The following is a 43,191-nucleotide window of genomic DNA, read 5'->3' as shown; positions in this document are numbered from 1 at the left end:
CCAGGACGTTGATAGGCTGGGTGTGGAAGCGCAGTAATGCGTTAAGCTAACCAGTACTAATTGCTCGTGAGGCTTGACCCTATAACTTTGATGACGTTGATCATCAAGGTGGTTATGCCAAGTAAGGCGCAGTCAAAATACAAAGCTGATTTACAGACTCTATGAATTCGTTGTGTTGCTCCGTGAGCAGCACGACAACAAGTTATGCCTGATGACCATAGCAAGTTGGTACCACTCCTTCCCATCCCGAACAGGACAGTGAAACGACTTTGCGCCGATGATAGTGCGGGTTCCCGTGTGAAAGTAGGTCATCGTCAGGCTCTTACAGCCCAAGAAACCCCGTAGCCCAAAGCTACGGGGTTTTTTGCATTGGGGTGCAGGAAACGGGGGAAACAGGCAGAACAGCCAAAACGGACAGCCAAACGAACATCCAAAACGGACATCCCAAAAAAAGAGAGCGCTGACGCGCTCTCTTTTTATTCCTGCCGGGCTTCTTCGTCGCACCCGGATGCAACATCCGGCGCAGTTTCCTGTGGCCAATTCCGCTAGCATTGACGTTAACGTCAACGTCGCATTCCCATGGCCGCCGGCTGTGGATGCTGGCGGACTCTCCAGCCATGTCGACTACCTACACCATCAGCGATCTTGCCAAGGAGTTCGATCTCACGACCCGAGCCATCCGCTTCTATGAAGACATGGGCTTGCTTGAGCCCGAGCGCGCCGGGCCTGGCGGGCGCAATCGCGTTTACAGCGCGCGTGATCGCACACGTCTTCGCCTGACCTTGCGGGCCAAGCGGTTGGGACTGTCTCTGAACGAAGCCAAGGAGATCATCGATCTCTACGACAGCCCCCGCGACACGGGCGTGCAACTGCGCAAATTCCTGGAAGTGCTGGCTGTGCATCGCCGCCAGCTCGAGGACCGCCTGGCCGATCTGCAGGCCAACCTGGCCGAGGTGCGAGAGCAGGAATCCGAGGCCCGCACTCTGTTGAAACACCTGGATGGGAAAAATGCTTCATAATTGACGTTTACGTAAACGTAATTTGTGAGGCTTGCCTTGACCGTGCTCTGCCTGGAACCTGCCAACAGCGACTTTGCCCGCCGTGTGCGAGACAGTTTTGCACGCCAGGGCGCGATGCACACCCTGGGCGCCGAGCTGTCCCTGCTGGAGCCCGGTGCCGTCGATGTCTGCCTGGACTGGGCGCCCGGGCTGACGCAGCAGCATGGCTTTTTGCATGCCGGCATGGTTTCCACGGCGCTGGACTCCGCCTGCGGCTATGCAGGGCTGACCCTGATGCCGGCCGATGCTGCTGTGCTCACCATCGAATTCAAGATCAATCTGCTGGCCCCCGCCAAGGGCCAGCGCTTTCGCATGGAAGGCCGGGTGATCAAGCCGGGCCGCACGATCATCGTGACCGAGGGGCGCGCCTATGCCATCGACGAAGGCCGCGAAAAACTGATTGCCACCATGGGCTGCACGCTGATGTGCGTGCAGGGCCGCGATCTGGCCGACTGAGCCGGGCGGCGTTCTTTCACCAAATTTCCACAGGAGACACGAGATGAGCCTTTCCAACCTGCCGGGCCTGAACTTCCAACTGGGCGAGGACATCGACGCGCTGCGCGATGCCGTGCGCGAGTTCGCACAGGCCGAGATTGCACCGCGCGCCGGCGAGATCGACCGCGACGACCAGTTCCCCATGGACCTGTGGCGCAAGTTTGGCGATCTGGGCGTGCTGGGCATCACCGTGTCCGAGCAGTACGGCGGCGCCAACATGGGCTACCTGGCCCACATGGTGGCGATGGAGGAAATCTCGCGTGCCAGTGCCTCGGTGGGCCTGTCCTATGGCGCGCACAGCAATCTTTGCGTGAACCAGATCAACCGCAACGGCAACGAGGCGCAAAAGGCCAAGTACCTGCCCAAGCTGATCAGCGGCGAGCACGTGGGCGCGCTGGCCATGAGCGAGCCCGGCGCTGGCTCGGACGTGATCAGCATGAAGCTCAAGGCCGAGGACAAGGGCGGCTACTTCCTGCTCAACGGCACCAAGATGTGGATCACCAATGGTCCCGATGCCGACACCCTGGTGGTCTACGCCAAGACCGAGCCCGAGCTGAACGCCCGCGGTGTGACTGCCTTTCTGATCGAGAAGGGCATGAAGGGCTTTTCCATTGCCCAGAAGCTGGACAAGCTGGGCATGCGTGGCAGCCACACGGGCGAGCTGGTGTTCGAGAACGTCGAGGTGCCGGCCGAGAACGTGCTGGGCGGCCTGAACAACGGCGCCAAGGTGCTGATGAGCGGCCTGGACTACGAGCGTGCCGTGCTGACCGGCGGGCCACTGGGCATCATGCAGTCGGTGATGGACAACGTCGTGCCCTACATCCACGACCGCAAGCAGTTCGGCCAGAGCATTGGCGAGTTCCAGCTCATCCAGGGCAAGGTGGCCGACATGTACACCGTGCTGCAAGCGGGTCGCTCATTTGCCTATACGGTCGCCAAAAACCTCGATCTGCTGGGAACGGAGCATGTTCGCCAGGTCCGCAAGGACTGCGCCAGCGTCATCCTGTGGTGCGCCGAGAAGGCGACATGGATGGCCGGCGAAGGCGTTCAAATCTATGGAGGTAATGGGTATATCAACGAATACCCACTGGGTCGCCTCTGGCGGGATGCGAAACTCTACGAGATCGGCGCCGGCACCAGCGAGATCCGTCGCATGCTGATCGGCCGCGAGCTGTTCGCAGAGACCTGCTGATCCCGCACCCGCCTGCCGCGCCGTTCTTGAGTTTGACCCAACAAAAGGATTGCTTATGAGCACAACCTCCATCGAAGAACTGTTTGTCCATAACCGCGAATGGGCCCAGCAGATGGAGCGTGACCGGCCCGGTTTCTTCACCGGGCTGTTGTCGCAGCAAAAACCCCGCTACATGTGGATCGGCTGTTCCGACAGCCGCGTCCCTGCGAACCAGATCACGGGCCTGGAGCCCGGCGAGGTGTTCGTGCACCGCAACGTGGCCAACGTGGTCGTGCCCAGCGACCTGAACTGCCTGTCCACCATCCAGTACGCGGTGGACCAGCTCAAGGTCGAGCACCTGATGGTCGTGGGCCACTATGGCTGCGGCGGCGTGCTGGCGGCACTGGAAGATGTGCGCGTGGGCCTGGCCGACAACTGGATCCGCCATGTGAAGGATGTGCGCGACAAGCACCAGGCGCTGCTGGCCAGCCTGTCCCCGCAATGGCGCCACGATGCGCTGTGCGAACTCAATGCCATCGAGCAGGTGATCAATGTGGCGCAGAGCACGGTGATGCAGGATGCCTGGGCGCGGGGCCAGAAGGTCACGCTGCACGGCTGGTGCTATGGCCTCAAGGACGGCCTGATCACCAATCTGCAGATGACCGTGCCCGGTGTCGGCGGCATCGCCAACATCCATGCCGAGGCTGTCGAGCTGGTCGCCAGCCGCCAGCGCGACTGAGCGGCCATGGCAGGCGGGACCCCGGGAGACTTCATGCCGATGCCTGCCCAGGACACCCTGCTTGCCCATGACATCGCGCGGGCGATGATGGATGGCTTCAACCGCCATTACCGCCTGTTCCGCGCCGAATCCGCCCGCGCCAAGCACCGCTTCGAAACCGCCGACTGGCTGGGCCAGCAGCGTGCCCAGCGCGAGCGCATCGAGTTCTACGACCTGCGTGTGCGCGAATGCGTGCGCCGGCTGGAAAAGGAATTTGCGGCGGGCGCCCAGCCCATGCCGGTCTGGCAGCAGATCAAGCGCCACTACATCGGGCTCATGGTCAACCACCTGCAGCCTGAGCTGGCCGAGACCTTCTTCAACTCGGTCACCACCAAGATCCTGCACCGCACGCATTTCCACAACGACTTCATCTTCGTGCGGCCCGCCGTCAGCACGGAATACATAGAGAACCAGGAGCCGGCTGCGCGCCCGGCCTACCTGGCCTTCTACCCCACGCGCGAGACGCTGCCGCAGACGCTGCGCGAAGTCGTGGAGCAATTCGCGCTGCAGCGCCCCTTCGAGGACCTGGAGCGCGACATCGCCCGCCTGGCCGAGCGCCTGGAGCCGCAGCTGCAGGCCATGCGCCTGTACGCCAACTTCCAGATCCAGGTGCTGTCCAGCCTGTTTTTCCGCAACAAGGGCGCCTACATCGTCGGCAAGATCATCAACGGCTTTGCCGAGCTGTCCTGGGCCGTGCCCATCCTGCACGGCGACAACGGCCGGCTGGTGCTGCATGCGGCCCTGTTCGGCGAGAAGGACTTCCACGGCCTGTTCAGCTTTGCGCGCGCCTACTTCATGGTCGATACCGACGTGCCCAGCGCCTACGTGCAGTTCCTGCGCAGCCTCATGCCGCGCAAGCCGCGCGCCGAGCTGTACAACGCCCTGGGCCTGGCCAAGCAGGGCAAGACGCTGTTCTACCGCGACTTCCTGCACCACCTGCGGCATTCGCGCGACCAGTTCCGCATCGCGCCCGGCATCAAGGGCATGGTCATGCTGGTGTTCGACCTGCCCAGCTTTCCCTATGTGTTCAAGCTCATCAAGGACCGCTTCGCCGCGCCCAAGGAGATCACGCGCGAACAGGTCAAGGCCAAGTACCGCCTGGTCAAGCAGCACGACCGCGTGGGGCGCATGGCCGACACGCTGGAGTACAGCCTGGTCGCCTTCCCGCGCGAGCGCTTTTCGGATGCGCTGATCGCAGAGATCCTGGAGCATGCGCCCAGCCAGGTCGAGATCAGCGACCGCGACGGCGATGGCCGGCAGGAGGTCATCATCTCCCACCTCTACATAGAGCGGCGCATGGTGCCGCTGAACATGCTGCTGCAGGAGTGCTTCGATGACGGGCTGGACCTGCCGGCACCGCGGCAGCGCCTGGAGAGCGCCGTGATCGAGTACGGCAATGCCATCAAGGACCTGGTCGCGGCCAACATCTTCCCGGGCGACATGCTGTGGAAGAACTTCGGCATCACGCGCGGCGGCAAGGTGGTGTTCTACGACTACGACGAGATCGAATATCTGACCGACTGCCACTTCCGCCAGGTGCCCGCGCCGCGCAACGAGGAGGACGAGCTCAGCGGCGAGGTCTGGTACCCCGTGGGCCCGCGCGATGTGTTCCCGGAAACCTTCGCGCCCTTTCTGCTGGGCAACCCGGCCGTGCGCGAAGTCTTCATGCGCCACCATGCCGACCTGCTCGACCCCGCCTTCTGGCAGGCGCACCAGCAGCGCATCCGCGAAGGCCATGTCCACGATGTCTTCCCCTACGAGCGCAGCCGCTGGCTGGCCTGACCCGTTTTCCCTTTCTTTCACCATCACGACAACCCAGGAGACAAGCATGCAAGACCCCATCGTCATCGTCGGCGCAGCCCGCACCCCCATGGGCGCCTTCCAGGGCGACTTCGCCGACCTCGCGGCCCATGATCTGGGCGGCGCCGCCATCAAGGCGGCCGTGCAGCGCGCGGGCGTGGCGCCCGAGAAAGTGGACGAAGTGCTGTTCGGCAACTGCCTGATGGCGGGCCAGGGGCAGGCGCCCGCCCGCCAGGCCGGCTTCAAGGGCGGCCTGCCGCGCAGCACGGGCGCCGTGACCCTGTCCAAGATGTGTGGTGCCGGCATGGAGGCCACCATCCTGGCGCACGACCAACTGGTCGCAGGCAGCCGCGATGTGGTGGTCTCCGGCGGCATGGAGAGCATGACCAATGCACCCTACCTGCTCAAGAAGGGCCGTGGCGGCTACCGCATGGGCCACGACAAGGTCTATGACCACATGATGCTCGACGGCCTGGAGGACGCCTACGAGCCCGGCCGCTCCATGGGCACTTTTGGCGAGGACTGCGCCGCCAAATACCACTTCACGCGCGAGCAGCAGGACGCCTACGCCATCGAAAGCGTCAAGCGCGCCCAGGCCGCCACTGAAAGCGGCGCCTTCGCCGCCGAGATCACGCCCGTCACCGTCTCCACGCGCAAGGGCGACGTCACGGTCAGCATCGACGAAGGCCCGGCCAAGGCCAAGCTGGACAAGATTTCCAGCCTCAAGCCCGCCTTCAAGAAGGACGGCACGATCACGGCGGCATCGAGCTCCAGCATCAACGACGGCGCCGCCGCCCTGGTGCTGATGCGCGAATCCACGGCCAAGGAGCTGGGCTGCAAGCCGCTGGCGCGCATCGTTGCCCATGCCACGCATGCCCAGGAGCCCGAATGGTTCACCACAGCCCCCGTGGGCGCCACGCAGAAGGCCCTCAAGAAGGCCGGCTGGACGGCGGCGGACGTGGACCTGTGGGAAGTCAACGAAGCCTTTGCCGTCGTGCCCATGGCCCTGATGGCCGAGCTGGGCGTGCCGCGCGACAAGGTCAACGTCAACGGCGGCGCCTGTGCGCTGGGCCACCCCATTGGCGCCAGCGGTGCGCGCATCCTGGTCACGCTGCTGCACGCCCTGCAGGCGCGCGGCGGCAAGCGCGGCCTGGCCACGCTGTGCATAGGCGGCGGCGAGGGAACAGCCATGGCGATAGAAATGGTCACCCCCTGAGGCGCTGCGCGCCCTCCCCTGAAAGGGGGACGACACCCTCGGTGCGGGGCGGCCCTTCCTCGGTGTCTCTGATTTGCATTGCGCCAGTTTTATGGGCAGCGCCACAGACGTCCAGAGAGCTAGACTTGGATCGGCCGATCCGCTATTACTTTGACCTCTCGACCATGATTACCAGCGAAGAACAGTTGCGCAGCCTGTATGCCATGCCGGCCGAAAGGGCCTTGCTCAAGCAGCAGGTGGACCTGGACCGGCACTGCCTGCGCTTCATCGCGCTGTCGCCGCTGTGCATCGTGGCCACGGGGGGCGGGGCGGGCGCGATGATGGATGCCTCGCCGCGCGGCGGCAAGCCGGGCTTCATCAAGGCGCCCGATAACCAGACGCTGCTGATTCCCGATTCGGGCGGCAACAACCGCCTGGACAGCTTCAGCAACCTGATCGCCGATCCGCGCATCGGCCTGCTGTTCATGGTGCCGGGTTTCGACGAGACCCTGCGCGTCAACGGCGTGGCCAAGCTGCGCGACGAGGCCCATTACACGGCGCTGTTCGCCAGCGAAGGCTTCCGGCCCAAGATCGTTCTGGAGATCCAGGTGCAGGAGGCCTATCTGCACTGTGCCAAGGCCCTGATGCGCGCCCGGCTCTGGAAGCCAGAGTCCCAGGTGTCGCGCAACGTCATGCCCTCGGTGAACCAGATGGTCCATCAGCAGATCGGCCTGCCTGCGCCCACCGAGACGCAGGAGGCCATGGTCGAGCGCTACGAAAAGCAGATCGCGGACGAGCAGGGCCGCTGACCGCATTCCATTTGAAAGGTCGAAAGACATGGCAGTCACTCTGGTGTTGGGAGCCTCGCGCGGGCTTGGTTTTGCCTTGGTGGAGGCCTATGCGGCCCAGGGCCGCAGCGTGGTCGCCACGGTGCGCAGCGAGGCCGACCGCGAGCGCGTCGAGGCCACGGGCGCCAAGGTGCTGCTGGTGGATGTGGCCGACCCGGCCAGCGTCAGCGGCCTGGCCTGGCAGCTCGACGGCGAGAAGATCGAGTTGGCGCTGTATGTGGCCGGAGTGTGGGATGCCCACAGCTCGGCCACGCCGCCCACGCGCGAGCAGTTCGACCGCGTCATGCACACCAATGTGCTGGGCGCCATGCAGGTGCTGCCCCAGGTGGCGCCGCTGGTCGAGGCGGCGGGCGGCGTGTTCGGCCTGTTCTCCAGCCAGATGTCGCTGCTGGCCGACGCCGAATCCGACGCCTGGCTCTACCGCGTCAGCAAGGCTGCGCTCAACATGGTCGTGGCCAGCGCCCAGCCGCAATGGCCGGGCGCCACCGTGGTCGCGCTGGACCCGGGCTGGGTGCAGACCGACATGGGTGGCGCGGCTGCCACCTTCACCGTGGAGCAAAGCGTGCAGGGCCTGGTGCGCACGCTGGCCGGCGTCACGCCGGCCGACCGGGGCCGCATGCTGCGGCATGACGGGCAGCGCATCGCCTGGTAGATCCGACGGCAGATCCGGCCAGCGCAACGAACAACGAAACAAGAATCAGGAGACAAGACATGCTGCTCAACGCAGACCAGGAAATGATCCGTGACGCGGTGCGCGACTTCGTGCGCACCGAAATCACGCCCCATGCCGCACGCTGGGACAAGGAACACCACTTTCCCAAGAACGTGCACCAGGGCCTGGCGGCGCTGGGCGCCTACGGCATCTGCGTGCCCGAGGAGTACGGCGGCGCCGGCCTTGACTACCTGAGCCTGGCCCTGGTGCTGGAGGAAATCGCAGCCGGCGACGGCGGCACCAGCACGGTGATCAGCGTCACCAACTGCCCCGTCAACGCCATCCTCATGCGCTACGGCAGCGAGGCGCAAAAGCAGCAATGGCTGGCGCCGCTGGCGCGCGGCGAGATGCTGGGCGCCTTCTGCCTGACCGAGCCGCATGTGGGCTCGGACGCCTCGGCGCTGCGCACCACGGCCACGCGCGACGGCAGCGACTACGTGATCAACGGCGTCAAGCAGTTCATCACCAGCGGCAAGAACGGCGACGTGGCCATCGTCATCGCCGTCACCGACAAGGCGGCGGGCAAGCGCGGCATGAGCGCCTTCATCGTTCCGACCTCCGCACCCGGCTACCAGGTGCTGCGGCTGGAGGACAAGCTGGGCCAGCACAGTTCGGACACGGCCCAGATCCAGTTCGAGGGCTGCCGCATCCCCGCCGCCAACCTCATCGGCGCCGAGGGCGAGGGCTACAGGATTGCGCTGTCGGCGCTGGAAGGAGGGCGCATCGGCATTGCCGCGCAAAGCGTGGGCATGGCGCGTGCGGCCTTCGATTGCGCGCTGCAGTACTCCAAGGAGCGCGAGAGCTTCGGCCAGCCCATCTTCAACCACCAGGCCGTGGGCTTTCGTCTGGCCGACTGCGCCACGCAGATCGAGGCCGCGCGCCAGCTGATCTGGCATGCGGCCAGCCTGCGCGATGCCGGCCTGCCCTGCCTCAAGGAAGCGGCCATGGCCAAGCTGTTCGCCAGCGAAATGGCCGAGCGCGTGTGCAGCGCCGCCATCCAGACCCTGGGCGGCTATGGCGTGGTCAGCGACTTCCCCGTGGAACGCATCTACCGCGACGTGCGCGTCTGCCAGATCTACGAGGGAACGAGCGACGTGCAGAAAATTCTCATCCAGCGCGCCCTGGCCTGAGGTCAATCCCCCACGCTGCGGGTCGGGCCGGATGGCCCTGACACCCGCAGGGCTTAGCATGGAGCATCGCCGGCACGGTGCCCGAGAGAGGCGGGCAGCCGTTTCCGGCAGGTTTGTGACCACCTTCGCAGGAGATCCCGACATGCCCATCGCTTCCGTCAACGGCCAGAACCTGTACTACGAGGACACGGGCGGGAGAGGCCCGGTCCTGGTGTTTTCGCACGGGCTGCTCATGGACCACACCATGTTCGCTCCCCAGGTCCAGGCACTGCAGGGGCGCTTTCGCTGCATCAGCTGGGACGAGCGCGGCCATGGCCAGACGGCAGACCCCGCGCAGTGCGCACCCTTCGACTACTACGACTCGGCCGACGACCTGGCCGCCCTGCTCGAGCACCTGGGCGTGGAGCGCGCGGTGCTGGTGGGCATGTCGCAGGGCGGCTACCTGTCGCTGCGCTGCGCGCTCATCCACCCCGAGATCGTGCGCGCGCTGGTGCTGATCGACACCCAGGCCATGCTGGAAGACCCCGAGCAGATGCCCCACCACGAAGCCTTGCTGCGCGCCTGGATGGAGCATGGCCTCAGCGACGACATGGCGACCACGGTGGAGCGCACCATCCTGGGCCAGGGCTGGAGCGGCGCGGCCGCTTGGCGTGCCAAATGGAAGAAGGCCACGCCCATCAACCTGGGGCAGAGCTTTCTGGCGCTGGCCCAGCGCGATGACATCAGCCCGCGCCTGCCCGACATCCATGTGCCGGCCCTGGTCATCCATGGCACGGACGACACCGCCATCGCGCCCGACCGTGCACGCGCCATGGCCAAGGCCTTGCCCAGGGCGCAGTGGGTGGAGGTGCCGGGTGCCGGCCATGCGGCCAACCTCACGCATCCGCAGCCCGTGAACCTGGCCATCGAGCGCTTCCTGGAGCAGCTCGACTGACAGGGCCTGCCGGGCAGGGGGTCAGACCGGCGGATCGCCCTCGTTCTCGCTGTCGCGGCGGCGCAGGACGACGGTGATGCTGCCGTCGGTCTCCAGCGTGGCGCGCTCCACCTCTCTGAGGTGCAGGCAGCCGCCCGCACGCAGCGCGGCCTCGATATCGTCGCGCGTGATGCGTTCCTCGCGCATCAGGTCTTTGTTCAGGTGTCCGTCCCTGATCAGGGCCTTGGCCTTGCCGTCGATGAGCCGCTCCAGCGCGGGAAAGCGAAAGGTCAGCCAGGACAGCAGCAGATGGCACAGGATCAGCGTGGAGGCCGAGACCATGCCACCGATCAGCGAGTTGTCCCCGGCATTCATGGAGTTCTGCACCGCATTCGACAGGATGAGCAGCAGCACCAGGTCGAACGGCGCGTACTGCCCCGTCTGGCGCCGCCCCGTCAGCCGAAGGAACACCAGCAAAAACAGGTAGACGGCCACGCCGCGCACCACGAACTCCCACCACGGGACCGACATTGAAAACATGGGCTCTCCTTACAGGCCCGAGGGCCCGCGGTCAGTATCATGGCCCGCCTGTCCTCCATCAAGAACCCGGTCGCAGCAAGGCGGCCGTGACTGACATGCATTCCTGCTCCCGCGCCGTCCTCCCCCAAGTTCCGCAAGTTCTGCAAGTTCCGCAGGGCCAGCCGCTATGAGCGCTGCCGCCACTTTCCCGGCCTGTCCCTGCGGCCAGCACGATGCCAAGGGCCGTCCCCTGGCCTTCGATGCCTGCTGCGGCCGCTACCTGGACCATTTCGACGACTGCCCTGCGCCCGACGCCCAGGCCTTGATGCGCTCGCGCTACAGCGCCTTCGTGCGCGAGGACACCGCCTATCTGCTGGCCACCTGGCACGCCAGCCAGCGGCCCGCCACGCTGGACTTCGAGCCTTCGGCACGCTGGCTGGGGCTAGCGGTCAAGGACTTCCGAAGCACCGGCGAGGACAGCGCCGAGGTGGAATTCGTCGCGCGCTACCGCGTGGGCGGCCGCGCCGTGCGCCTGCATGAGCGCAGCCGTTTCGTGCGCGAAGCCGGGCGCTGGCTCTACGTGGATGGCGACCAGTTCTGAACACGGCGGCGGCCCTGCCGAGCCGCTGTGGAAACTGCAGCAGCGCCAGCGGCTGCTGCTGTCCATCGCATCGCGGGGCTCGTCCGAGGCGGCGGCCCTCATCATCCCCGGCATCGTGGTCTGGTTGCAGCGGCACGAAACGGGCGCCTTCCAGGTGCCGCTGCTGCTGTGGTGGCTGGGCATGGCGTTCATGGCCTGCGTCTTTGTCGGGTTGCGACGCCAGTTGCGTCGGGACCTGGGTGCTGCCGTGCCATCGGCCGAGCTGCCAGCGCGGCTGCAGCGCTGGGAGCGCGTGATGGGCCGCATGGCCCTGCTCAACGCCGGTTCCTGGGCGCTGGCGATACCGCTGACCCATGGCAGCGGCCATGAATTCCGGCTTTTCATCTACCTGGTGCTGTGCGGCGTCGTGGCCTCGGCCGCCACCTTTCTGGCGCCGGCGGCTGCCGTGTTCAAGCGCTTCTTCGGCGTGCTGTACGGCGCCATGCTGCTGGCCGTGGTCTGGTACTTCACGAACAGGGGCCTGTACCTGCTGCCGCTGCTCATGCTGTATGGCGCCACCATCGCGCGCCATGCCTGGGGGGCGCGCCAGCTCATGCTGCAGCAATGGGCGCAGGAGCGTGACCGCCAACTGCTGGCCGAGCGCTACCTGGCCGCCAAGGAGCAGGCCGAACAGGCGCTGGAGGCCAAGAGCCGCTTCCTGTCGGCCGCCAGCCATGACCTGCGCCAACCGCTGCATGCCCTGGGCCTGCTGGTGGAAACCGCCCGCCAGCGCAATGCCGACGGCGAACTGGCAGGCGTGCTTGACGATGCCCAGGCCTGTGCCCAGTCGCTGGGCACCATGTGCAACGACCTGCTGGACCTGTCGCGGCTGGAGAACGGCACCTGGGAGCTGCGCGCCCAGGTGATGGACCTGCGCATTCTGCTGGGCGATGCCACGCGCCTGTTCGCGGCCGAGGCGCGCCAGCGCGGGCTGGTGCTGCGCTGGCGCGTGGCGCGCGGCATGGATAGCCTGGTGCGTGCCGATGAGGCCCTGCTGCGCCAGATGGTGTTCAACCTGCTGCACAACGCCCTGCGCTACACCCAGCGCGGCGGGGTGCTGCTGGCCGCCCGCGTGCACGGCGGGGGCTGGCGCATCGAGGTCTGGGACACGGGCCTGGGCATTGCGGCCGAAGACCGGCCCCATGTCTTTGCACCGCACTTTCGCGCGCGCTCAGGCCAGGCGGCCCGGCGCGCGGCTCAGCCTGCGGCCGACCACCTGCCCGGCGTGAGCAGCCAGGGCCTGGGCCTGGCCGTCGTGGCCGCAGCCGCGCGGCGCATGGGCGTGGAGCACGGCCTGCTGTCCACGCCGGGGCGGGGGTCCTGCTTCTGGCTGCAATTGCCGTCCAGCCTGAATGTGCAGGCGGCCTTGCCGCAGTCCGAGGGATCGTCCGAGGGACCGCAGGCACAGGCGCAGGCCCGGCCGCCCCTGCTCCAGGGCCGGTGCTGGGTGGTCGATGACGATGCGCAGGTGGCGCGGGCCCTGGCCGGCCTGCTGCGCGATTGGGGGCTGCAGGTGGATGTGGCTGCCACGGGTCGCGAGGTGGCCGACTGGCTGGCGGCGGGACAGCATCCCGATTTCGTGCTGTGCGACCACCATCTGGCCCAGGGCGAGAACGGCTTTGCGCTGCTGCAGAACGTGCTGGCGCAAGCGCCGCAGGCGGCGGGCGCCCTGCTCAGTGGCGAGCCGTCACCGGCGCTGGAGCAGGAGGCGCAGGAACTGGGCTATCTGCTGCTGCGCAAGCCCGTGGACCCGCTGGCGCTGCTGGCCCTGCTTCAGCGCAGGCTGGCCGTGGCCGGCGCCTGAACCGTATCGGTCGGCGGCACGGAGGGCGGCAGCTCCAGCGCAATGCCCTGCATGCGCGTGATGGCGTCGATGCGGCTGTGCACGCCCAGGCGCTGCAGGGCGCCGGCCACATGCTCCTTGACCGTGTGGGGCGACAGGTGCAGCAACTGCGCAATGCTGGGATTGGGCAGGCCGCGCAGCACGAGGTCCAGCACCTGGGCCTGGCGCGGGGTGAGGCCCAGCTCGGCCGCCGTCATGCGGATGGCATGGGCGCCGCCCGGCGCCTGTGGCGCCAGCGGGGCAGCGGGGAACCAGGTCTCGCCGCGCAGCAGGGCCGCCACGGCCTGCTGCAGCACCTGCGGCGGCTGCGACTTGAGCACAAAGCCATGGGCCCCCGCCGCGCGTGCCTTCAGGGCAATTGCGCCATGCGTGTCGCCGCTGGTCATGAGCACGCGGCAGGCGGGCGCCAGCGTGCGGATTTCGCGCACCACGTCCGTGCCCGCGCTGGCACCCAGCCAGAAATCCACGATGGCCAGATGCGGCGATCCCCTGCCGGCCATGCACTGCAGGCCTTCGCCCGCATCGGCCACGGCATGGACTTCGGACAGGCCGAATTGTTTCAGGAACTCGGACACGCCCATGGCCGTCAGCGGGTGGTCGTCGATCACCAGGGCATAGCGCCCCGATTGGAGACAGGAGGAATCGGTCAGGAGGGGATGGCTGTGCATGGTCCGCGCAAAGGCATGTCGAAAGGGCTGGAGCGCCAGGGCGCGCCCGGATACACCTTGCGCACATCGTAACGATTACCCCCCGGCCGGGGGTGACCGGATGTCGGCCAACTCCCCAAAATCGCCGCCGATGCCCTGAGATTCCGCATGGAACGGGCACGTATTCAACGAGAAGGGGAGATAGTCATGAAGATGGTACAGCTCACGCGCCGCAGTGCGGCATTGATGCTTCTGGGAACCCTGGCCGCCTGTGGCGGCGGCGGTGGTGGTGGATTGGGAGAACCGGGCGGCGGAGATCCCGGCAATGGCGGAAATCCCGGCAACCCCGGCACGCCCGGCAACCCCGGCGGCGGCACGACGACCCCGGTGACCGGCCAGTACCGCATGGAGACGGCTGCCGAAAACTTCGACGCGGCCCTGTCCGCCATGAACACGCTGGGGGCGCAAGGCTATGCCTTCACCTACAGCCTGGCCTCGGGCGGCACGACCTTCCCCGTTCCCATCGGTGACTTCTACGTCACCGACACGGCCCACACCGGCACGCGCCTGGACTACCGCATGGTGGCCGACGTGGCGGGCGTCTCGGCCCTGGTGGCCCAGCTCAATGCGCAGGGTGCGCAGGGCTACCTGTACAAGTCGGGCATGGCGTTCCCCAGCAGCACGCAGGACCTGCGCAACCTCTATGTGCGCAGCAGCAGCGCCGCCGCCACCTACAGCTACGAGACGCGCCCCGCCGTGGGTGCGCTGGACACGTCCGGCTTCACGCAGCAACTGGCCGAGATGAGCGGCCGGGGTTTCCGCTACACGGGCCCGCTGATCTCGGGCGACGAGATGTTCAACCTCTACGTCAAGGACTCCAAGGCGCCGGCCTTCGAGTACGCGGTGTTCGCCCTGGCCGCGCCCTTCGGCATGGCCAACGGCACGGCGCTGAAGCAGCGCCTGGACGAGATGGGTGCCAAGGGCCACCTGCTGCGCGGCGCCCTGGTGCTGCGCGGCAATACCGAAGGCGTGCAGCTGTACGAAAAGAGCGGCGACCAGCAGGGAGCCATCGAGTACCGCCTCGAATCCGTGTCCAACAACGCCAGCCTTGCGCAGCGCCTGGAGCAGTTCAACCGCAACGCGGCCGAAGGCTTTTTCGCCTTCGGCGATGTGGTCACCGACGATGGCCAGTTCCATTCCATCTCGGTGCGCAACGTCAAGCGCATGGTCCATCCGCTGGCCGGTGCATCCTTCCCCTGAGCAGGGCACAGGCATGCGCGGCCGGCGCATAATCCGGCCATTTTCCGCAGCAAGGGCGCCCCAGGGCGCCCTTGCTCAGTTTGTTTCGAGAATCCATCCATGACTGCTTTCGAGGCCGTGCTCTTCGACTGTGACGGCGTGCTCGTCGACAGTGAATCCATCACCAACCGCGTGCTGTGCACCATGCTCAATGAATCGGGCTGGCCCATCAGCACCGAGGAATGCCTGCGCGAATTCATCGGCAAGACCGTGCGCAGCCAGGCCGCGCTGATCGAGGCGCGCACCGGCAAGCCGCTGACCGACGCATGGATGGCCGCTTTCTACGAGCGCCGCAACGCCGCGCTGCGCGCCGAGCTGGTGGCCATTGACGGCGCGCTGTCCGCCGTCAGCGAATCCCATGTGCTGTGCGCTGGCCGCATCGCCTGCGCCTCGGGCGCGGACCGCGCCAAGGTGGAGATGCAGCTGGCCCAGGTCGGCATGGCCCCGTATTTCGAGGGCCGCGTCTTCAGCGGCCATGAGCTGCCGCGCAGCAAGCCCTTTCCCGATGTGTACCTGGCCGCCGCCGCCGCCCTGGGCGTGGAGCCGGCGCGCTGCCTGGTCATCGAGGACACGGTGACCGGCGTCACCGCCGGCGTGGCCGCAGGCGCCACGGTCTGGGGCTACTTCCCGGCCGACCAGGGCCACGCATCGGCCGAGCAACTGCTCGAAGCCGGCGCCAGCTGCGTGTTCGGCGACATGGGCGAGCTGCCTGCCATGCTGCGCGCCATCGGGCAGGCCAGCGCCAGCGCTTGAGCCTGAGCCGGCCCTAGCGCAGCCGCGGCGAAGGCGTCTCGTCCACGGCCTGCGCACGCGCGGCCTGCTGCTCGGCCTGCAGCGCCCGCTGGAAGGCGGGCCGCTGCTGCAGGCGCTGCCAGTAGGCCTGGGTGGCAGGCCCCCATTGCGGCTCCATCTCCAGGTGCGCCGACAGCATCAGCGCATAGCCCACGGCCACGTCGGCAGCGGTGAAGCGGTCTGCCGTGAGCCAGTCGCGCTGTTCCACGGCATGCTCCACGGCGCGCAGCCGCGCGAGGAACCAGCGCTGGTAGTCCTGGGCCACCTGGGGCTGGCGCCGTTCGGCCGGCTCGAAGTGCGCATAGCGCAGCACCAGGGTCTGCGGGAAGGTCAGCGTGGCATCGCTCATGTGCAGCCAGTTGAGGTAGGCCGCAAAGCCCGCCTCCTGCGGCTGCACGGACAGGCCCGCCCCGGGGTGCAGGGCGGCCAGGTATTCGCAGATGGCGGCTGACTCGGTCAGCCTGGCCTCGCCGTGGCGCAGCAGCGGCACCGTGCCCAGCGGGTTGAGCTCCAGGTAGCTGCGCTGCAGCGCGCGCGGCGGAAACGGCAGCATGTGCAGCGTGTAGGGAAGCTGCAGTTCTTCGAGCATCCACAGCGCGCGGAAGGAGCGCGCGCTGACGCAGTGGTGGAGATGGTGCATGCGCAAAGCCTAGGCCAGATGCGCGGACGGCGGCTGTCGCGCAGGATGCAAATCGCGCCAGGATGCGCGCGGCCCTCACTCGGGCCGGGCTCGCGCGCTCTTGCGGAATTCGGAAGGCGACAGCCCCGTCCACAGCCGGAAGGCGCGGATGAAGCTCTTGTCGTTGAGAAAGCCGCAGGACTGGGCGATGCGCTTGATGGGCCGGCTGGTGCGCAGCAGCAGGGCCACGGCACGCTCGCGCCGCACCTCGTCCTTGAGCGCCTGCAGCGAGGCGCCTTCTTCCTTGAGCTGGCGATGCAGGCTGCGCTGGGACAGGTGCAGCTGGCGCGCCAGCGTGTCGGCCGTCTGCAGGCATTCGGCGTCGGCCGCCAGCAGCTGGCGCACGCGCTGCACCAGCTGGCGCTCGCGCCGGTAGGGGCGCACCTGCAGCGGCAGGGCGCGCTGCAGCATGCGCTGCAGCGCAGGCTCGTCGCGCGTCAGCGGCATATCCAGAAAACGCGCGTCGAACTGGAGGCAGGCCCGGGCTGCGCCAAACTCCACCTCGCCCGGCGGGAACAGCAGCGCATACACGCCCGCATGCGGCGGGGGATCGAAGGGAAAGCAGGCGCGCCGCAGCGGCAGCGGCTCATCGATGAACCAGCTGGCCAGGCCGTGGATATTGCGCAGCACCGACAGCAGGCAGAACTCGCGCATGGCGCCCAGCGTGGACAGCTCCTCGATGGCCAGCGTGGCCAAGCCGTCTTCCTGCGTCAGCGTGAGGCGGATGTCGTCGGCCAGCAGGCCATGGTGGCGGCACCAGCGCGCCAGCGCCAGGCCCAGCTGCTCGCTGCCCATGCTGGCGCGTGCCAGCATGCCGTAGCTGCCCCAGGGCAGGCGCCGGGAGAACCAGCCCAGGGCCTCGTCGTCGAGTTCGCGCATGGCGGCATCGGACAGTGCCTCCATCTGCAGCGCCGTAATGCACTCGTTGCGCTCTTTGACGGAGTCTGGCGCGATTTGTGCCTTCTCCAGGGCGGATAGGGCGCTGATGCCCCGGCGTTCGTAGGCCAGCATAATGGCCTGCACAAAGGCCATGGGTGTGACTGCAGGGTGTGCGGAGGCCATGGTGGCGGCCGCCTGGGGCAGGGGGGTCTTGACCAGCGAGGGGGTGAACATGCTGGCAATTATTGCAACCTTCGTGGCCTGTTCTGCTCGGGGTTGGCCCTTATGCTGCCACGCAATAGCTGCCGTGACGGGGCAGGCCACTGCATTTGCCCGTCCCAGGCGCCGCCGACGACACAGGAGACAACGCATGCCCGCCCAGAACGCCCCGCTCGCTTCCAGCCATGCCCAAGGCCGCACCGATGTGCCGCTGATCGAGCAGACCATCGGCGACTTCTTTGCCGACATGGCGGCCCGCCAGCCCGATCGCGAGGCCCTGGTCAGCCGCCACCAGGGCCTGCGCTACAGCTATGCCGGCCTGCACAGCGAGGCGCGCCGCCTGGCCAGCGCGCTGCTGGGCCTGGGGCTGGACAAGGGCGACCGCGTCGGCATCTGGTCGCACAACAACGCCGAATGGGTGCTGATGCAGCTGGCCACGGCCCAGGTCGGCCTGGTGCTGGTGAACATCAACCCGGCCTACCGCACCTCCGAGGTCGAGTACGCGCTCAACAAGGTCGGCTGCAAGGCGCTGGTGACCATGGCGCAGTTCAAGACCAGCGACTACCTGGGCATGCTGCGCGAACTGGCACCCGAGCTGGCCACGGCCGAGCCCGGCCGCCTGCATTGCGCGCGCCTGCCCCAGCTGCGCAGCGTGGTCTGGATCGACGTCGCAGGCCAGGGCGAAGAGCAGCCCGGCATGCTGCGCTTTTCCAGCCTGCTGGCGCGCGGTGATGCGCAGGATGCGCGCATCGACGCCGTGGCCGCCACGCTCAAGAACACCGATCCCATCAACATCCAGTTCACCAGTGGCACGACGGGCTTTCCCAAGGGCGCCACGCTGACCCACCGCAACATCCTGAACAACGGCTTTTTCATCGGCGAGTGCATGCGGCTGACGCCCGAGGACCGGCTGTGCATTCCCGTGCCGCTGTACCACTGCTTCGGCATGGTGCTGGGCAATCTGGCCTGCTTCACGCATGGCTCGGCCATCGTCTACCCGAATGACGGATTCGATCCGCTGCTGGTGCTGGAGACCGTGCAGGCCGAGCGCTGCACGGGCCTGCACGGCGTGCCCACGATGTTCATCGCCGAGCTGGACCACCCGCGCTTCAAGGAGTTCGACCTGAGCACGCTGCGCACCGGCATCATGGCCGGCTCGCCCTGCCCCATCGAGGTGATGAAGCGCGTGGTCAGCGACATGCACCTGTCCGAGATCACCATCGCCTACGGCATGACCGAGACCAGCCCCGTCAGCTGCCAGAGCGATGCCGACACGCCGCTGGAGCGCCGCGTGTCCACCGTGGGCAAGGTGCAGCCGCACCTGGAGGTGAAGATCGTCGACCCGGCCACGGGCGAGGTCGTGGCGCCCGGCGTCTCGGGCGAGCTGTGCACGCGCGGCTACTCGGTCATGCATGGCTACTGGGGGACGAGGCCCGCACGCGCGAGGCCATCGACGACGAGGCCTGGATGCACACGGGCGACCTGGCCACCATGGATGAGCAGGGCTACGTGAACATCGTCGGCCGCATCAAGGACATGGTGATCCGCGGCGGCGAGAACATCTACCCGCGCGAGATCGAGGAATTCCTCTACCGCCATCCCCAGGTGCAGGACGTGCAGGTGGTCGGCGTGCCCGATGTGCGCTACGGCGAGGAGCTGTGCGCCTGGATCATCGTCAAGCCCGGCCAGACGCTGACCGAAGACGGCGTGCGCGACTTCTGCAAGGGCCAGATAGCCCACTACAAGGTGCCGCGCTACATCCGCTTCGTCGAGGCCTTCCCGATGACGGTGACCGGCAAGATCCAGAAATTCAAGATCCGCGACGAGATGATCGCCATGCTGGATCTGCGCCCGGCCAGGACCGCCTGAGGGCTGCTTTCATGCACTGCCGCCAGCTGTCCACCGCGTGCCGCCTAGTGCGTGCCGCCCTCGGGCGCGGCCACGGCCGAGGCTGCAGCGCGGCGCGCCACGACCAAGCGCTTGCGCAGCGAGATCTCCTGCATGTCCAGCTCGCTGACCAGGCGGCGCAGAGACTCGTCGTTGATGCGGTGGGCCTGGCGCTCGGCGTAGAGCGCGTCGCGCTCCTGGTGGATGCAGCGCAGCCGCAGCTCGATCTCCAGCAGGTAGCGCAGCTTGCGCTGGCGCACGACTTCGGGCGCCTCGCGCTGGATCTCGATGCTGGAGGCCGTGCCGCTGCCGTCGTCCAGCAGCTGGACGCGGTTGCGGTACTCCTGCGTCAAGTGGCCCATGACCTCCTGGTGCATGGCCACCCATTCGGGCGTGTGGCCCTGGATCTCTTCCTCGCTCAGCGTCAGCCCGCCAATGGCGGACTGGCAGGCGGCCACGCGCGCCAGGCGTTCCTCGCGCACCGTGGGCGATTCGCCGGGCTGGGGCATGCGGCGCAGGATCAGCGGCAGGGCGATGCTGCCCAGCACCAGGGTGAACAAGATGGTGCCGGTGGCCAGGAAGATCAGCATCTCGCGGCCCGGAAAGGGCTGGCCGTTGTTCAGCAGCATGGGCACGGACAGCGCGCCGGCCAGCGTCACGGCGCCGCGTATGCCAGCCATGGTGGTGGCCAGGTTCAGCAGGTGGGAAGGGCGCTCTGCCATCTTTCCCTGGAAGTGGGCGCGAGCCAGGCTGCGCTGCACGCCCAGGGTCAGCCAGATCCAGCGCATCAGCAGCAGCGCGCTGGAGATGATCACCACATAGCCCACCAGCACCCACCATTCGCTGCCCGCATCGTGCAGCGTCACGCCGATGATGGAGGGCAGCTGCAGGCCCAGCAGCAGGAAGATGGCGCCGTTGAACGAGGCTTCCACCATGCTCCAGGTGCCCTCGGTCTGCAGCCGCTCGCTGATGTAGCTGCTGCGCTCCAGGTCGGCGAAGTTGGTGGCAATGCCCGCGGCCACGGCCGACAGGATGCCCGACACGCCGATCTTTTCGCCCACGATGTAGGCGGCGAAGGGCAGCAGGATCAGCAGCAGCACCATCTGCGTGGCCGCCACGTCGCCCAGGCGGCGCGTGATGGTGCTGCGTGCATAGGAAAAGCCCCAGCCGATCAGCGTGCCCACGCCCAGGCCGCCCAGGGCCATCCACATGAATTCCTTGGCCACCTCGGTCCACGAGAACAGGCCGGTCAGCGTGGCGGCAATGGCGAACTTCAGCGCCACCAGGCCCGAGGCATCGTTGAGCAGGGACTCGCCTTCGAGGATGTGCATGGTCTTCTCGGGCATGCCCAGGTTGCGCGTGATGGCCGAGACGGCCACGGCATCGGTGGGCGAGACCACGGCGGCCAGCGCAAAGGCCACGGTCAGTGGCATGCCGGGCACCAGCCAGTGGATCAGCCAGCCCAGCCCCACCACCGTGAACAGCACCAGGCCCAGCGCCAGGCGCAGGATGGGGCGGTACAGCGAGAAGAACTCGCGCTTGGGAATGCGCCATCCGTCGGCAAACAGCAGCGGCGGGATGAACAGCAGCAGGAACAGCTCGGGATCGAAGGCGATGTGCAGGCCCTTTTGCGGCCAGGCGATCAGCGCTCCCAGGGCGATCTGTATCAGCGGCAGCGGGATGGCGCGCACATAGCGCGCGGCAATGCCGGTCAGTGCCCCCAGCAGCAAAACGAGCAAGACGATTTCAACGGTGTGCATACGGCATTTTCCCCAGCCCGGGCCGCCGTTCTTTGCAGCACATTCGAAAAAACCAAGCGCCCGCATCGGGCAAACACAAGAAGAGGCCACACATGAGCATTCTGGGCACCCAACTCAATCCGCGTTCGGCGGACTTCCTGGCCAATGCCGCCGCCATGCGCGCCGTGGTCGAAGACCTGCAGGCCCAGGTGGCCAAGGTCGCCGAGGGCGGCGGCGAGGCCGCGCGCGCCAAGCACGTGGCGCGCGGCAAGCTGCTGCCGCGCGACCGCGTGGCCATGCTGCTGGACCCCGGCACGCCATTTCTGGAGATCGCCCCGCTGGCCGCGCTCAACATGTACCGCAACGATGCACCCGGCGCGGGCCTGATCGCCGGCATCGGCCGCGTCAGCGGCGTGGACTGCATGATCGTGTGCAACGACGCCACGGTGAAGGGCGGCACCTACTACCCGATGACGGTGAAGAAGCACCTGCGCGCCCAGGAGATCGCCGCGCAGAACCGCCTGCCCTGCATCTACCTGGTGGACTCGGGCGGCGCCAACCTGCCCAACCAGGACGATGTGTTTCCCGACCGCGAGCACTTCGGCCGCATCTTCTTCAACCAGGCCAACATGAGCGCCGAGGGCATTGCCCAGATCGCCGTGGTCATGGGCTCGTGCACGGCCGGCGGCGCCTATGTGCCGGCCATGAGCGACGAGTCCATCATCGTCAAGAACCAGGGCACCATCTTCCTGGGCGGCCCGCCGCTGGTGAAGGCCGCCACGGGCGAGGTGGTCAGCGCCGAGGACCTGGGCGGCGGCGACGTGCACACGCGCCTGTCGGGCGTGGCCGACCACCTGGCCCACAACGACACCCACGCGCTGGCGCTGGCGCGCCAGTCCGTGGCCAACCTCAACCATGCCAAGCAGCCGGCGGCTGGCGACCTGCCCCCCGAGGCGCCGCTGTTCGACGGCGGCGAGCTGTACGGCGTGATCCCCGTGGACACGCGCAAGCCCTTCGATGTGCGCGAGATCATCGCCCGCGTGGTGGACGGCAGCCGCTTCGACGAGTTCAAGGCCCGCTTCGGCGCCACCCTGGTCTGCGGCTTTGCGCGCATCGAGGGCATGCAGGTGGGCATCATCGCCAACAACGGCATCCTGTTCAGCGAATCGGCGGTCAAGGGCGCGCACTTCATCGAGCTGTGCTGCCAGCGCAAGATCCCGCTGGTCTTCCTGCAGAACATCACGGGCTTCATGGTGGGCCGCAAGTACGAGAACGAAGGCATTGCCCGCCACGGCGCCAAGCTGGTCACGGCCGTGGCCACGGCGGCCGTGCCGAAGTTCACCATCATCATCGGCGGCTCCTTCGGCGCGGGCAACTACGGCATGTGCGGCCGCGCCTATTCGCCGCGCTTCCTGTGGATGTGGCCCAACGCGCGCATCTCGGTCATGGGCGGCGAGCAGGCGGCCAGCGTGCTGGCCACCGTCAAGCGCGACGGCATCGAGGCCAAGGGCGGCCAGTGGACGGCCGAGGAGGAAGAGGCCTTCAAGGCCCCCATCCGCCAGCAGTACGAGGATCAGGGCCACCCCTATTACGCGACGGCGCGCCTGTGGGACGATGGCGTTATCGACCCCGCCGACACGCGCCGCGTGCTGGCGCTGGGCCTGGCGGCCACGCGCAACGCTCCCATAGAGGACACGCGCTTCGGCGTGTTCCGCATGTGACGGCGGCCCCTCTTTCCTTGCAGCGAGGTACTTCATGAAAACCACCGCACTGACCCTCGAATTCCAGGGCCCCCTGGCCACCATCACGCTGACCCAGCCCGAAGTGCGCAATGCCTTCAGCGACGAGGTCATTGCCGACATCACCCAGGCCTTCCACTCCGTGGGCAAGCGCAGCGACGTGCGCGCCGTGGTGCTGGCCGCCGAGGGCCCGGCCTTTTGCGCAGGCGCCAACCTCAACTGGATGCGCCGCATGGCCGACTACTCGCGCGACGAGAACCGCGAGGACGCCGGCCTGCTGGCCGAAATGCTGCGCGTGATCTACGAATGCCCGCAGCCCACCATCGCGCGCGTGCAGGGCGATGTCTATGCGGGCGGCATGGGCCTGGTCGCTGCCTGCGACATGGCCGTGGCCGCCGAGGGCGCGGGCTTTTGCCTGTCCGAGGTGAAGATCGGCCTGATCCCCGCCACCATCAGCCCCTACGTGATCCGCGCCATGGGCGCGCGCGCCGCCCACCGCTACTTCCTGACCGGTGAACGCTTCGACGCGGCCGAGGCGCTGCGCATCGGCTTCGTGCACCGCGTGGTGGCGGCAGACGAGCTGGACAACGCCGTGGACGGCCTGCTCAAGCACCTGGTCAGCGCCGGTCCCGCCGCCGCCCGCGCCTGCAAGCGCCTGGTGATCGACGTGGCCGAGCGCGAGATCAACGAGCAGCTGATCGCCGCCACCGTCGAAGGCATCGCCGACATCCGCGCCAGCGCCGAGGGCAAGGAGGGCGTGCAGGCCTTCCTGCAAAAGCGCAAGCCGGCCTGGCTGGCCTGACACGCGCGGGCTGCCCATTCATCGCGCCACCACCGAGCAACGCCGAGCCAACACCATGAGCACCCTGACCGACTCCCTCGTCCAGTGGCTGCAGTCCGTGGGCCTGTACCCGGGCCCGGCCGTGCACCACACGGTCAGCGAGGCGGCTGGCGAAGTGGCCGAGCGCGTGGGCCAGGCCACCAGCGGCATGGACATGGCCGGCCTGCTGGCGCTGGCCGCCGCACTGGGCTGGGCCAGCGGCTTTAGGCTCTACGCCGTGGTCTTCGTGACCGGGCTGCTGGGGGCGCTGGGCTGGGTGGCGCTGCCGGGCGGGCTGCATGTGCTGGAGCATCCGGCCCTGCTGTTCGCCAGCGGCGCGCTGCTGTTCGTGGAGTTCTTCGCCGACAAGATCCCCGGCGTGGACTCGGTCTGGGACCTGCTGCAAAGCGTGATCCGCATCCCGGCGGGCGCGGCGCTGGCGGCCGGCGTCTTCGGCGCCGACAGCGCGACCATGGCCACCATGGCGGCCCTGATGGGCGGCTCGCTGGCCCTGTCCAGCCAGGTGGCCAAGAGCACGGCGCGCGCGGCCATCAACACTTCGCCCGAGCCGTTTTCCAACGTGGGCGCGAGCCTGGTGGAGGACGGTGCCTCGGTGGGCGCGATCTGGCTGGCGCTCACGCATCCGCTGGCCTTCGCCGCCGTGCTGCTGGTCGTGGTCATCGCCCTGTGGCTGCTGACCTGGGCGCTGTGGCGCTTTCTCAAGGCCGTGGTGCAGCGCCTGCGCTCGCTGTTGGGCGGGTCTCCCGCGATGAATCAAAAACCATAGCCACCGGTCGCCGAATGACCGGGGCTGCAGAGAAAACACTGGAGATAACGCATGTTCAAGAAGATCCTGATCGCCAACCGCGGTGAAATCGCCTGCCGCGTCGCGGCTTCCGCCCGCCGCATGGGCGTGCGCACCGTGGCCGTGTACTCGGACGCCGATGCCCACGCCAAGCATGTGCAGGCCTGCGACGAGGCCGTGCACATCGGCGGCAGCGCCCCCAAGGACAGCTATCTGCGCTGGGAACGCATCCTGGAGGCCGCCAAGGCCACGGGCGCCCAGGCCATCCACCCCGGCTACGGCTTTCTCAGCGAGAACGAGGAATTCGCCCAGGCCTGCGCCGATGCCGGCCTGGTCTTCATCGGCCCGCCGCCCTCGGCCATCCGCGCCATGGGCCTGAAGGCAGCCTCCAAGCAGCTCATGGAAAAGGCCGGCGTGCCCCTGGTGCCCGGCTACCACGGGGCCGACCAGGACCCGCAGCTGCTGCAGCGCGAGGCCGACCGCATCGGCTACCCGGTGCTGATCAAGGCCAGCGCGGGCGGCGGAGGCAAGGGCATGCGCCTGGTCGAGCGCAGCGAGGACTTCGCCGCCGCCCTGGCCAGCTGCCAGCGCGAGGCCATCAACAGCTTCGGCGACGACGCCGTGCTGGTCGAGAAATACGTGCTGCGCCCGCGCCACATCGAGATCCAGGTCTTTGGCGACACCCAGGGCAACTGCGTCTACCTGTTCGAGCGCGACTGCTCGGTGCAGCGCCGCCACCAGAAGGTGCTGGAGGAGTCCCCCGCCCCCGGCATGACGCCTGCGCTGCGCCAGAAGATGGGCGAGGCCGCCGTGGCCGCCGCCCAGGCCGTGAACTACGTGGGCGCGGGCACGGTGGAATTCATCGTCGAGCAGCCCGGCGGCTACGACCAGCCCGAGGCCATGAAGTTCTACTTCATGGAAATGAACACCCGCCTGCAGGTCGAGCACCCGGTGACCGAGGCCATCACGGGCGAGGACCTGGTGGACTGGCAGCTGCGCGTGGCCAGCGGCCTGCCCCTGCCCAAGCGCCAGGACGAGCTGCGCATTACCGGCCACGCCATCGAAGCGCGCATCTGCGCAGAGAACCCCGACAACGGCTTCCTGCCCGCCACCGGCACCCTGCACGTCTACCGCAAGCCCGACTGCGCCAGCTTCCATGTCGGCGACGTGCGCGTGGACGACGGCGTGCGCGAGGGCGATGCCATCAGCCCCTTCTACGACTCCATGATCGCCAAGCTCATCGTGCATGGCGACACGCGCGAACAGGCGCTGGCGCGGCTCGATGCCGCCCTGGCCGAGACACGCATCGTGGGCCTGGCCACCAATGTGCAGTTCCTGCGCCTGGTCATCGCCAGCGATGCCTTTGCAACCGCCAAATTGGACACGGCGCTGATCGAGCGCGAGAAGCAGCATCTGTTCCACCAGCAGCGCCTGCCGCAGGCCCAGGCCGTGGCCGCCGCCGTGGCCCAGGTGCTGCAGGCCGAGCGCGCGCAGGAAACCGCCGACCCCTTCAGCCGCCGCGACGGCTGGCGCTCGCACGGCGTGGCCGAGCGGCGCTGGGACTTCCGCCAGGGCGAGGCCGCCGTGCCCGCGCGCCTGCGCTACCTGCATGACGGCGCGCTGCAACTGGCCGTGGGCGAGGGCGAGTCCCTCGCCGAGGGCCTGCTGTCCTGGCAACAGGCCGGGGACGGCGCCTTCGACGTGCAGTTCGCGGGCCAGCGCCTGCGCGCCCAGGTCCATGTGCTGGGCGAGCAATGCCATGTGTTCGCTCCCCAGGGCGCGGCCGTGCTGGGCCTGGCCGATCCGCTGGCCCATGCGGGCGAGGTGCAGTCCGAAGGCGGCCGCCTGACGGCGCCCATGCCGGGCAAGGTGGTCTCCTTTGCCGTCAAGGCCGGCGACAAGGTCAGCAAGGGCCAGCCGCTGGCCGTGATGGAGGCCATGAAGATGGAGCACACCATCGCCGCGCCCGGCGACGGCGTGGTGGCCGAGCTGCTGTACGCGCCCGGTGACCAGGTGACCGAAGGCTCCGAGCTGCTGCGCCTGGAAAGCTGAGCCCGCAGGCAAGACAGTTTTGCGCAAAAGTCGCGCGTGGGCGTCGCCAGGCCGTTAGGCTTGTCCACCTATGCGAGTGACTTTCTGCTGCGAAGACACCAGGCCCGACGCCTGGCTGCAAGGACTGCGCGCGGCCCTGCCGGGCGCCGAGGTGGACATCTGGTCGCCGGGCGCGCCGCAGGCCGACTACGCCCTGGTCTGGGCGCCACCCCAGCGCTTCATCGACGAGCAGTCGGGCCTCAAGGCCGTGTTCAACATCGGCGCCGGCGTCGATGCGCTGCTGCCGCTGCGCCTGCCGGCCGGGCTGCCCGTCTACCGCCTGGAGGACGCCGGCATGGCCGTGCAGATGGCCGAATACGTCAGCCAGGCCGTGATCCGCTTCTTCCGGGGCCTGGACGGCTACGAGGCCGACATGGCCGCCGGCCTGTGGCAGCACCGGCCCAATCCCCGGCGTGCCGACTACCCCGTGGGCGTCATGGGGCTGGGCCGCATGGGCGAGCGCGTGGCGCGCGCGCTGACGGTGTTCGATTTCCCCGTCAACGGATGGAGCCGTACGCCGCATGCCATCGACGGCGTGCGTGGCTTCTGCGGCCCGCAGGACTTCGACGCCTTTCTGCGTGCCACCCGCATCCTCGTCAACCTGCTGCCGCTGACACCCGAGACCGACAGCATCATCGACGCGCGCAGCCTGGCCCTGCTGCAGCCGGGCGCCTATGTGATCAACGTGGGACGCGGCGGCCATGTGGCGGACGAGGACCTCATCGCCGCCATCGACGGGGGCCATGTGTCCGGCGCGTTGCTCGATGTGTTCCGCACCGAGCCGCTGCCCGACGGCCATGCCTTCTGGCGGCATCCGCGTATCACGCTCACGCCCCACACCTCGGCGCGCACCCTGGCGCGCGACAGCGTGGAGCAGATCGTGGGCAAGGTCGCGGCGCTGAGCCGGGGCGAGGCCGTGAGCGGCCGCGTGGACCTGCGGCGCGGCTACTGACGGGCGCGCTCAGTCCAGCGTCACGCCGGTGCTGCGCACCAGCGCGCCCAGGCGCTGGGAGTCGCTCCTGATCAAGGCGCCGAATTCGGCGGCCGTGCCGCCCACGGCCGGCGTGCCTATGGCCTCCCAGCGCGTGCGAAAGGCCGGGTCCTTGAAGATGGCGTTGACCGTGGCATTGAGTTTGTCGATGGCGGCGGGCGGCGTGCCCGCGCGCACGGCAATGCCATGCCAGCCCGTGATCTGGTAGCCGGGCACGCCGGCCTGGGCCATGGTGGGCACGTCGGGCAGCACCTTGGTGCGCTCGGCCGAGGTGACGGCCAGCGGGATCAGGCGCCCGCCCTGGATGTGCTGCAGCGAGCTGCCCACGATGTCGAACATCACGCCCACCTGGCCGCCGATCAGGTCGTTGAGTGCCGGTCCTGCACCCCGGTAGGGGACATGGCCCAGCTTGACCTGCTCCATGGAGTTGAACAGCTCGCCCGCCAGGTGCTGGGGCGTGCCATTGCCGGCCGAGGCAAAGCTCAGTGTCTTGCCCGTTTTGGCCAGGGCCAGCAGCTCGGCCACGGTCTTGACGCCCAGCGAGGGATGCACTTCCAGCACCAGCGGGAAGGCCGACAGCTGCACCACGGGCTCCAGGTCCTTGAGCGGGTTGAAGGGCATGCTCTTGTACAGCGAGGAATTCACGGCCATGGGGCCGCTGGCGGCCAGCAGCAGGGTGTGGCCGTCGGCCGGTGCCTGGCGGGCCACCTCGGCGCTGCCCAGGTTGCCGCCCGCGCCGCTCTTGTTCTCCACGATGACGGTCACGCCCAGGCGCTGCTGCAGCTCGGGCTGCAGCATGCGTGCCATCAGGTCGGTGGGGCCGCCGGGCGGATAGGGCACGACGAAGCGGATGGTCTTGCTGGGGAACGCCGGCGATGGGGTCTGGGCCGAGGCCTGGCCCGCCAGGCCCAGGGCCATGAAGGCCAGGGGAAGCGCCTTGAATGCGGTGGCTGCCTTGATTTTGGCGATGGCGTCACGCCGCGTGCCGTGGGTGGGCTGTTGCATGGTTGTGTCTCCTGCCTGTGGTTGGAATGGAAGGCCCGTCTTGTGCGGGCTCATGGGCCTATCGGCTTATCGGCTTATGGGCTTATCGGCCTGTAAGGCGCCTGGTGCTCAGCCCGGTGTGAAGCGCCGGCGTATGTCATCGGCCGTGGCCAGGGAGCGGCCCAGCGCCTGGGCGGACACCACGGCCTGGCGGACCAGGGCGGCGTTGTCGGGCGCGGTGTGGCCGTCCCGCGTCAGCAGGTTGTTCTCGAAGCCCACGCGCGCATGGCCGCCAAACGCGGCGGCTGCCGCGATGCAGGTGTTTTCCGTGGCGCCGAAGGCGCACACGGCCCAGGGCTCGCCGCCGTCATGCGCCGCAAGAAAGGGCAGCAGGTCCTGCGGCCGTGAGGTCTGGCCCGCGCTGTAGCGGCCCAGCACGAAGAGCAGGAACCAGGGCGCCTCGGGCACCACGCCCTGGGCGCGCAGCGCCTGCCAGCGGCGCAGGTCGGCCACGTCGTAGAGGATGACCTGCACCATGACCTGGTCGCGCACCAGGCCCGTGAAAAAGTGCGCCAGTCCCGCATCGCCGATCTCGGGCTGGTCGATCTCGCGCAGGCCGATGGAGACGGCCTCGGGCCGCAGCGCCTGCACCATGGCGATCTGCTCGGGCGCGCGGTAGACGCCTGCCGCCTCGCTGGTGATCTGCACCACCATGTCCGTGCCCACGGCCTCGCGCACCACGCGCCAGGCTTCGCGGTAGCCGTCCACATCCAGGCTGTGGCGCCCCTGGGCGTCGCGGATGTGCATGTGGATCATGGCCGCGCCGGCATCCAGGCAGGCGCGTGCCGTGGCGGCCAGCCTCTGTGGCGTGATCGGCAGTGCAGGGTGGTCGGCCGGCTGCTTGTAGGCGCCGTTGGGGGCCACGGTGATGATCAGCGGGTCGCTCCACTGCGAGGTGGGTGACGTGGGCGATGTGGGCGATGTGGGCGATGTGGGCGACGCGGTTGACGTGGGGACCGGCGTGCTCATGGCGTGTCCTGTGCCTGCTCCGGCACCGGCAGCTCGCTGGCCAGCAGGGCCAGGCCCTGGCGCAGCAGCGCGTCGTAGCGTGCACGCTCGGCCAGGCGGCGGTCCTCGGGCCAGTCGAAGAAGCCCTTGCCGGTCTTCATGCCCAGATCGCCGCGTGCCACGCGATCGCGCAGGGCCTGGGCCGGCACATCGGTGTTGGACAGCGTGGGGTACATGGTGGCGGCGGCCGCGCAATGCACCTCGATGCCTGCATGGTCGCGCTGCAGCACGGGGCCGGCCGCCAGGAAGCGGAAGCCGAAGCCGAAGCGCACGGCGGCATCCACATCCTCGGGCGAGGCAATGCCCTCGTCGATGAGGGCGAAGGCCTCGCGCGACAGCGCGTGCTGCATGCGGTTGGCCAGAAAGCCGGGCTTGTCCTTCTTCACCAGCACCGGCACGCTGCCGCAGCCGCGCATGAAGGCATGCAGCCACTGGCCCAGGGTCGGGTCGCTGCGCTCGCCCAGCACCACTTCCACCAGTGGCACCAAATGGGCGGGCATGAAGAAGTGCAGGCCCAGCATGCGCTGCGCCGTGGGCAGGCCGCTGGCGATGGCGCTGATGGGAAAGCCCGAGCTGTTGCTGGCCAGCACGGCGTCGGCCGGCGCATGCGCCTCAAGTTCGGCGAACAGCGCCTGCTTGGCATCCAGCCGCTCGGTGATGCATTCCACCACCAGGGCCACGCCGTCCCAGGCCACATCCTCCAGCGCCGCGCAGACCGAGACCTGGGACGCGCACCGGGCAAAGCCGGCCGTGGCCAGCTCGATGGCAATGTGCTGCAGCAGCAGCTCGCGCCGTGACGCGCCGGGGTCGACCACGGTCACCAGGGCGCCGCCCCGGGCCAGGACCACGGCCACATCGGCACCCATGGTGCCTCCCCCGACGACCACCGTGCGCGCGTTGCGCGGCGAACTGCTGTGCATGCTGTCTCCTGCTGATTTCATGGATTTGAGGCGCAGTCTAGGCAGCCGTCATTGAACGGTAAAGACGCATTTTTCGATAAACTGATCGGCCATGAAGATCAATTGGTCGGCCCGCGAGGTCGATGTCTTTCTGGCGCTGGCCGATTCGCTGAGCTTTCGGCGCACGGCGCTGCAGATGCACCTGTCGCAGTCGGCCGTCTCGGGCACGCTGGCGCGGCTGGAAGAGATGCTGGGCGCGCGCCTGTTCGAGCGCACCACGCGCGCCGTGGAACTGACCCAGGCCGGCGAGGTCTTCGCCGAGCAGGCGCGCATCCTGCGCCACCAGATGGACGAGACCGTGCGCCGCGTGCAGGAGGTGGCCCAGGTGCAGGTGGGGCGGCTGGCGCTGGCGGCCCTGCCTTCGCTGGCCGCGGGCCTGCTGCCCCGCGTGCTGGCGCGCTTTGCGGCCGAGCATCCGGGCGTGCACCTGGAGCTGTTCGACAGCCTGGCCGGGCCGGCCTTCGACATGGTGCGCGCGGGCCGCGTGGACTTTGCGCTCACGGCGGCCAACCCCGCCTATGCCGACCTGGACTACCTGCCGCTGGCCTCCGACCGCTTCGTGCTGCTGCTGGGCCGCGGCCATGCGCTGGCGCGCGGGCGCGGCGATCTGGGCTGGGCCGACGTGGCCCATCTGCCCCACATTTCCATGCCGGCCGGCACCAGCGTGCGGCAGTACGCCGACGAGGCCCTGCTGACCCACGGCATACGCTTTGCGCCCCAGTACGCCGTGGAGCACCTGGCCACCATCGCGGCCATGGTGGCTGCCGATCTGGGCGTGAGCGCGCTGCCGCTGCTGGCCGCGCAGGTGGTGCAGCGGCCGGAGGTGGTGGCGCGCCCGCTGGCACGGCCGGTGCTGCGCCGCCCCATCGGCCTGGTGCGCCTGAGCGGCCGCCGCCTGTCGCCGGCTGCCGCGCGCATGGTGGAGATGCTGCGCGAGGAAATGGCGGCCCTGCCGGGCTGAAGGGGGCGCTGGCAGCCGTTGTGCATGGCCCGGCAGGATATGGGGTGGTGCCCGGGCCTGCAAGCCTGGACAATAGGGGCCGTACCCGTCATCCCGGTGAGAACACCCCATGAGCATTCCTTCCCGCGTCAAACTCGTCGATGTAGGCCCCCGCGACGGCCTGCAGAATGAAAAACAGCCCGTGCCCGCCGCCGTCAAGATCGAGCTGGTGCACCGCCTGCAGGAAGCCGGCCTCAAGGAAATCGAGGTCACCAGCTACGTCAGCCCCAAATGGGTGCCGCAGATGGCCGACAACGCCGAAGTCATGGCCGGCATCGTCCGCCGCCCCGGCGTGCGCTACAGCGTGCTCACGCCCAACATGAAGGGCCTGGAGGCCGCGCTGTCGGCGCCGCGCGAACTGTGGCCCGACGAGATCGTGGTCTTCGGCGCGGCCAGCGAGGCCTTCAGCCAGAAGAATATCAACTGCTCCATTGCCGAAAGCATCGAGCGCTTCGCCCCCGTGGCCGAAGCCGCCCGCGCCCAGGGTATCTACGTGCGCGGCGCCATGAGCTGCACCGTGGGCTGCCCCTATGAAGGCGAGATCGCCCCCGAGCGCGTGGCCTACCTGGCCGGGCTCATGAAGGGCATCGGCGTGCAGCATGTGGGCGTGGCCGACACCATCGGCGTGGGTACGCCCGTCAAGGTGCGCAAGGCCATCGAGGCCACGCTGCAGCACTTCGCCATCGACGATGTCTCGGGCCACTTCCACGACACCTACGGCCAGGCCGTGTCCAACACGCTGGCCGCGCTGTCGCTGGGCGTGTGGCAGTTCGACACCTCGGTGGCAGGACTGGGCGGCTGCCCCTACGCCAAGGGCGCCACGGGCAATGTGGCCACGGAGGACGTGGTCTACATGCTGCAGGGCATGGGCATCGAGACCGGCATCGACCTGGACAAGCTGATTGACGCTGGCCAGTTCATCAGCGACCACCTGGGCCGCCCCACGCAATCGCGCGTGGCCAAGGCACTGCTCACCAAGCGCGCCAGCGCGTCTGCATGCGAGGCGGTGTGAGCATGTGCGGATCTGAACTCCACCATCTTCCCGAAGGCGTGCAGCGCGTGGCGGCCTTCCTGCAGCAGGCCGGCCACGGCGACGGACCGCGCATGCTGGACGGCGCCGCGCGCACGGCCCAGGAAGCGGCCGACCAGCTGGGGATCCTTGTGGGCCAGGTGGCCAAGAGCATCATCTTCCGCCGCCGCAGCGACGGCGTGGCCGTGCTGGTCGTGGCCTCGGGCGACCGCCGCGTGGACGAGAAGAAGGTCGCGGCCCTGGTCGGCCCCGTGGGCCGTGCCGACGCCGATTTCGTCAAGGCGCAGACGGGCTTTTCCATCGGCGGCGTCAGCCCCGTGGCCCATGCCAACACGCCCGTGACCCTGGTGGACCGGGAACTGCAGCGTTTCGACACGGTCTGGGCGGCAGCAGGCCATCCGCATGCGGTGTTCGCGGCCACGCCGGCCGCGCTGCAACTGCTGGCCGGTGCGCCCTGGGCCGACGTGGTGCAGGAGGTGGCGGCATGATGGGCCCCAAGGAAATGCTGGCCCAGAAGGCCCGCGCCGCATACGCTCCGCGTGCCGAAGAGGAGCCCGTGCTCTCGCCCTGCATCTCGGTCTGCCGCATGACGCCCGACCGCAGCCATTGCGAAGGGTGCTTTCGCACCATCGACGAGATCCGCGCCTGGTCCAAGTCCGACGCGCCGCAGCGCCTGGCCATCTGGAACGCGCTGCTGGAGCGCGCAGGCATCGCGGCCACCGCACCCTAGATCCCCATCACGACGCACCCGCCATGAAGCAGATCACCTTCCATCTCGACTTCATCTCGCCCTATGCCTGGCTGGCGTTCGCGCAACTGCCGCAGGCGCTGCAGGGCATCAGCCACCACATGCAGTACCGTCCCGTGCTGCTGGGCGCGCTGCTGCAGCGCCACGCCAACCCGGGACCAGCCGGCATCGCGGGCAAGCGCGAATGGACCTACCGCCATGTGAGCTGGCTGGGCCATGCCACGGGCGCGGGGCTGGACATGCCGGCCCGCCACCCGTTCAACCCGCTGCCGCTGCTGCGCCTGGCGCTGGAGTGCAGCGATGACGGCACCATCAACCGCTTTGTGGCGGACGCCGTGCTGCGCCATGTCTGGCTGGGCGGCGCCGACGCGCTGGACTCCGCGCGGCTCGACGCACTGCGCGCCACGCTGGCGCCGCAGCTGCGCACGGATGCGGCGGACAACGCCAAGCGCCTGCTGCGCGAGAACACCGAGGCTGCCGCCGCGCAAGGCCTGTTCGGCGTGCCGGCCTGGGAGGTCGATGGCCGCCTCTTCTGGGGCCTGGACAGCCTGCCCATGCTGCGCGCCTACCTGGAAGGCGACAGCTGGTTCGACAGCGGCTGGGACGCGGCTGCAAGCGTGGAGCAAGGCCTGAAGGTTTGAATGGCGGGGCTGGAACAACGGCCCCGCCCCATGCCCAACGCCTTCAACTTCGCCGCCTCTCCCTTCGACTGCCTCACGCCCGACGAACAGGCGCTGGTGCGCGATGGCGTGGACATCGCCTACTTCCCCGAGGGCGCCGTGGTGCTGGACGCCGGCTCGGCGCCCACCCACCTGTTCGTCATCATCAAGGGCCATGTGGTGCAGACCGAGGGCGACGAGGTGCTGGCCAGCTACGGCCCCGACGACAGCTTCGACGGCCGCGCCCTGGTGGCCGGCCGCACGGGCAGCCGCTTCACCGTGGCCGAGGAGCTCATCGCCTACCAGCTTGCGCGCGAAACCGTGGGCGAACTGATCGCGCGCAACACGGCCTTTGGCGCCCTGCTGTTCTCCGACCTGGGCCACAAGCTGGGCACATTGGCCCAGCGCGCCGACCGGCACGAATTGCAGTCGCTGACGCTGGCGCGCGTGGACCAGGCCTATCTGCGTGCCGCCCATGTGGTGGATGCGGCCACCGACATCGTCTCCGTGGTGCGCCTGTTCCATGCCGAGCGCACGACCTGCGTGCTGGTCTCGGGACTGCCGCAGGGCGGCCTGGGCATCTTCACGGGCACCACGCTGCAGCGCACCATCCTTGACGGCCGCCCGCTGGACCGGCTGGCCGTGGGCGAATTCGCCAGCCAGCCCGTGTTCACCGTGCGCGCCGACGACCAGCTGGGCGATGCCCTGGTCGTGCTGCTGCGCGCCCGCGTTCACCGGCTGGCCGTGCTGGATGCACAGGGCCAGGTGCTGGGCATCCTGGAGGCGCTGGACCTGTTCAGCTTCCTGGCCAACCACTCCCACCTCATCACCGTGCAGATCGAGCAGGCCGCCGACCTGCAGGCGCTGGAGCAGGCCGCCGCCCAGATCACGCGCCTGGTGGCCGCCCTGCACCGGGGCGGCACGCGGGTGGCCCTGATGGCGCGGCTGGTGCAGCAGCTCAATGCGCGCCTGTTCGAGCGTGCCTGGCAGATGCTGGCGCCGCCGGACCTGGTGGCCCACAGCTGCCTCTTCGTCATGGGCAGCGAGGGGCGCGGCGAGCAATTGCTCAAGACCGACCAGGACAACGGCCTGCTGCTGCGCGACGGCTATGCGCCGCCCCAGGACCTTGATGCCATCTGCGCGCGCTTTTCCGCGCAGCTGCAGCGCTTTGGCTACCCCGAATGCCCGGGCGGCATCATGCTCAGCAATCCGCAGTGGCGCGGCACGGTGGCCAGCTTCGGCAGGCAGGTGCGCGAATGGCTGATCCTGCCCGGCCCTGAGGGCCTCATGCACCTGGCGATCTTCCTGGACGCCCATGCCGTTGCGGGCGATGCCGCGCTGCTGGCCACGGTGCGGCGCGACCTGATGGCGCTGGCCCTGGACAGCGATGCCCAGGTGGCGCGCTTCGCCTCCGCCGTCGACGCCTTCGCGCACGAGCCGGGCAGCTGGTGGGAGCGGCTGCTGGGGCGCGGCGGCGAGGGCGCACCCGTGCACCTCAAGAAGGCCGGCATTTTCCCCATCGTGCATGGCGTGCGCAGCCTGGCGCTGTCCCAGCGCATCGCCGCCACCGGCACGGCCGAGCGCATCGCGGCCCTGGTGGACAAGGGCGTGCTCGACGGCGCCCAGGGGCAGGAGCTGCTCCAGGGCCTGCATTTCCTCATGGGCCTGCGCCTGCAGGCGGGACTGGCCGAGATCGACCTGGGCCGCCCCGTCACCGGCCATGTGGACCCGGCTCGCCTGAGCAGCCTGGAGCGTGATCTGCTCAAGGACACGCTGGCCGTGGTGCGGCGCTTCCGCGAACTGTTGCGCCAGCGCCTGCGGCTGGACGCCGTATGAGCGCGGCGCCCTTGCAGCGCTGGGTGGTGGGCCTGCGGCGCAGCTGGCAGCGGCGCAGGCTGGCGGACCCCGCCTATGCCTTTCTCTTCGACGCGCCGCCGCCCGGCGAATGGGTAGCGCTGGACTGCGAGACCACGGGCCTGGATGTGCGCTGCGACGAGATCATCTCCATCGGCGCCGTGCGCATCGTGGGCGAGCGCATCCTGTCCAGCGAGCGCCTGGAGCTGCTGGTGCGCCCCTCGCGCAGCGTGCCCGGCGACAGCGTGCGCATCCACCGCCTGCGCGAGAGGGACCTGGCCCGGGGCCTGGCCATCGAGGACGCGCTGGCGCAGCTGCTGCGCTTCATCGGCAGCCGCCCGCTGGTCGGCTACTACCTGGAATTCGACGTGGCCATGATCGAGCGCGTGCTGCGCCCCTGGCTGGGCACGGGCCTGCCCAACGAGCGCATCGAGGTCTCGGCCCTGTACTACGACCACCGCTTCCGGCAACTGCTGCCCTGGCAGCAGCAGGCGCCCGAAATCGACCTGCGCTTTGCCACGCTGATGGCCGACCTGTGCCTGCCGCAGCGCGAGGCCCACGACGCGCTCAACGACGCCGTGATGGCGGCGCTGGCCTTCATCAAGCTGCGCAGGCTGGCCGGCGCGACGTAGGGCGCCCGGAAAGGCGTTCGCTCAAGCGGCGGAGACCGCAGGGTTCAGGCTGTACAGGCCGGTGATGCTGGCCTTGCCCAGCACCTGGCCGGCTTGCAGCGCCGCACGCACATTGGCGCCGGTCAGCTCGCCGGAGACCGCCAGCGTGGGCGTGGCCAGCGCATAGACGGTGAAGATGTAGTGGTGGACGATGCTGTCGTTCCACGGAGGGCAGGGGCCGTCGTAGCCGAAGTAGTCGCCCTTCATCTGCTCGTCGCCCGCGAACCAGCCCGTGTAGTCGTTGATGCCGTGGCGCAGGCCGCCGGGGGCGGCCGGGCCGCTCTTGCCGTGCGGCGTGACGCCGTCGGACTGGGCGCCTGCCGCGATCTCGGTGGTGGCGGCCGGAATGTCCAGCAGCAGCCAGTGGAAGAAGTCCACGCGCGGCAGGCTGGCCGGCACTTCGCGGCCTTCCTGGTTCACATCGTCGCCGCGGCTGGGCACGTCGGGGTCATGGCAGACCACGACGAAGGACTGCGTGCCTGCGGGCGCGCCGCTCCAGGCCAGGTGCGGGTTGCGGTTGGACGACAGCGCCACGTGCGAGGCCGCATCGGGCACCGCGAACGCGAATTCGCCGGGAATCGCCTGGCCGTCCTGGAAGCTTTGGCTGATGAGTTGCATGTCGGATCTGTCCTGTGCGTTGAAGAGGGAAGCGGTGCTGCACAGGCGAAGCTGCGCAGACCCCGCAAGTCTAGAGGCCTGGACGGCGCCGGCCATCGCAGATCCGATCACTCGCCTTCTCCAGCAGATCAATCTGAGGGCGGCTGCTGCCACGCCAACGAAAAAGCCGGGCGCTGGGCCCGGCTTTTCATGGTGGGTGCCTGAGTGCCTGAGGGGCTCAGTGGCTCAGTGGCCCGAAGCTCCCGAGGCGCCAAGGCCTGTTTCCGAGCGCACCTGCTGCGCGGGGAAGATGGCGCGTTCCTTGGCAGCCTGGGCGCTCTTGTCGAGCACCGAGAACAGCCACACGCCCACGAAGCCGATGGTCATGGAGAACAGCGCGGGCGAGGCGTAGGGGAACCAGGCCGAGCCTGCGGGGTTGCCCAGCGTGGCCTCCCACACCGGGGGCGAGACCACGGTCAGGCCCACGGAGGAGATCAGGCCCATGAAGCCGCCGATCACCGCGCCCTTGGTGGTGCAGTCCTTCCACAGCACCGACAGCAGCAGCGGGGGGAAGTTGGCCGAGGCCGCGACCGCGAAGGCCAGCGACACCATGAAGGCGATGTTCTGCTTCTCGAACACGATGCCCAGCAGCACGGCGATGGCGCCCAGCGTCAGCGTGGTGATGCGCGAGACGCGCAGCTCGGCGGCGCTGTCGGCCTTGCCCTTCTTGATCACGGTGGCGTACAGGTCATGCGACACGGCCGAGGCGCCCGACAGCGTCAGGCCTGCGACCACGGCCAGGATGGTGGCGAAGGCCACGGCCGAGATGAAGCCGTAGAACACGTCGCCGCCCACGCTCTTGGCCACCAGCACGGCCGCCATGTTGGCCGTGCCCGCGCCGCCGTGGATCACGCCCTTGACCGTATCGGCCATCTCGGGGTTGGTCAGCACCAGGGTGATGGCGCCGAAGCCGATGATGAAGATCAGCACGTAGAAGTAGCCGATCCAGGTCGTGGCCCAGAACACGCTCTTGCGTGCTTCCTTGGCATCGGGCACGGTGAAGAAGCGCATCAGGATGTGGGGCAGGCCCAGCGTGCCGAACATCAGCGCCATGCCGAAGCTGATGGCCGAGATCGGGTCCTTGATGAAGCCGCCCGGGCCCATGATGGCCAGGCCCGCCTTGGCGGCGGCCGAGGGGTCGGCGCCGTTGTTGGCAGCGATCTCGGAGCGCACGCGCACGCCTTCGGCGAACAGCGCCTCGGGGCTGAAGCCGTACTTGGCCAGCACCATGAAGCCCATGAAGGTCACGCCGGCCAGCAGCATGCAGGCCTTGATGATCTGCACCCAGGTCGTGGCCGTCATGCCGCCGAACAGCACATAGATCATCATCAGGCCGCCCACCAGCACCACGGCGATCCAGTAGTCCAGGCCGAACAGCAGCTTGATCAGCTGGCCCGCGCCCACCATCTGCGCGATCAGGTAGAAGGCCACCACCACCAGCGTGCCGCTGGCCGCGAAGGCGCGGAACGGCGTCTGGGAGAAGCGGTAGCCTGCCACGTCGGCGAAGGTGAACTTGCCCAGGTTGCGCAGGCGCTCGGCCAGCAGGAAGGTCAGGATGGGCCAGCCCACCAGGAAGCCGATGGAGTAGATCAGGCCGTCATAGCCGCTGGCCATGACCGAGGCCGAGATGCCCAGGAAGGAGGCGGCCGACATGTAGTCGCCCGCAATCGCCAGGCCGTTCTGAAAGCCCGTGATTCCGCCGCCGGCCGTATAGAAGTCGGCGGCCGACTTGGTGCGGCCTGCGGCCCACTTGGTGATCCACAGCGTGGCCACGACGAAGGCCGTGAAAAGAATGATGGCGGTCCAGTTGGTGGCCTGCTTGGCGGCCACGCCGACATCTCCGCCGGCGGCCAGCACGGGCCCCGTCAGGGCCAGCGCCACGGCGGGCGCCAGCAGCATGCGTTGTGCGGAATTCTTCATTTCGTCGCGTCCTTCAGGATGTCCTGGGTGAGCTTGTCGTACTCGCCATTGGCGCGGCGCACGTAGAGGCCGGTGATGATCACCGAGAAGACGATCACGCCCATGGCGATCGGGATGCCCAGCGAGGTCACGCCCGCGCCAATGGGCTGGGCCAGAAATGATTTGTCGAAGGCAATCAGCGCGATATAGCCGTAATAAACGACCAGCATCAGCAGCGTCAGAAAAAGGCCCAGGCGATTGCGTCTGGACCGCAACTCCTGGTATTTGGGATGGCGCTGTATTTTGTCTACCACCGGATCGGTCATGGTTTGTCTCCTGAAGTTGGAATCGCGGCGGCAGCCCCATGGATCTGCAGCCTTGCGGCGCATTCTGGAAAGCGCTTCTGACCGAGTGCTTACGCAGTGCAGCATGGTTTGGCAGGGTTTTTACGGTGCTTTTCACATGGAAAAAGACGGCATCAGGGTTGCTGCTGAGTTAGTAAGAAATCGTTCAGTTCGCCGTCAATTTCTGTAAGAGGTGAGTCAGATTCGCGTCAGCAGGCAGGCGGATAGTGAATCGGCGGGCCTATGGCAAGCCCGCTAAATATTCAATAAATCAAGGAGACAGACATGGCTATCAACGCATCGCAAGGCGCGGGGGTCAAGGCGACCCCGCGGCCCATGACTCCGGAAGAACGCAAGGTGATCTTTGCCTCGTCGCTAGGCACGGTTTTCGAGTGGTACGACTTCTATCTCTACGGATCGCTGGCGGCCATCATCGCCAAGCAATTCTTCAGCGGGCTCGATGCGGGATCGGCCTTCATCTTCGCGCTGCTGGCCTTCGCGGCCGGCTTCATCGTGCGGCCCTTCGGCGCACTGGTGTTCGGGCGGCTGGGCGACATGATCGGGCGCAAGTACACCTTCCTCGTGACCATCCTGATCATGGGCCTGTCGACCTTCATCGTCGGCATCCTGCCCACCTACGCCAGCATCGGCGTGGCGGCGCCGGTGATCCTCATCGGCCTGCGCATGCTGCAGGGCCTGGCCCTGGGCGGCGAGTACGGCGGTGCGGCCACCTATGTGGCCGAGCATGCGCCGCACGGCAAGCGCGGCGCCTACACCTCATGGATCCAGACCACGGCAACGCTGGGCCTGTTCCTGTCGCTGCTGGTGATCCTGGGCGTGCGCACCTCCATCGGCGAGCAGGCCTTCGCGGACTGGGGCTGGCGCATTCCCTTCCTGCTGTCCATCGTGCTGCTGGGCATCTCGGTGTGGATCCGCATGACGCTGTCCGAGTCGCCGGCCTTCCAGAAGATGAAGGCCGAGGGCAAGGTCTCCAAGTCCCCGCTGACCGAGTCCTTCGGCCAGTGGCGCAACCTCAAGATCGTGATCCTGGCGCTGATCGGCCTGACCGCCGGCCAGGCCGTGGTCTGGTACACGGGGCAGTTCTATGCGCTGTTCTTCCTGACGCAGCAGCTCAAGGTCGATGCGGTGACGGCCAATCTGCTGATCGCGGCGGCGCTGATCATCGGCACGCCGTTCTTCGTGATCTTCGGTTCGCTGTCCGACAAGATAGGCCGCAAGCCCATCATCATGCTGGGCTGCGTGCTGGCCGTGGTGACCTACTTCCCCGTGTTCAAGGCGCTGACCGAAGCGGCCAACCCCGACCTGGCTGCGGCACAGGCCAAGAACAAGGTGGTCATCGTCGCCGATCCCAAGGAATGCTCGTTCCAGTTCAATCCCACGGGCACCTCCAAGTTCACCAGCTCCTGCGACGTGGCCAAGCAGCTGCTGGCCGCAGGCTCGGTCAGCTATGACTCCGAGGACGCAGCGCCCGGCAAGACGGCCTTCATCCGCATCGGCAGCACCGAGATCCCCTCGTTCTCCATCAAGGGCCTGAGCCCCGAGGAAGCCAAGGCCAAGGACGCCGAGTTCAAGAAGACCGTGGCCAAGGTGCTGGCCGAGGACGGCTACCCCACCAAGGCCGACCCCGCGAAGATGAACAAGGTCATGATGGTCGCCATCCTGACCTACCTGGTCATCCTCGTGACCATGGTCTACGGGCCCATCGCCGCCATGCTGGTGGAACTGTTCCCCACGCGCATCCGCTATACCTCGATGAGCCTGCCGTATCACATCGGCAATGGATGGTTCGGCGGCCTGCTGCCCACCATGTCGTTCGCCATCGTGGCCCAGACCGGCAATATGTACAGCGGCCTCTGGTATCCCATCGTCATTGCGGGCGCCACGGCCATCATCGGCACGCTGTTCCTGCGCGAGACCAAGGATGTGGATATCTACGCGAATGATTGAGTGAAGGCACCCCCTGAGCGGCTTACGCCGCTTCCCCCTCTCTGCTTGCTTCGCAAGGGAGGGGGACGACACCCTCGCGGCGGGGCGGCGCGGCCGGCGTAGGCCCTTGCTTGGTGTCCCTGGCTTTGGGCCGCGCCGGGTTCATGCGATGTGCGTGTTATCGGCCGGAGTTTTTTGCTCTGCATTGATGAAAGCCCATGGCGGTTTGCCGTGGGCTTTTTCTTTGGGTACTTCTAATGGTTTTCCATGTCATGCCTGTGGCAGCAAAGCATCAGATGGCGCATTTTCAGAGGCGGGCATACATTTTTTGACATGCCCGCACCTAGAATCCGCAGCAGCCGCAAATGGCACTGATCTAGAGCCGGAGTCGGCCCTGAGATTTCAAGAATACCCACTCAACAATCCCAAGGAGATGCCGAGATGATCAAGATGAACCGCGTTGCCCTGGCCGTGCTGGCCGTGCTGGGTTCCACCACCGTGATGGCGCAAAGCAGCGTGACGATTTATGGCCGTATCAACACGACCATCGAACGCGAAAAGATCGGTGACCAGACCGTCAACAAGATGGAGAACAACTCCTCGCGTTGGGGCATGCGCGGTGTCGAAGATCTGGGCGGCGGCCTGAAGGCCGGCTTCGTGCTGGAAAGCGGTTTCGCTTCCGACACCGGCATGGGTTCCTCCTCCACCGGCGCGCTGACCTTCGGCCGTCAGAGCGAAGTGAACCTGTCGGGCAGCTTCGGCAAGATCCGCATGGGCAACTTCTTCCCCGGTTCGTACTTCGCCACGGCCGACTACGTGAGCATGCACAACCATGACACGGGTACCTCGTCCGACGCGCTGTACTTCGATCCCGTCTGGTTCGCCAGCGGCCTGGGCACCGCCAACAAGATCTCCTACACCACCCCCAACATCGGTGGCCTGACGGTCGAAGGCTCGGTCTCCATGCACGAGAAGGCCACGCCCGCCCGCAAGAACGGCTATGACCTGGCCGTCAACTACGACGTGGGCCCTCTGGCCCTGGGCGCCGGCTACAGCCAGGTGGACGAAGACAAGCAGGCCGCCTTCCGCGCTGCCTACACCTTCGGCCAGTTCGTGGTCGGTGGCTACTACCAGCGCAACGACGAGCAGATCCGCGGCACGCGCAACAACTTCCGTCTGTCGGGCATGTACACCCTGGGCGCTTCCGAGTTCCACGTGAACCTGGGCCACGCCAACAAGTGGAGCAACATTGCCGACTCCGGTGCCAACCAGTGGACCCTGGGCTACAACTACAACCTGAGCAAGCGCACCAAGGTCTACGGCTACTACACCAAGGTGGACAACAAGGCCGGCGCCAACTACATGACCGGTGTGAAGGGCGCGGACTTCTCCTCCTTCGCGCTGGGCGTGCGTCACGCATTCTGATCGCCGCGCGGCGTAAGCCGCGAGCAAAGCAGGTCTGTTCCAATCAGCACCTGCCTGCCATATCAGGCCTCGTACCGAAAGGTGCGGGGCCTTTTTGTCTGGGCTCGTCTTTTCAAAGCCTGATCAAGGAAAAAACCATGAGGATCATTGCGGCCGGTTGCCTGGCCTTTGTCGTCGTCTCGCTGCTGGCCGTCACCCAGGTGAAGGGTGTGCCGGGTGAGCAGGCCATGCCTGCCTCCGTGCAGATGGCCAAGTAA

39 protein-coding genes, 2 rRNA genes and 1 pseudogene are annotated in these 43,191 nt (G+C 67.8%); 31 read left to right on the top strand and 11 right to left on the bottom strand.

Features of this window, described 5'->3' with window-relative positions; genetic code table 11:
* The 12 genes from CLV01_RS28595 to CLV01_RS28540 all read left to right on the top strand — a co-directional run.
* Window positions 1–81 (top strand): 23S ribosomal RNA (locus CLV01_RS28595); the annotation flags it as partial.
* Window positions 82–207: 126 nt separating this feature from the next.
* Window positions 208–320: ribosomal RNA gene (gene rrf / locus CLV01_RS28590) — 5S ribosomal RNA — on the top strand.
* Between the two features lie 297 nt (window positions 321–617).
* On the top strand, window positions 618–1,019 hold the full coding sequence (locus CLV01_RS28585; protein WP_013800379.1) for a MerR family transcriptional regulator: 402 nt from the start codon (window positions 618–620) through the stop codon (window positions 1,017–1,019).
* 36 nt (window positions 1,020–1,055) lie between these two features.
* The gene (locus CLV01_RS28580; RefSeq protein ID WP_099732642.1) at window positions 1,056–1,514 is read left to right on the top strand and encodes a PaaI family thioesterase; all 459 of its coding nucleotides are present in this window, start codon (window positions 1,056–1,058) and stop codon (window positions 1,512–1,514) included.
* A 43-nt stretch (window positions 1,515–1,557) separates the two neighbouring features.
* Window positions 1,558–2,745, top strand: coding sequence for an isovaleryl-CoA dehydrogenase (locus CLV01_RS28575; protein ID WP_034397421.1), 1,188 nt, complete (start codon window positions 1,558–1,560; stop codon window positions 2,743–2,745).
* A 55-nt stretch (window positions 2,746–2,800) separates the two neighbouring features.
* Complete coding sequence (gene can, locus CLV01_RS28570; RefSeq protein WP_012207787.1) at window positions 2,801–3,463, top strand: carbonate dehydratase; 663 nt, start codon at window positions 2,801–2,803, stop codon at window positions 3,461–3,463.
* Between the two features lie 33 nt (window positions 3,464–3,496).
* A complete protein-coding gene (gene aceK / locus CLV01_RS28565) occupies window positions 3,497–5,284 on the top strand; it encodes a bifunctional isocitrate dehydrogenase kinase/phosphatase (RefSeq protein WP_013800382.1) in 1,788 nt (595 codons plus the stop codon).
* Between the two features lie 46 nt (window positions 5,285–5,330).
* Window positions 5,331–6,518, top strand: coding sequence for an acetyl-CoA C-acyltransferase (locus CLV01_RS28560; RefSeq protein ID WP_013800383.1), 1,188 nt, complete (start codon window positions 5,331–5,333; stop codon window positions 6,516–6,518).
* Window positions 6,519–6,682: 164 nt separating this feature from the next.
* A complete protein-coding gene (locus CLV01_RS28555) occupies window positions 6,683–7,306 on the top strand; it encodes a pyridoxamine 5'-phosphate oxidase family protein (protein ID WP_034397418.1) in 624 nt (207 codons plus the stop codon).
* Window positions 7,307–7,334: 28 nt separating this feature from the next.
* A complete protein-coding gene (locus tag CLV01_RS28550; protein WP_013800385.1) occupies window positions 7,335–7,997 on the top strand; it encodes an SDR family oxidoreductase in 663 nt (220 codons plus the stop codon).
* Between the two features lie 59 nt (window positions 7,998–8,056).
* Window positions 8,057–9,187 (top strand): acyl-CoA dehydrogenase family protein, encoded by a 1,131-nt coding sequence (locus CLV01_RS28545; RefSeq protein WP_012207782.1) that lies wholly within the window; start codon window positions 8,057–8,059, stop codon window positions 9,185–9,187.
* 142 nt (window positions 9,188–9,329) lie between these two features.
* A complete protein-coding gene (locus CLV01_RS28540; protein WP_099732643.1) occupies window positions 9,330–10,121 on the top strand; it encodes an alpha/beta fold hydrolase in 792 nt (263 codons plus the stop codon).
* A 21-nt stretch (window positions 10,122–10,142) separates the two neighbouring features.
* Here the strand turns inward: CLV01_RS28540 and CLV01_RS28535 are convergent, their stop codons facing one another.
* Entirely contained in the window at window positions 10,143–10,640 is a 498-nt protein-coding gene (locus tag CLV01_RS28535; RefSeq protein WP_063328559.1) for a DUF421 domain-containing protein, read from the bottom strand.
* 166 nt (window positions 10,641–10,806) lie between these two features.
* Here CLV01_RS28535 and CLV01_RS28530 point away from each other — a divergent pair, with 166 nt between their 5' ends.
* Window positions 10,807–11,220: a YchJ family protein gene (locus CLV01_RS28530; protein ID WP_099732644.1), complete on the top strand. Its 414-nt coding sequence runs from the start codon at window positions 10,807–10,809 to the stop codon at window positions 11,218–11,220.
* On the top strand, window positions 11,204–13,063 hold the full coding sequence (locus CLV01_RS28525; protein ID WP_099732645.1) for a hybrid sensor histidine kinase/response regulator: 1,860 nt from the start codon (window positions 11,204–11,206) through the stop codon (window positions 13,061–13,063). The genes CLV01_RS28530 and CLV01_RS28525 overlap by 17 nt, the downstream gene beginning before the upstream one ends.
* Here the strand turns inward: CLV01_RS28525 and CLV01_RS28520 are convergent.
* Window positions 13,033–13,770 (bottom strand): response regulator, encoded by a 738-nt coding sequence (locus CLV01_RS28520; RefSeq protein WP_013800389.1) that lies wholly within the window; start codon window positions 13,768–13,770, stop codon window positions 13,033–13,035. The genes CLV01_RS28525 and CLV01_RS28520 overlap by 31 nt on opposite strands.
* A gap of 186 nt (window positions 13,771–13,956) precedes the next feature.
* On the opposite strand from CLV01_RS28520, the gene CLV01_RS28515 reads away from it, so the two are divergent.
* Window positions 13,957–15,009 carry a hypothetical protein gene (locus CLV01_RS28515; RefSeq protein WP_012207776.1) on the top strand — a complete coding sequence of 351 codons (1,053 nt, stop codon included), beginning with the start codon at window positions 13,957–13,959 and terminating at the stop codon, window positions 15,007–15,009.
* Window positions 15,010–15,108: 99 nt separating this feature from the next.
* Window positions 15,109–15,801, top strand: coding sequence for an HAD family hydrolase (locus CLV01_RS28510; protein WP_099732646.1), 693 nt, complete (start codon window positions 15,109–15,111; stop codon window positions 15,799–15,801).
* A 13-nt stretch (window positions 15,802–15,814) separates the two neighbouring features.
* On the opposite strand, the gene CLV01_RS28505 is transcribed toward CLV01_RS28510, so the two are convergent.
* Both CLV01_RS28505 and CLV01_RS28500 read right to left on the bottom strand, forming a co-directional pair.
* Window positions 15,815–16,480, bottom strand: a complete 666-nt coding sequence (locus CLV01_RS28505) for a glutathione S-transferase family protein (RefSeq protein ID WP_099732647.1) — start codon at window positions 16,478–16,480, stop codon at window positions 15,815–15,817.
* A gap of 75 nt (window positions 16,481–16,555) precedes the next feature.
* On the bottom strand, window positions 16,556–17,632 hold the full coding sequence (locus CLV01_RS28500; RefSeq protein ID WP_016450029.1) for an AraC family transcriptional regulator: 1,077 nt from the start codon (window positions 17,630–17,632) through the stop codon (window positions 16,556–16,558).
* 136 nt (window positions 17,633–17,768) lie between these two features.
* On the opposite strand from CLV01_RS28500, the pseudogene CLV01_RS28495 reads away from it, so the two are divergent.
* Window positions 17,769–19,486, top strand: a pseudogene (locus tag CLV01_RS28495) (AMP-binding protein).
* Between the two features lie 44 nt (window positions 19,487–19,530).
* Here the strand turns inward: CLV01_RS28495 and CLV01_RS28490 are convergent.
* The gene (locus tag CLV01_RS28490) at window positions 19,531–21,264 is read right to left on the bottom strand and encodes a Na+/H+ antiporter (RefSeq protein WP_013800394.1); all 1,734 of its coding nucleotides are present in this window, start codon (window positions 21,262–21,264) and stop codon (window positions 19,531–19,533) included.
* A gap of 92 nt (window positions 21,265–21,356) precedes the next feature.
* On the opposite strand from CLV01_RS28490, the gene CLV01_RS28485 reads away from it, so the two are divergent.
* From CLV01_RS28485 to CLV01_RS28465, 5 genes are all read left to right on the top strand, one after another.
* Complete coding sequence (locus CLV01_RS28485) at window positions 21,357–22,964, top strand: carboxyl transferase domain-containing protein (protein ID WP_088165663.1); 1,608 nt, start codon at window positions 21,357–21,359, stop codon at window positions 22,962–22,964.
* A gap of 34 nt (window positions 22,965–22,998) precedes the next feature.
* On the top strand, window positions 22,999–23,784 hold the full coding sequence (locus tag CLV01_RS28480) for an enoyl-CoA hydratase/isomerase family protein (protein WP_012207769.1): 786 nt from the start codon (window positions 22,999–23,001) through the stop codon (window positions 23,782–23,784).
* A 55-nt stretch (window positions 23,785–23,839) separates the two neighbouring features.
* Complete coding sequence (locus tag CLV01_RS28475; protein ID WP_043820273.1) at window positions 23,840–24,589, top strand: DUF4126 domain-containing protein; 750 nt, start codon at window positions 23,840–23,842, stop codon at window positions 24,587–24,589.
* Window positions 24,590–24,640: 51 nt separating this feature from the next.
* Window positions 24,641–26,659 carry an acetyl/propionyl/methylcrotonyl-CoA carboxylase subunit alpha gene (locus CLV01_RS28470; protein ID WP_099732649.1) on the top strand — a complete coding sequence of 673 codons (2,019 nt, stop codon included), beginning with the start codon at window positions 24,641–24,643 and terminating at the stop codon, window positions 26,657–26,659.
* Between the two features lie 70 nt (window positions 26,660–26,729).
* The gene (locus tag CLV01_RS28465; protein WP_099732650.1) at window positions 26,730–27,650 is read left to right on the top strand and encodes a 2-hydroxyacid dehydrogenase; all 921 of its coding nucleotides are present in this window, start codon (window positions 26,730–26,732) and stop codon (window positions 27,648–27,650) included.
* Window positions 27,651–27,659: 9 nt separating this feature from the next.
* On the opposite strand, the gene CLV01_RS28460 is transcribed toward CLV01_RS28465, so the two are convergent.
* From CLV01_RS28460 to CLV01_RS28450, 3 genes are all read right to left on the bottom strand, one after another.
* Complete coding sequence (locus CLV01_RS28460) at window positions 27,660–28,694, bottom strand: Bug family tripartite tricarboxylate transporter substrate binding protein (protein ID WP_099732651.1); 1,035 nt, start codon at window positions 28,692–28,694, stop codon at window positions 27,660–27,662.
* Between the two features lie 108 nt (window positions 28,695–28,802).
* Complete coding sequence (locus CLV01_RS28455; protein WP_099732652.1) at window positions 28,803–29,702, bottom strand: 3-keto-5-aminohexanoate cleavage protein; 900 nt, start codon at window positions 29,700–29,702, stop codon at window positions 28,803–28,805.
* Window positions 29,699–30,661 carry a 3-hydroxyacyl-CoA dehydrogenase family protein gene (locus CLV01_RS28450; RefSeq protein ID WP_099732653.1) on the bottom strand — a complete coding sequence of 321 codons (963 nt, stop codon included), beginning with the start codon at window positions 30,659–30,661 and terminating at the stop codon, window positions 29,699–29,701. The genes CLV01_RS28455 and CLV01_RS28450 overlap by 4 nt, the downstream gene beginning before the upstream one ends.
* 91 nt (window positions 30,662–30,752) lie before the next feature.
* On the opposite strand from CLV01_RS28450, the gene CLV01_RS28445 reads away from it, so the two are divergent.
* The 7 genes from CLV01_RS28445 (at window position 30,753) to CLV01_RS28415 (ending at window position 36,623) form a co-directional block, all read left to right on the top strand.
* Window positions 30,753–31,661 carry a LysR family transcriptional regulator gene (locus CLV01_RS28445; RefSeq protein WP_012207762.1) on the top strand — a complete coding sequence of 303 codons (909 nt, stop codon included), beginning with the start codon at window positions 30,753–30,755 and terminating at the stop codon, window positions 31,659–31,661.
* Between the two features lie 109 nt (window positions 31,662–31,770).
* Window positions 31,771–32,712 (top strand): hydroxymethylglutaryl-CoA lyase, encoded by a 942-nt coding sequence (locus tag CLV01_RS28440; protein WP_016452781.1) that lies wholly within the window; start codon window positions 31,771–31,773, stop codon window positions 32,710–32,712.
* 2 nt (window positions 32,713–32,714) lie between these two features.
* Window positions 32,715–33,218, top strand: a complete 504-nt coding sequence (locus CLV01_RS28435) for a YbaK/EbsC family protein (RefSeq protein WP_013800403.1) — start codon at window positions 32,715–32,717, stop codon at window positions 33,216–33,218.
* Window positions 33,218–33,460: a DUF1289 domain-containing protein gene (locus tag CLV01_RS28430; RefSeq protein WP_049801477.1), complete on the top strand. Its 243-nt coding sequence runs from the start codon at window positions 33,218–33,220 to the stop codon at window positions 33,458–33,460. The genes CLV01_RS28435 and CLV01_RS28430 overlap by 1 nt, the downstream gene beginning before the upstream one ends.
* A 23-nt stretch (window positions 33,461–33,483) precedes the next feature.
* On the top strand, window positions 33,484–34,119 hold the full coding sequence (locus tag CLV01_RS28425; RefSeq protein WP_099732654.1) for a DsbA family protein: 636 nt from the start codon (window positions 33,484–33,486) through the stop codon (window positions 34,117–34,119).
* Entirely contained in the window at window positions 34,120–35,973 is a 1,854-nt protein-coding gene (locus CLV01_RS28420; RefSeq protein ID WP_099732655.1) for a DUF294 nucleotidyltransferase-like domain-containing protein, read from the top strand.
* Window positions 35,970–36,623 carry a 3'-5' exonuclease gene (locus CLV01_RS28415; protein ID WP_099732656.1) on the top strand — a complete coding sequence of 218 codons (654 nt, stop codon included), beginning with the start codon at window positions 35,970–35,972 and terminating at the stop codon, window positions 36,621–36,623. Before CLV01_RS28420 ends, CLV01_RS28415 begins: the two co-directional genes overlap by 4 nt.
* Window positions 36,624–36,644: 21 nt before the next feature.
* Here CLV01_RS28415 and CLV01_RS28410 read toward each other — a convergent pair whose 3' ends face one another.
* The 3 genes from CLV01_RS28410 to CLV01_RS28400 form a co-directional block, all read right to left on the bottom strand.
* Window positions 36,645–37,280 carry a YbhB/YbcL family Raf kinase inhibitor-like protein gene (locus CLV01_RS28410; protein ID WP_099732657.1) on the bottom strand — a complete coding sequence of 212 codons (636 nt, stop codon included), beginning with the start codon at window positions 37,278–37,280 and terminating at the stop codon, window positions 36,645–36,647.
* Between the two features lie 225 nt (window positions 37,281–37,505).
* Window positions 37,506–39,239, bottom strand: a complete 1,734-nt coding sequence (locus CLV01_RS28405; RefSeq protein WP_012207754.1) for a cation acetate symporter — start codon at window positions 39,237–39,239, stop codon at window positions 37,506–37,508.
* Complete coding sequence (locus CLV01_RS28400; RefSeq protein ID WP_013800408.1) at window positions 39,236–39,544, bottom strand: DUF485 domain-containing protein; 309 nt, start codon at window positions 39,542–39,544, stop codon at window positions 39,236–39,238. The genes CLV01_RS28405 and CLV01_RS28400 overlap by 4 nt, the downstream gene beginning before the upstream one ends.
* 303 nt (window positions 39,545–39,847) lie before the next feature.
* Here CLV01_RS28400 and CLV01_RS28395 point away from each other — a divergent pair, with 303 nt between their 5' ends.
* Together CLV01_RS28395 and CLV01_RS28390 are read left to right on the top strand one after the other, a co-directional pair.
* Window positions 39,848–41,530, top strand: coding sequence for an MFS transporter (locus tag CLV01_RS28395; protein ID WP_013800409.1), 1,683 nt, complete (start codon window positions 39,848–39,850; stop codon window positions 41,528–41,530).
* Between the two features lie 420 nt (window positions 41,531–41,950).
* The gene (locus CLV01_RS28390) at window positions 41,951–42,934 is read left to right on the top strand and encodes a porin (protein WP_013800410.1); all 984 of its coding nucleotides are present in this window, start codon (window positions 41,951–41,953) and stop codon (window positions 42,932–42,934) included.
* Window positions 42,935–43,191 lie beyond the last annotated feature (257 nt).

It is taken from the genome of Delftia sp. 60, from assembly GCF_002754395.1.
Taxonomy (GTDB): domain Bacteria; phylum Pseudomonadota; class Gammaproteobacteria; order Burkholderiales; family Burkholderiaceae_C; genus Comamonas; species Comamonas acidovorans.
Note: the sequence above shows the minus strand (reverse complement) of the source record. Positions and strands in the feature narration are given on the sequence as shown.

Excerpts from the sequence above, each read along its gene's own strand:
- CLV01_RS28585 (WP_013800379.1), top strand. The coding sequence starts at position 618 with ATGTCGACTACCTACACCATCAGCGATCTTGCCAAGGAGTTCGATCTC.
- CLV01_RS28575 (WP_034397421.1), top strand. The coding sequence starts at position 1,558 with ATGAGCCTTTCCAACCTGCCGGGCCTGAACTTCCAACTGGGCGAGGAC.
- can (WP_012207787.1), top strand. The coding sequence starts at position 2,801 with ATGAGCACAACCTCCATCGAAGAACTGTTTGTCCATAACCGCGAATGG.
- aceK (WP_013800382.1), top strand. The coding sequence starts at position 3,497 with ATGCCGATGCCTGCCCAGGACACCCTGCTTGCCCATGACATCGCGCGG.
- CLV01_RS28560 (WP_013800383.1), top strand. The coding sequence starts at position 5,331 with ATGCAAGACCCCATCGTCATCGTCGGCGCAGCCCGCACCCCCATGGGC.
- CLV01_RS28555 (WP_034397418.1), top strand. The coding sequence starts at position 6,683 with ATGATTACCAGCGAAGAACAGTTGCGCAGCCTGTATGCCATGCCGGCC.
- CLV01_RS28550 (WP_013800385.1), top strand. The coding sequence starts at position 7,335 with ATGGCAGTCACTCTGGTGTTGGGAGCCTCGCGCGGGCTTGGTTTTGCC.
- CLV01_RS28545 (WP_012207782.1), top strand. The coding sequence starts at position 8,057 with ATGCTGCTCAACGCAGACCAGGAAATGATCCGTGACGCGGTGCGCGAC.
- CLV01_RS28540 (WP_099732643.1), top strand. The coding sequence starts at position 9,330 with ATGCCCATCGCTTCCGTCAACGGCCAGAACCTGTACTACGAGGACACG.
- CLV01_RS28535 (WP_063328559.1), bottom strand. The coding sequence starts at position 10,640 with ATGTTTTCAATGTCGGTCCCGTGGTGGGAGTTCGTGGTGCGCGGCGTG.
- CLV01_RS28530 (WP_099732644.1), top strand. The coding sequence starts at position 10,807 with ATGAGCGCTGCCGCCACTTTCCCGGCCTGTCCCTGCGGCCAGCACGAT.
- CLV01_RS28525 (WP_099732645.1), top strand. The coding sequence starts at position 11,204 with ATGGCGACCAGTTCTGAACACGGCGGCGGCCCTGCCGAGCCGCTGTGG.
- CLV01_RS28520 (WP_013800389.1), bottom strand. The coding sequence starts at position 13,770 with ATGCACAGCCATCCCCTCCTGACCGATTCCTCCTGTCTCCAATCGGGG.
- CLV01_RS28515 (WP_012207776.1), top strand. The coding sequence starts at position 13,957 with ATGAAGATGGTACAGCTCACGCGCCGCAGTGCGGCATTGATGCTTCTG.
- CLV01_RS28510 (WP_099732646.1), top strand. The coding sequence starts at position 15,109 with ATGACTGCTTTCGAGGCCGTGCTCTTCGACTGTGACGGCGTGCTCGTC.
- CLV01_RS28505 (WP_099732647.1), bottom strand. The coding sequence starts at position 16,480 with ATGCACCATCTCCACCACTGCGTCAGCGCGCGCTCCTTCCGCGCGCTG.
- CLV01_RS28500 (WP_016450029.1), bottom strand. The coding sequence starts at position 17,632 with ATGTTCACCCCCTCGCTGGTCAAGACCCCCCTGCCCCAGGCGGCCGCC.
- CLV01_RS28490 (WP_013800394.1), bottom strand. The coding sequence starts at position 21,264 with ATGCACACCGTTGAAATCGTCTTGCTCGTTTTGCTGCTGGGGGCACTG.
- CLV01_RS28485 (WP_088165663.1), top strand. The coding sequence starts at position 21,357 with ATGAGCATTCTGGGCACCCAACTCAATCCGCGTTCGGCGGACTTCCTG.
- CLV01_RS28480 (WP_012207769.1), top strand. The coding sequence starts at position 22,999 with ATGAAAACCACCGCACTGACCCTCGAATTCCAGGGCCCCCTGGCCACC.
- CLV01_RS28475 (WP_043820273.1), top strand. The coding sequence starts at position 23,840 with ATGAGCACCCTGACCGACTCCCTCGTCCAGTGGCTGCAGTCCGTGGGC.
- CLV01_RS28470 (WP_099732649.1), top strand. The coding sequence starts at position 24,641 with ATGTTCAAGAAGATCCTGATCGCCAACCGCGGTGAAATCGCCTGCCGC.
- CLV01_RS28465 (WP_099732650.1), top strand. The coding sequence starts at position 26,730 with ATGCGAGTGACTTTCTGCTGCGAAGACACCAGGCCCGACGCCTGGCTG.
- CLV01_RS28460 (WP_099732651.1), bottom strand. The coding sequence starts at position 28,694 with ATGCAACAGCCCACCCACGGCACGCGGCGTGACGCCATCGCCAAAATC.
- CLV01_RS28455 (WP_099732652.1), bottom strand. The coding sequence starts at position 29,702 with ATGAGCACGCCGGTCCCCACGTCAACCGCGTCGCCCACATCGCCCACA.
- CLV01_RS28450 (WP_099732653.1), bottom strand. The coding sequence starts at position 30,661 with ATGCACAGCAGTTCGCCGCGCAACGCGCGCACGGTGGTCGTCGGGGGA.
- CLV01_RS28445 (WP_012207762.1), top strand. The coding sequence starts at position 30,753 with ATGAAGATCAATTGGTCGGCCCGCGAGGTCGATGTCTTTCTGGCGCTG.
- CLV01_RS28440 (WP_016452781.1), top strand. The coding sequence starts at position 31,771 with ATGAGCATTCCTTCCCGCGTCAAACTCGTCGATGTAGGCCCCCGCGAC.
- CLV01_RS28435 (WP_013800403.1), top strand. The coding sequence starts at position 32,715 with ATGTGCGGATCTGAACTCCACCATCTTCCCGAAGGCGTGCAGCGCGTG.
- CLV01_RS28430 (WP_049801477.1), top strand. The coding sequence starts at position 33,218 with ATGGGCCCCAAGGAAATGCTGGCCCAGAAGGCCCGCGCCGCATACGCT.
- CLV01_RS28425 (WP_099732654.1), top strand. The coding sequence starts at position 33,484 with ATGAAGCAGATCACCTTCCATCTCGACTTCATCTCGCCCTATGCCTGG.
- CLV01_RS28420 (WP_099732655.1), top strand. The coding sequence starts at position 34,120 with ATGGCGGGGCTGGAACAACGGCCCCGCCCCATGCCCAACGCCTTCAAC.
- CLV01_RS28415 (WP_099732656.1), top strand. The coding sequence starts at position 35,970 with ATGAGCGCGGCGCCCTTGCAGCGCTGGGTGGTGGGCCTGCGGCGCAGC.
- CLV01_RS28410 (WP_099732657.1), bottom strand. The coding sequence starts at position 37,280 with ATGCAACTCATCAGCCAAAGCTTCCAGGACGGCCAGGCGATTCCCGGC.
- CLV01_RS28405 (WP_012207754.1), bottom strand. The coding sequence starts at position 39,239 with ATGAAGAATTCCGCACAACGCATGCTGCTGGCGCCCGCCGTGGCGCTG.
- CLV01_RS28400 (WP_013800408.1), bottom strand. The coding sequence starts at position 39,544 with ATGACCGATCCGGTGGTAGACAAAATACAGCGCCATCCCAAATACCAG.
- CLV01_RS28395 (WP_013800409.1), top strand. The coding sequence starts at position 39,848 with ATGGCTATCAACGCATCGCAAGGCGCGGGGGTCAAGGCGACCCCGCGG.
- CLV01_RS28390 (WP_013800410.1), top strand. The coding sequence starts at position 41,951 with ATGATCAAGATGAACCGCGTTGCCCTGGCCGTGCTGGCCGTGCTGGGT.